At 40.2% G+C, this 57,671-nt stretch carries 54 protein-coding genes, 8 tRNA genes and 2 pseudogenes (2 of these 64 running past the window's edge); 28 read left to right on the forward strand and 36 right to left on the reverse strand.

Going from position 1 to position 57,671, the window contains the following annotated elements:
- The 4 genes from AC5WOE_RS02805 to AC5WOE_RS02820 all read left to right on the forward strand — a co-directional run.
- Window positions 1–1,060, forward strand: partial view of a DNA polymerase IV gene (locus tag AC5WOE_RS02805; protein WP_496051869.1) — the 3' portion only. The gene continues 161 nt to the left of window position 1, outside the view; only the last 1,060 of its 1,221 coding nucleotides appear in the window; its start codon lies beyond the left edge, outside the window; its stop codon occupies window positions 1,058–1,060.
- Window positions 1,057–1,392 (forward strand): YolD-like family protein, encoded by a 336-nt coding sequence (locus AC5WOE_RS02810; RefSeq protein ID WP_496048474.1) that lies wholly within the window; start codon window positions 1,057–1,059, stop codon window positions 1,390–1,392. Before AC5WOE_RS02805 ends, AC5WOE_RS02810 begins: the two co-directional genes overlap by 4 nt.
- Before the next feature lie 373 nt (window positions 1,393–1,765).
- A complete protein-coding gene (locus tag AC5WOE_RS02815; protein ID WP_496051870.1) occupies window positions 1,766–2,929 on the forward strand; it encodes a cytochrome P450 in 1,164 nt (387 codons plus the stop codon).
- Between the two features lie 165 nt (window positions 2,930–3,094).
- A complete protein-coding gene (locus tag AC5WOE_RS02820; protein ID WP_496048476.1) occupies window positions 3,095–3,532 on the forward strand; it encodes a hypothetical protein in 438 nt (145 codons plus the stop codon).
- Window positions 3,533–3,590: 58 nt separating this feature from the next.
- Here the strand turns inward: AC5WOE_RS02820 and AC5WOE_RS02825 are convergent, their stop codons facing one another.
- From AC5WOE_RS02825 to AC5WOE_RS02835, 3 genes are all read right to left on the reverse strand, one after another.
- Window positions 3,591–4,550, reverse strand: coding sequence for a bile acid:sodium symporter family protein (locus AC5WOE_RS02825; RefSeq protein WP_496048477.1), 960 nt, complete (start codon window positions 4,548–4,550; stop codon window positions 3,591–3,593).
- Between the two features lie 259 nt (window positions 4,551–4,809).
- The gene (locus AC5WOE_RS02830) at window positions 4,810–5,931 is read right to left on the reverse strand and encodes an MGDG synthase family glycosyltransferase (RefSeq protein WP_496048478.1); all 1,122 of its coding nucleotides are present in this window, start codon (window positions 5,929–5,931) and stop codon (window positions 4,810–4,812) included.
- 90 nt (window positions 5,932–6,021) lie between these two features.
- Complete coding sequence (locus tag AC5WOE_RS02835) at window positions 6,022–6,303, reverse strand: small, acid-soluble spore protein, alpha/beta type (RefSeq protein WP_496048479.1); 282 nt, start codon at window positions 6,301–6,303, stop codon at window positions 6,022–6,024.
- A gap of 142 nt (window positions 6,304–6,445) precedes the next feature.
- Between AC5WOE_RS02835 and AC5WOE_RS02840 the strand changes: the two genes are divergently transcribed.
- Both AC5WOE_RS02840 and AC5WOE_RS02845 read left to right on the forward strand, forming a co-directional pair.
- Window positions 6,446–7,060, forward strand: a complete 615-nt coding sequence (locus AC5WOE_RS02840; protein WP_496051871.1) for a hypothetical protein — start codon at window positions 6,446–6,448, stop codon at window positions 7,058–7,060.
- 393 nt (window positions 7,061–7,453) lie between these two features.
- A complete protein-coding gene (locus tag AC5WOE_RS02845) occupies window positions 7,454–7,861 on the forward strand; it encodes a hypothetical protein (protein WP_496048481.1) in 408 nt (135 codons plus the stop codon).
- A 247-nt stretch (window positions 7,862–8,108) separates the two neighbouring features.
- Here AC5WOE_RS02845 and AC5WOE_RS02850 read toward each other — a convergent pair whose 3' ends face one another.
- Entirely contained in the window at window positions 8,109–8,912 is an 804-nt protein-coding gene (locus AC5WOE_RS02850; RefSeq protein WP_496051872.1) for an HAD family hydrolase, read from the reverse strand.
- 351 nt (window positions 8,913–9,263) lie between these two features.
- Here AC5WOE_RS02850 and abc-f point away from each other — a divergent pair, with 351 nt between their 5' ends.
- The 3 genes from abc-f to AC5WOE_RS02865 all read left to right on the forward strand — a co-directional run bounded on the left by abc-f (window position 9,264) and on the right by AC5WOE_RS02865 (window position 12,370).
- Complete coding sequence (gene abc-f / locus AC5WOE_RS02855; RefSeq protein WP_496051873.1) at window positions 9,264–10,826, forward strand: ribosomal protection-like ABC-F family protein; 1,563 nt, start codon at window positions 9,264–9,266, stop codon at window positions 10,824–10,826.
- Between the two features lie 15 nt (window positions 10,827–10,841).
- Window positions 10,842–11,729 carry a Vgb family protein gene (locus AC5WOE_RS02860; RefSeq protein WP_496048484.1) on the forward strand — a complete coding sequence of 296 codons (888 nt, stop codon included), beginning with the start codon at window positions 10,842–10,844 and terminating at the stop codon, window positions 11,727–11,729.
- Between the two features lie 95 nt (window positions 11,730–11,824).
- A complete protein-coding gene (locus AC5WOE_RS02865; protein WP_496048485.1) occupies window positions 11,825–12,370 on the forward strand; it encodes a hypothetical protein in 546 nt (181 codons plus the stop codon).
- A 432-nt stretch (window positions 12,371–12,802) separates the two neighbouring features.
- Here the strand turns inward: AC5WOE_RS02865 and AC5WOE_RS02870 are convergent, their stop codons facing one another.
- From AC5WOE_RS02870 to AC5WOE_RS02885, 4 genes are all read right to left on the reverse strand, one after another.
- Window positions 12,803–13,267 (reverse strand): SRPBCC family protein, encoded by a 465-nt coding sequence (locus AC5WOE_RS02870; RefSeq protein WP_496048487.1) that lies wholly within the window; start codon window positions 13,265–13,267, stop codon window positions 12,803–12,805.
- A 142-nt stretch (window positions 13,268–13,409) separates the two neighbouring features.
- Window positions 13,410–14,183, reverse strand: coding sequence for a cell wall hydrolase (locus tag AC5WOE_RS02875; protein ID WP_496051874.1), 774 nt, complete (start codon window positions 14,181–14,183; stop codon window positions 13,410–13,412).
- Window positions 14,184–14,344: 161 nt separating this feature from the next.
- Window positions 14,345–14,953: a superoxide dismutase gene (locus AC5WOE_RS02880; protein ID WP_496048489.1), complete on the reverse strand. Its 609-nt coding sequence runs from the start codon at window positions 14,951–14,953 to the stop codon at window positions 14,345–14,347.
- Between the two features lie 72 nt (window positions 14,954–15,025).
- The gene (locus AC5WOE_RS02885) at window positions 15,026–16,147 is read right to left on the reverse strand and encodes an HAD family hydrolase (protein WP_496048490.1); all 1,122 of its coding nucleotides are present in this window, start codon (window positions 16,145–16,147) and stop codon (window positions 15,026–15,028) included.
- 228 nt (window positions 16,148–16,375) lie between these two features.
- On the opposite strand from AC5WOE_RS02885, the gene AC5WOE_RS02890 reads away from it, so the two are divergent.
- Together AC5WOE_RS02890 and AC5WOE_RS02895 are read left to right on the forward strand one after the other, a co-directional pair.
- A complete protein-coding gene (locus AC5WOE_RS02890) occupies window positions 16,376–17,473 on the forward strand; it encodes a L,D-transpeptidase family protein (RefSeq protein ID WP_496048491.1) in 1,098 nt (365 codons plus the stop codon).
- A gap of 300 nt (window positions 17,474–17,773) precedes the next feature.
- Window positions 17,774–18,055, forward strand: a complete 282-nt coding sequence (locus tag AC5WOE_RS02895; protein ID WP_496052039.1) for a creatininase family protein — start codon at window positions 17,774–17,776, stop codon at window positions 18,053–18,055.
- Window positions 18,056–18,239: 184 nt separating this feature from the next.
- Here AC5WOE_RS02895 and AC5WOE_RS02900 read toward each other — a convergent pair whose 3' ends face one another.
- A complete protein-coding gene (locus tag AC5WOE_RS02900; RefSeq protein WP_496051875.1) occupies window positions 18,240–18,950 on the reverse strand; it encodes a DUF1028 domain-containing protein in 711 nt (236 codons plus the stop codon).
- A 238-nt stretch (window positions 18,951–19,188) separates the two neighbouring features.
- Between AC5WOE_RS02900 and AC5WOE_RS02905 the strand changes: the two genes are divergently transcribed.
- Window positions 19,189–19,743 carry a hypothetical protein gene (locus AC5WOE_RS02905; RefSeq protein ID WP_496048494.1) on the forward strand — a complete coding sequence of 185 codons (555 nt, stop codon included), beginning with the start codon at window positions 19,189–19,191 and terminating at the stop codon, window positions 19,741–19,743.
- Between the two features lie 140 nt (window positions 19,744–19,883).
- A complete protein-coding gene (locus tag AC5WOE_RS02910; protein ID WP_496048495.1) occupies window positions 19,884–20,402 on the forward strand; it encodes a hypothetical protein in 519 nt (172 codons plus the stop codon).
- A 31-nt stretch (window positions 20,403–20,433) separates the two neighbouring features.
- On the opposite strand, the gene nadA is transcribed toward AC5WOE_RS02910, so the two are convergent.
- The 3 genes from nadA to nadB are packed head-to-tail and all read right to left on the reverse strand — an operon-like array spanning window position 20,434 to window position 23,912.
- Window positions 20,434–21,537 carry a quinolinate synthase NadA gene (gene nadA, locus AC5WOE_RS02915; protein WP_496051876.1) on the reverse strand — a complete coding sequence of 368 codons (1,104 nt, stop codon included), beginning with the start codon at window positions 21,535–21,537 and terminating at the stop codon, window positions 20,434–20,436.
- Window positions 21,530–22,384 carry a carboxylating nicotinate-nucleotide diphosphorylase gene (nadC, locus tag AC5WOE_RS02920; protein WP_496048497.1) on the reverse strand — a complete coding sequence of 285 codons (855 nt, stop codon included), beginning with the start codon at window positions 22,382–22,384 and terminating at the stop codon, window positions 21,530–21,532. The genes nadA and nadC overlap by 8 nt, the downstream gene beginning before the upstream one ends.
- Window positions 22,350–23,912, reverse strand: coding sequence for an L-aspartate oxidase (nadB, locus tag AC5WOE_RS02925; RefSeq protein WP_496051877.1), 1,563 nt, complete (start codon window positions 23,910–23,912; stop codon window positions 22,350–22,352). Before nadB ends, nadC begins: the two co-directional genes overlap by 35 nt.
- 172 nt (window positions 23,913–24,084) lie before the next feature.
- Between nadB and AC5WOE_RS02930 the strand changes: the two genes are divergently transcribed.
- Window positions 24,085–25,227 carry a cysteine desulfurase family protein gene (locus tag AC5WOE_RS02930; RefSeq protein WP_496048499.1) on the forward strand — a complete coding sequence of 381 codons (1,143 nt, stop codon included), beginning with the start codon at window positions 24,085–24,087 and terminating at the stop codon, window positions 25,225–25,227.
- Window positions 25,228–25,246: 19 nt separating this feature from the next.
- On the forward strand, window positions 25,247–25,909 hold the full coding sequence (locus AC5WOE_RS02935; RefSeq protein ID WP_496048500.1) for a hypothetical protein: 663 nt from the start codon (window positions 25,247–25,249) through the stop codon (window positions 25,907–25,909).
- A gap of 358 nt (window positions 25,910–26,267) precedes the next feature.
- On the opposite strand, the gene pepV is transcribed toward AC5WOE_RS02935, so the two are convergent.
- The 3 genes from pepV to AC5WOE_RS02950 form a co-directional block, all read right to left on the reverse strand.
- A complete protein-coding gene (gene pepV, locus AC5WOE_RS02940; RefSeq protein ID WP_496048501.1) occupies window positions 26,268–27,674 on the reverse strand; it encodes a dipeptidase PepV in 1,407 nt (468 codons plus the stop codon).
- A gap of 219 nt (window positions 27,675–27,893) precedes the next feature.
- Window positions 27,894–28,211: a hypothetical protein gene (locus AC5WOE_RS02945; RefSeq protein WP_496048502.1), complete on the reverse strand. Its 318-nt coding sequence runs from the start codon at window positions 28,209–28,211 to the stop codon at window positions 27,894–27,896.
- A 6-nt stretch (window positions 28,212–28,217) separates the two neighbouring features.
- Entirely contained in the window at window positions 28,218–29,699 is a 1,482-nt protein-coding gene (locus AC5WOE_RS02950; RefSeq protein WP_496048503.1) for a VWA domain-containing protein, read from the reverse strand.
- A 161-nt stretch (window positions 29,700–29,860) separates the two neighbouring features.
- On the opposite strand from AC5WOE_RS02950, the gene mnmA reads away from it, so the two are divergent.
- Both mnmA and AC5WOE_RS02960 read left to right on the forward strand, forming a co-directional pair.
- Window positions 29,861–30,952 (forward strand): tRNA 2-thiouridine(34) synthase MnmA, encoded by a 1,092-nt coding sequence (gene mnmA, locus AC5WOE_RS02955; protein ID WP_496048504.1) that lies wholly within the window; start codon window positions 29,861–29,863, stop codon window positions 30,950–30,952.
- Between the two features lie 225 nt (window positions 30,953–31,177).
- A complete protein-coding gene (locus tag AC5WOE_RS02960; RefSeq protein ID WP_496048505.1) occupies window positions 31,178–31,840 on the forward strand; it encodes a hypothetical protein in 663 nt (220 codons plus the stop codon).
- A gap of 131 nt (window positions 31,841–31,971) precedes the next feature.
- On the opposite strand, the gene AC5WOE_RS02965 is transcribed toward AC5WOE_RS02960, so the two are convergent.
- The 4 genes from AC5WOE_RS02965 to AC5WOE_RS02980 form a co-directional block, all read right to left on the reverse strand.
- Window positions 31,972–32,048: transfer RNA gene (locus AC5WOE_RS02965), tRNA-Arg, on the reverse strand.
- A gap of 41 nt (window positions 32,049–32,089) precedes the next feature.
- Window positions 32,090–32,166: transfer RNA gene (locus tag AC5WOE_RS02970), tRNA-Arg, on the reverse strand.
- A gap of 64 nt (window positions 32,167–32,230) precedes the next feature.
- Window positions 32,231–32,318, reverse strand: a tRNA-Leu gene (locus tag AC5WOE_RS02975).
- A gap of 33 nt (window positions 32,319–32,351) precedes the next feature.
- Window positions 32,352–32,425 (reverse strand) — tRNA-Cys (locus AC5WOE_RS02980).
- 177 nt (window positions 32,426–32,602) lie between these two features.
- Here AC5WOE_RS02980 and AC5WOE_RS02985 point away from each other — a divergent pair.
- A complete protein-coding gene (locus AC5WOE_RS02985) occupies window positions 32,603–33,022 on the forward strand; it encodes a YugN family protein (protein ID WP_496048506.1) in 420 nt (139 codons plus the stop codon).
- Window positions 33,023–33,176: 154 nt separating this feature from the next.
- On the opposite strand, the gene AC5WOE_RS02990 is transcribed toward AC5WOE_RS02985, so the two are convergent.
- The 6 genes from AC5WOE_RS02990 to AC5WOE_RS03015 form a co-directional block, all read right to left on the reverse strand.
- A tRNA-Trp gene (locus tag AC5WOE_RS02990) sits at window positions 33,177–33,250 on the reverse strand.
- Between the two features lie 43 nt (window positions 33,251–33,293).
- Window positions 33,294–33,369 (reverse strand) — tRNA-Thr (locus tag AC5WOE_RS02995).
- A 19-nt stretch (window positions 33,370–33,388) separates the two neighbouring features.
- A tRNA-Phe gene (locus tag AC5WOE_RS03000) sits at window positions 33,389–33,464 on the reverse strand.
- Between the two features lie 14 nt (window positions 33,465–33,478).
- Window positions 33,479–33,570, reverse strand: a tRNA-Ser gene (locus AC5WOE_RS03005).
- Between the two features lie 617 nt (window positions 33,571–34,187).
- Window positions 34,188–35,393: an ATP-grasp domain-containing protein gene (locus AC5WOE_RS03010; protein WP_496048507.1), complete on the reverse strand. Its 1,206-nt coding sequence runs from the start codon at window positions 35,391–35,393 to the stop codon at window positions 34,188–34,190.
- Window positions 35,390–36,631: an ATP-grasp domain-containing protein gene (locus AC5WOE_RS03015; protein ID WP_496048508.1), complete on the reverse strand. Its 1,242-nt coding sequence runs from the start codon at window positions 36,629–36,631 to the stop codon at window positions 35,390–35,392. The genes AC5WOE_RS03010 and AC5WOE_RS03015 overlap by 4 nt, the downstream gene beginning before the upstream one ends.
- Before the next feature lie 476 nt (window positions 36,632–37,107).
- Between AC5WOE_RS03015 and AC5WOE_RS03020 the strand changes: the two genes are divergently transcribed.
- From AC5WOE_RS03020 to AC5WOE_RS03035, 4 genes are all read left to right on the forward strand, one after another.
- On the forward strand, window positions 37,108–39,648 hold the full coding sequence (locus tag AC5WOE_RS03020) for a hypothetical protein (RefSeq protein WP_496048509.1): 2,541 nt from the start codon (window positions 37,108–37,110) through the stop codon (window positions 39,646–39,648).
- A gap of 12 nt (window positions 39,649–39,660) precedes the next feature.
- Window positions 39,661–41,286 carry an SWIM zinc finger family protein gene (locus tag AC5WOE_RS03025; protein ID WP_496048510.1) on the forward strand — a complete coding sequence of 542 codons (1,626 nt, stop codon included), beginning with the start codon at window positions 39,661–39,663 and terminating at the stop codon, window positions 41,284–41,286.
- Window positions 41,287–41,302: 16 nt separating this feature from the next.
- Window positions 41,303–42,751 (forward strand): reverse transcriptase family protein, encoded by a 1,449-nt coding sequence (locus tag AC5WOE_RS03030; RefSeq protein ID WP_496048511.1) that lies wholly within the window; start codon window positions 41,303–41,305, stop codon window positions 42,749–42,751.
- 86 nt (window positions 42,752–42,837) lie between these two features.
- A complete protein-coding gene (locus AC5WOE_RS03035; RefSeq protein WP_496048512.1) occupies window positions 42,838–43,164 on the forward strand; it encodes a hypothetical protein in 327 nt (108 codons plus the stop codon).
- Between the two features lie 66 nt (window positions 43,165–43,230).
- On the opposite strand, the gene AC5WOE_RS03040 is transcribed toward AC5WOE_RS03035, so the two are convergent.
- Window positions 43,231–43,797, reverse strand: a complete 567-nt coding sequence (locus AC5WOE_RS03040) for a TetR/AcrR family transcriptional regulator (protein WP_496048513.1) — start codon at window positions 43,795–43,797, stop codon at window positions 43,231–43,233.
- A 160-nt stretch (window positions 43,798–43,957) separates the two neighbouring features.
- On the opposite strand from AC5WOE_RS03040, the gene AC5WOE_RS03045 reads away from it, so the two are divergent.
- Window positions 43,958–44,929 carry an NADP-dependent oxidoreductase gene (locus tag AC5WOE_RS03045; RefSeq protein ID WP_496051878.1) on the forward strand — a complete coding sequence of 324 codons (972 nt, stop codon included), beginning with the start codon at window positions 43,958–43,960 and terminating at the stop codon, window positions 44,927–44,929.
- Between the two features lie 415 nt (window positions 44,930–45,344).
- Here AC5WOE_RS03045 and AC5WOE_RS03050 read toward each other — a convergent pair whose 3' ends face one another.
- Window positions 45,345–46,259, reverse strand: a complete 915-nt coding sequence (locus AC5WOE_RS03050) for a PhzF family phenazine biosynthesis protein (RefSeq protein ID WP_496051879.1) — start codon at window positions 46,257–46,259, stop codon at window positions 45,345–45,347.
- A 115-nt stretch (window positions 46,260–46,374) separates the two neighbouring features.
- Between AC5WOE_RS03050 and AC5WOE_RS03055 the strand changes: the two genes are divergently transcribed.
- Window positions 46,375–47,256, forward strand: a complete 882-nt coding sequence (locus AC5WOE_RS03055; RefSeq protein WP_496051880.1) for a LysR family transcriptional regulator — start codon at window positions 46,375–46,377, stop codon at window positions 47,254–47,256.
- Between the two features lie 56 nt (window positions 47,257–47,312).
- Here the strand turns inward: AC5WOE_RS03055 and AC5WOE_RS03060 are convergent.
- The 4 genes and pseudogenes from AC5WOE_RS03060 to AC5WOE_RS03075 form a co-directional block, all read right to left on the reverse strand.
- Window positions 47,313–48,143 (reverse strand): annotated as a pseudogene (locus AC5WOE_RS03060) (RtcB family protein); the annotation flags it as partial.
- 214 nt (window positions 48,144–48,357) lie between these two features.
- Window positions 48,358–48,981 carry an RtcB family protein gene (locus tag AC5WOE_RS03065; RefSeq protein WP_496048516.1) on the reverse strand — a complete coding sequence of 208 codons (624 nt, stop codon included), beginning with the start codon at window positions 48,979–48,981 and terminating at the stop codon, window positions 48,358–48,360.
- Between the two features lie 230 nt (window positions 48,982–49,211).
- A complete protein-coding gene (locus tag AC5WOE_RS03070) occupies window positions 49,212–50,054 on the reverse strand; it encodes an aldo/keto reductase (RefSeq protein ID WP_496051881.1) in 843 nt (280 codons plus the stop codon).
- Complete coding sequence (locus tag AC5WOE_RS03075; protein WP_496052040.1) at window positions 50,047–51,252, reverse strand: MFS transporter; 1,206 nt, start codon at window positions 51,250–51,252, stop codon at window positions 50,047–50,049. The genes AC5WOE_RS03070 and AC5WOE_RS03075 overlap by 8 nt, the downstream gene beginning before the upstream one ends.
- Window positions 51,253–51,455: 203 nt before the next feature.
- Between AC5WOE_RS03075 and AC5WOE_RS03080 the strand changes: the two genes are divergently transcribed.
- Complete coding sequence (locus tag AC5WOE_RS03080; RefSeq protein WP_496051882.1) at window positions 51,456–51,818, forward strand: winged helix-turn-helix transcriptional regulator; 363 nt, start codon at window positions 51,456–51,458, stop codon at window positions 51,816–51,818.
- A 20-nt stretch (window positions 51,819–51,838) separates the two neighbouring features.
- Here AC5WOE_RS03080 and AC5WOE_RS03085 read toward each other — a convergent pair whose 3' ends face one another.
- Together AC5WOE_RS03085 and AC5WOE_RS03090 are read right to left on the reverse strand one after the other, a co-directional pair.
- Window positions 51,839–52,495, reverse strand: coding sequence for an NAD-dependent epimerase/dehydratase family protein (locus tag AC5WOE_RS03085; RefSeq protein ID WP_496051883.1), 657 nt, complete (start codon window positions 52,493–52,495; stop codon window positions 51,839–51,841).
- A complete protein-coding gene (locus AC5WOE_RS03090; protein ID WP_496048521.1) occupies window positions 52,492–52,830 on the reverse strand; it encodes a winged helix-turn-helix transcriptional regulator in 339 nt (112 codons plus the stop codon). The genes AC5WOE_RS03085 and AC5WOE_RS03090 overlap by 4 nt, the downstream gene beginning before the upstream one ends.
- 150 nt (window positions 52,831–52,980) lie before the next feature.
- Between AC5WOE_RS03090 and AC5WOE_RS03095 the strand changes: the two genes are divergently transcribed.
- The 3 genes and pseudogenes from AC5WOE_RS03095 to AC5WOE_RS03105 form a co-directional block, all read left to right on the forward strand.
- Complete coding sequence (locus AC5WOE_RS03095; protein WP_496051884.1) at window positions 52,981–53,262, forward strand: hypothetical protein; 282 nt, start codon at window positions 52,981–52,983, stop codon at window positions 53,260–53,262.
- 85 nt (window positions 53,263–53,347) lie between these two features.
- Window positions 53,348–54,442 (forward strand): NADH:flavin oxidoreductase, encoded by a 1,095-nt coding sequence (locus tag AC5WOE_RS03100; RefSeq protein WP_496048523.1) that lies wholly within the window; start codon window positions 53,348–53,350, stop codon window positions 54,440–54,442.
- A 131-nt stretch (window positions 54,443–54,573) separates the two neighbouring features.
- Window positions 54,574–54,783 (forward strand): annotated as a pseudogene (locus AC5WOE_RS03105) (IS4 family transposase); the annotation flags it as partial.
- A gap of 473 nt (window positions 54,784–55,256) precedes the next feature.
- Here AC5WOE_RS03105 and AC5WOE_RS03110 read toward each other — a convergent pair.
- The 3 genes from AC5WOE_RS03110 to AC5WOE_RS03120 all read right to left on the reverse strand — a co-directional run.
- Complete coding sequence (locus AC5WOE_RS03110; protein WP_496048524.1) at window positions 55,257–55,562, reverse strand: hypothetical protein; 306 nt, start codon at window positions 55,560–55,562, stop codon at window positions 55,257–55,259.
- A gap of 579 nt (window positions 55,563–56,141) precedes the next feature.
- Entirely contained in the window at window positions 56,142–57,170 is a 1,029-nt protein-coding gene (locus AC5WOE_RS03115) for a cytochrome d ubiquinol oxidase subunit II (protein WP_496048525.1), read from the reverse strand.
- On the reverse strand, window positions 57,160–57,671 hold the 3' end of the coding sequence (locus AC5WOE_RS03120; RefSeq protein WP_496051885.1) for a cytochrome ubiquinol oxidase subunit I. It continues 847 nt past the right edge of the window; 512 of the gene's 1,359 nt are visible here — the last part of the coding sequence; the start codon falls outside the window, past its right edge; its stop codon occupies window positions 57,160–57,162. The genes AC5WOE_RS03115 and AC5WOE_RS03120 overlap by 11 nt, the downstream gene beginning before the upstream one ends.

Genomic DNA, 57,671 nt, shown 5'->3' on the forward strand with positions numbered 1-57,671 from the left:
CGCGGAAACATTGTGGGAAGCGATGCAAGCATGTCCAGAAGTAGTAGTAGTGCGCCCGCGAATGGAACTATATCTTAATATATCTCTACAGATCACTACTATCTTAGAACGCTTTACCGATTTGGTAGAGCCCTACTCGATTGATGAACAATTTCTCGATGTCACTGGCAGTGAGCGATTATTTGGCGACTGTGACACCATCAGCAGTAAAATTCAACAAGCGATTTTAGCAGAAACAGGAGTTTACGCTAGAGTAGGCATTGGACCTAACAAAGTTTTAAGTAAAATGGCTTGTGATAATTTTGCTAAAAAAAATAAACGAGGCATTTTTAGCCTTGATGAAACCAATATAAGAGAAAAACTATGGCCGCTATCCGTAAGCGATTGTTTTGGTGTTGGCAGAAGAATGACTAGAAATCTTCAGCGAATTGGCATCACTACCATTGGTGAACTAGCACAATATCCATTGGAAAAACTGCAAAAGCATTGGGGAATAAATGGGCATGTGTTATGGATGACCGCCAATGGAATCGATTTATCCCCTGTGACTCGATCTTCCTTTCAAAAACAAAAAGCGATTGGACATCATATGACTTTACCGCGTGATTATCGTACAACAGAAGAAATCGAAGTAATCCTCTTGGAACTGTGTGAAGAAGTGTGTCGACGAGTTCGGAGACACCATTTAGCTGGAATGACACTTCATGTGGGTTGTAGAGGTGCTGATTTTGATTGCCCTACTGGATTTTCAAGACAGCAAAACTTAGGATATGCTCAAAATGAAACGATGCCGATTTTCAAGGCAGCCAAACAGCTTTTCCATCAATATTGGGATGGAGCTCCTATTCGATCCTTAGGCATCAGCCTCGGTGGGTTGTCTGCCGATTCCCCGATACAGCTAGATCTATTTGCGGATCGCAATAAGCAGCGAGCACTTGGAAAGGCAGTCGATGAAATCAAACAACGTTATGGCAGTACAACTATACTTCATGCCGTTTCTCTCACTTCTGCGGGTCAAGCAGTAGAGCGAGCGAAGAAAATCGGAGGTCATTACCGATGAGCGAACTGGATCGAAAAAATCTCCTATGGGAAGGAAGTCGTATGTTTCTTCCTGAACATCGAAAGGCACTGCTTGAACAGCGAAAATCAGCAACGAAAATAACGCCGCCGGTTTTAGATGAACAACAATGGGAAATGATCACTTACCTTATCCAAGAAGCTTTAGAATATGAACAACCTATACTAGCTACCTATGCAACAACTTATGAGATCACTGATTTCTGCGGCTTTATCGATAAAATAGATACCGAAAAAAAATATATCCAACTCAGCAATGGGAGTCAGATAGAAAAAATCCCTTTTCATCTGCTAGTAGATGTCACTTGGCCTTGATGAGGAAACAGAAATGAATCCCCTGATAGGCCATACATACGGAGAAAAAAGTATACACCCTCGTATCCCATCCTCTTTTTCAACATCACTGAAGATAGTTCTCCCGTCCGAAGAAAATTTATTATATTTTCCGGAAAATACCTGCCATCTTATGATAAAAGCCAAAGCGTTTCCTATCTACAGCCCTGTAATTCTTCTTTTCATATGCATATTCACCTAGTTTCGCCTTCATTTATCGGAAGATATCCAATTAAAAATATCCTATTATTTGAAAAACATTTATTGTTTAAAATGAAATTAACTGTTTATTTTAATCAGAAAATTTAGTACGATAGTAATATTACCTTTATAACATCTTAGAGGAGGATTTCTCTTGACACAAGTAGGCGCAGAACTTTTTGCTTGGCTCAAGGACAGCCGTCAAAACAATCCTGTTTATTATGACAAAGATTATCCATTGTGGTTTGGTTCAATAGGGACATGGCATGTATTTCGAAATGAAGATGTAAGATATGTATTTAACAATTATCAGATTTTCTCTTCGGAGTATATGCCAGCACAACAAGGCAATTACTTAGATAAAGCAATGTCTTCCAATGACCCGCCTTTCCATAGAAAACTACGCCTATTAGTCTCTCAAGCATTTACTCCCAAAGCGATGACAGATTTACAACCTTGGATTGAAGAATATGTAGATCAATTGTTGGATGAAGTGATTACCGATTCCGGGGAAATAGAATTTGTCCGTGATATCGCTGTTCCGATTCCGATGCAGGTAATTGCAAAAATGCTAGGGGTTCCAACAAAAGATCACCCTCAATTTAAAGAGTGGAGTTTTAAAATTGTCAAACAGCCTACCACCGCAGAGGAAGGCAAAGAATTTATTGAAGCACAGCAAGGAATGGGAGAATACTTCCGAAGAGTAATTGCAGAACGCTCCAAAAATCCAGAAAATGACATCATTTCACATTTGCTGCAAGTGGAACTCGATGGTCAAAAACTAACCGAAGATGAACTATTAGGATTTTGTGTGGTACTGTTATTGGCTGGTAATGAAACAACAACTAACTGGCTCAGCAGCACCATCTTGACGCTAGCAGAAAATCCTGATATTCAAGAACGTATAACCAAAAACCCTGAAGATGTCAGCTTGCTGCTGGAAGAAGTATTGCGCCTAAAATCTCCTGCACAATATCAAACCCGTAAAGCCAAACAAGATGTGGTACTAGCTGGACAAACCATCAAAAAGGGAGATTTAGTCGCCGCTTGGCAAGCATCAGCCAATCGTGATGAAAGTGTTTTTCCAAATGCTGATCAAGTTGATCTCGATCGGAAAAATATGGATCATGTCGCGTTTGGTCATGGAATTCATTTTTGCCTAGGAGCACCACTTGCCCGCATAGAAGCTGGTGTTACCATCAAAAAATTGTTACAGCGAATTAAAAATATCCGCCTGCAAACCGAAGATATCCAATTAAATCAAAGCACCGTTACCTTTTCCATTAAAGAATTGCCGATCCGCTTTGATAAAGTTTAACGATAAACAAAAGTCCACTATCCTATTTTAAGAGATGGTGGACTTTCTTGTATTTTTGATTCATTTTGTAAATTTTTCTATTTATAAAATATAGATTTTTTTCATAAAAAGATAGTATTATTAGCGATAAGAAGGAAAAACATAAGACTGGGAGGATAATTAAAAATGGCATTCATCACGGATCATTTCAACAAGAAAATGTTATTTTTTGCGATGGCGATATTGTCCTTGTTTGTTTTCTTTTTCTCCACCAATAATGCATACGCTTCTTATTATCAGATTTTAGATACATCTTATAGAATGTCTGCGTATACCTCTACCTTTACTTACTATAGCGGTGGACTAGGAGTAAAAGTTTGGTGTAAAAATAGTTCTGGTAATACCCAAACAATGGAGCTGCAACGATACATTGAGCCAAAATATTATTCAGGGGTAGAAAAAACAGTTTATTGTGGAAAAAACTCCTACACGTATAATTATTTTTATTATCCAAATGCAGTCAGCGGTGGAAGATACAGCCTCTACTTCTGGAACAATGGTTACAACGGAGGTACCACTGTAGCCAGCTTATCGAATATTACCGTACAAATAAATCCAAACTAATCAAATCCCCGCTCACATGAGTGGGGATTCTTTTATGGAAAGAAATGAAGTTATCTGCTTATTTATTCCCAGTATGCTCTTGCACTTGTTCCTTTTTATCCTTCATTCGACTAAACAAAGAAGCGAGGATCGAACCAGAAATATTATGCCAAACGCTAAAGATAGCACTTGGGACAGCAGCTAGCGGTGAGAAGTTCGCTGTGGCAATCGCTACTCCCAGTCCAGAATTTTGCATGCCGACTTCCATCGCTACTGCCTTTTGCTTGGCTAAGTCCATGCCAAATAGACGAGAGAGGAAAAAACCAAGCAAAAAACCCAGTACATTATGCAAGATAACAACAGCAAAAATAAGTAGACCTGTGGTGGCGATCTTTGCCTGACTACCAGCTACTACTCCTGCTACAATCATGACGATAGCGATGGTGGAAACAAGAGGCAGTGCTTTAACACTCGCTTTTGCTTGCTTACCAAAAAATTTCTTGATGATAAATCCAAGAGCTAAAGGAATAATTACAACTTGAACAATCGAAAGTATTAAAGAAGCCATATTGATAGCTACCCATTTGCTCGCTAAAACCAAAATAAGCAGTGGTGTTACAAGAGGTGCCAAAATGGTAGAAACCGATGCAATCGACACAGCAAGGGCAACATCCCCTCTTGCTAGAAACACCATCACATTTGATGCTGTTCCACTTGGACAACAACCTACCAAAATAACACCTACTGCAATTTCAGGTGGTAGATTTAATCCCCATGCCAATAAAAAAGCCAATCCCGGCATGATAATATAGTGGCAGATAACACCGATCGCTACATCTTTTGGCCGGCGAAATACTTCTTTAAAATCATCTCCAGATAAAGTGAGCCCCATTCCAAACATAACAATTCCTAATAGAGGAACAACATATCCCCCAATCCATTTGAACTGATCCGGTAAAACATAGGCGATAATGGCGAAAAGAATAACCCATAATGTAAAAGTTTTTCCTGCAAAAGAACTGATTTTTTCGATAACCAATCGTAAAACCTCCTAAATCCCTATATGATCAACCTTATCTTAAAAATTATTATGTAAATATCATGATCGAAGGAAAATTAAATTTTTACAAAAAAGAAAAAACAATCAATGACAAGTATTCCTTTTACTTTGAATGAAAACCATGTGAATTTCAACATCATTTTATCAAAAGGAAATAATTGGTCCAAGCTTTCCTTTTGTAATCCAACGTAAAAAACCCGAATTTCTAAAAACTCGGGTTTTTATCTTTTATGAAGGATTAGACGAATGCTTTTGATCTTCCGACCTCCAAAGTAGCTTGTACAATACGTTCAGCAGAATCAGGAGAGATGAGAGGATAAAATCTTTCCTCCATGTTTTCCTGATATATCCGTGAGCGGAAAAATTTTTCGATTTGTAGACAAACCGTATCAGGCCGTGTTTTAAATGCTACACGATGATGAACCAAATACTGTTGATTTGCTTCTTCTTGTCCAGGAAATGCTTCAAATAACAACATTGGAAGCTTTTTCGCTAACGCTTCTGTGATCGTTACTCCACCTGGTTTTGTAACGAGCAGATCCGCTGCTGTCATAAATAACTCCATATCAGGTCGAAACTTTTCTAATCGTATATGAGAGTGATAACCTTTTCTCTCTAAGCGTTCATAAAGCGATTGATTGGCACCAGTTAAAATAACAAATTGCATAAGGGTCAATTTATCTAATACATCTACAACTTGCTCCAAAGGTCCTAATCCCAGACCTCCGCCCATTACCAAAATAACGGGGTCATTTGCTGGTAAAGATAAGCGAGATCGTGCTTGTCCCTTGCCGATCTCTTCATAATACTTCGATTCAATCGGCAATCCGGTCTCTATGACGGTGACACCAGAACGCCAACGCAGACGATCAATTATATTTCGTTTTAACATTCTTTTCGGTACACACAGTAAATCCGGCAATTCAACTAACCACATAGGATGAAGTTCATAATCAGTCACTACGCCAACCGTAGGAACCTTTTCCCATTCTGTTGGCAGCAGCAATAGTGAAAAAGGATGAGTAGTAATAATTTTTGTTGGTTGGAACTGCTCCAGACGCGCTAATATTTTCGAACGTATCGTTAGACCAACTTTCTCTACCAACTCTTTGGATACAAACCGAACCAATTTAAATTGATACGTCCAATCGTATAAGAGATGATAAAGAGATGGAAATTTGACAAGCATACCTTGATAACCTGATTGCAGCAGGGGGTGAAAGGTCTTTGGAATCAATTGCAAAAGGTCTATCGTATCCGTCGTTATCCCCGGCTGGTGATGAAACTGTTTTTCCAATGCCTTAGCTGCGGCATTATGTCCTGTACCAAAGCCAAGGGATAGTAGCAAGACACGCTCCATATTTTTGATTCCTCCCTTGAAACCATACTACCCCCATTATACTGATTTTTGGAAAGAAGAACTGGTTTTAAAAAAAAATTAAGATTGTCTTTACCTATTATTTTTTTGGAGGGATTTCAGCGACATCGCTACAAGTTCTTTTACCAGCCGTCCACCCATTGCTCCTCCAACTTTCCCTGCATCTTCTGATCGCAAATCACGATTACTTCCAGGCTTTAAAGGGACCCCTAATTCTTTGGCGAGTTCTAGTTTTGCCTCTTCTTTACTTGTAAAAGATCGACCTAAGTCTTCACTGATTAATTTCGTCTGTAACTGATCCAACTGATTTCTAGAATCGGCAACTAAAGGCCTTCGCTTTCTTCGACGAGACATTTCGATACACCTCCTTATGATAGTCTGTGAAAAGGAAAAGGAAAACATACTATTTCCTTCTTTGCACTATTTGTATAATGGAGATAAACAACCGTCCAACATCTGCTGAAAAGCAGTTCACGCTGAAAGGTGAACCAGCACGATGCTTGAAGCGTTAAGGCGTAAGTTCGACTCTCAAATAGAAAAGAGGGTCGAAGAGGAGTCTTTCCCCTCGATCAAGCGGTGGACTTTCTACGGACTCATCCCGATGAGCATCGCCTTTATGGGGATAATGATGCTCGACTTGACCCCTTGGATCATGGGAATCACATGGATCATCATGATCCCCATAGCCATGGGCAAAGGTGTAAACCGGCTCTCGTACCTGAGGCAGCTCAGCATCGCCTTCGGTGCTGGGTTACTGGTGAGCATCTACCTCAGTGGATGGATGGTATACCTGTCGATCGCAGCCGTGTACCTGATCGGTGGTGTGAAGCTAGGTGAGATGCTGGGCAAGCTCAACCATGTACTGAAGTACACGGGCGCACTTGTCCTACTGCTCCCAATGCTCCTTGTCATCGCATGGCAAACCAGCACCATCGAGTACTGGCTGATCATCCTTGGGATGCTTCTCATCGGTCTCGATGTGATCTACTTGATACTGCTCAACATCCTCGATGTGATCCTCGCGGAAATGATCATCGACCTCAACGTGATCATCGCAGCCATCGTCACGTTGGTTCGTCAGCGTAAGTCATCCAAGGGCGACAAGGGCTGATCGGTAAAACACCCACTAGTTGGACAGGGCCGGTCTCTATCTGTGAAAACAGACGGAGATCGGCCGCCGCTAAATTCTAACCTTCCTATAGATGCAAAAAACAAGATTCTCTATTGGAGTCTTGTTTTTCGTTTTTCTATATAAATTTTAAGACTTCTCTCTTCCTTTTGGGATCATGTATTCAAAAGCATCCTCAGAAAGAGCAACAACTTCTCTTACAATATGCACCAGTGATTTTTTGTACAATGTAGAAAAAATGACCTATTTCTAATAATGGCAGAAAGAATTTTCCTTTAAATTTAATTTTTTTAAATAAAATCAATGTCAAAAGAAAAAGATTCTGATATGATAAAAGCAGCAAGTGTACGTACCGTCCGTTCCATGGAGGAACCAATGCAGGAAGATCAGCAGGAGATGCAGGCCAAGTTCCGGGCGAGGCTCAAGTGGCTGAAGGAGCGTGCCCTCGCGTTCGTGACCTGGGGGAAGCCCTACCTCGAAGCGGTGGAGGACACCTTCGGTCTCATCGCGGGGCCGATCGTGATGACGATCTTCACGGCGCTCATGATCTACGCGGTCGTCACCGCCATGTACTTCGTGCAGTTCCTGATCATCAGCGTGCTGGTCGCCGGTTGGATCTACTCGTTCGTCCGCTACTTCAACAAGAAGGCGGAGGCAGCGGCCGAGGCAAGGCGCATCGCCGACGCGAAGGCGGCGCGTGAGGCCAACAGGCCGATGGGCCACACCGGTGGCACGTACGACGGCAGCACCGCCGGCGCCAACAACCCGTATCACCGGCAGTAACACGGGCGGCGGCACGGCTCTCCCCTACATCTGTAAGGGGGGAGCCGTGCCCCAGCAAATTCTAACTTTTCTATAGATGTAAAAACAAGGAAGGTTATCCTTGTTTTTTATTTTGTCTTCCATTTTATTTTTAAATATCATATGCACGTTAGAAAATATGTTTAGGGTCTGATCTTATAAAAGACCAGACCCTTCCCATCAGCGAATCATACCAACTGTCTGGCTCACCTTTTTCTTCTTCTCTTTTTTACGAAGCCAGACTCGCATTATGCTCCAGTACCAAGTCGACTGCTTCGCTGACAGAAGAGACTTCACGCTTTGCCGCTTTTCGAACGTGTGGTTTGGCGCCCCTCATCACGTAGCTAAGAGAAACCTCACCGAACATGGGGATATCATTTGCTGAATCCCCAATACCAGCTGACTCTGAACAGGGATCGATCCCAAGATGCTTTGCCAGACGATGGATGCCATTTCCCTTATGAATACCAGTTGGCATCACATCCAAATAGGACGACCCCGAGATAAAGGTATCAATCTTGCCACGGAATTTGTCAAGCATCTCTTCCTGCAAATCAAGCAAGTCCTTTTCCTTACCAAGAAAACAAAACTTGCTCGGTTGCACATTTACCCCAATTCGCTGCTCAACAGCGATATCGCACACTAGACCCTTGGGAATCATATGCTCTGGATAACCGAAGCTGTCCTCTGCCTCTGTCGTGATCATTTCCTGAGCTGTACCAATAAAACAGTGCGCTTTAGATGCCTGACCGATTCGAAAAATCTGCTTTGCCAAATCGGCAGCGAAGTATTCTTCAAAAATGCAGTCTGTACCGTTTACATAGACATAGGCACCATTCTGACAGATACGATGGAAAACACCCGGAACAGTGCTCACGACCAAATCCACTTCGTACTCATTGCGACCAGAAGCATAAGCAACTTGAATACCTGCCTGCTGGAGCTTTTGAATGGCATTCAAATTATCCGAGTCGATCAGGTTATCTTTGTTCAGAAGAGTACCGTCCAAATCGGTAACAAACAGACGAATCATGTATTTTTCCTCTCAGCTATGATGTTTGGAGAGTCGCCATTGTAAGTTCGACCACTTAATCTCATCTTAATTCATAGCAAAGCAGATGAAAAGAAGCTATTCTTCAAAAACACTTGCATAAATAAAAACATTATGATAAAGTTCCTTTGATTGTAATTTGAAAGGGTGAACCAAAAGCCAATGATCTACTAATCCTATCTCTAAAAGACATTTCAATATGAAATTTTTGTCTGGATAGGATTGGTATAGGCTTTTTTATACAATAAAACCGTATGCTCTCGTACATTGGGAGTATACGATCTTTTGTTACGCCTAAACCTCTATCCAGAAAATATGGATGGGGGTTTTTTTATGATAGTGATAGAAGCAAATCATATAAAGAAAGCAATCGGAGAACGACTCCTTTTTTCGATTGATCAACTTCGGATTGGCAAAGGAGATCGAATTGGATTGATCGGGCAAAATGGAACAGGGAAAACGACTTTATTAAATATATTGATGGGAACAGAGTCGTCCGATGAAGGCGAAATCCATAATCATGCAAAGATCAGTCTCATCCCTCAAATACAGAAAAACTTGACCAATCAAAGTGGTGGAGAAAAGACAAATGCTGCCATTCAAGCTGCATTTGCTGAATCACCTGACATTTTGTTTGCCGATGAACCAACGAGTAATTTAGATATAGAAAACGTCCGACAACTTGAACAGAAATTGCTGCGCTTCAAAGGTGCAATGGTCATCATTTCCCATGATCGAACTTTTCTCGATACCATTTGCAATAAAATATGGGAAGTCGAAAACCAAACCGTCACCTTTTTTTCTGGCAACTATCAAATGTACACTACTTGGAAAGAACAGCAAAGAAAAAGGGAAGCCATCGAATACGAGCAATATCAAAAAAAGAAAAAACAACTGGAACACGCCATTTTGCTCAAAAAACAAAAAGCAGAAAAAATGATCAAACCACCTTCTAAGCGAATGGGTACCTCCGAATCCAAATTATGGAAAATGCAAAAAGGAACCAAACAAAAAGGCGTTCATCAGTCGATCGAAGCACTCGAAACCCGGATCAGTAAATTGGAAAAGGTAGAAAAACCAAAAGATTTGCCTGTTGTCAAAATGAATGTGGCAAGTGAATCCACTTTACTGAACAAAACCATAATCCAAGCCAAAGATATTACCGCTTCAATCACTGGAAAAGTTCTCTGGGAAAAGGCTTCATTCTCCATTCAAACTGGATCGAAAACAGCCATTATCGGTGCAAATGGCAGCGGAAAGACGACCTTGATCAAACGACTGCAAGCAAAATCTGATGATATTCACATCAGCTTAGGGGTAAAGTTTGGATACTTCAGCCAACACATCGATATTTTAGATGAATCAAAGTCTATATTAGAAAATGTACAAACTACGGCGATCCAACCTCCTAAAGTGATCCGAACGGTGTTAGCACGTCTTCTCTTTCGTGGTGACGATGTATTCAAATCCGTTGGAGTACTTAGTGGTGGGGAAAAAGTGAAAGTAGCATTCGCTAAAATATTTTTGAGCGATATCAATGTGTTATTAATGGACGAACCTACTAACTTTCTAGATATGGAGAGCATTCAATCTTTAGAACACCTCTTAACCCATTATGAAGGAACGGTTATTTTTGTCTCACACGATCGACAATTTATCCAAAACGTTGCAACAGACATAGTAGAAATCAAAAAGCAAACTATCCATGCATATGCTGGCTCCTATCAAGAGCTTCAACAACAACAGCAAATACCTGCGAAAAAGGAAGAAAAACGTCTGTTGATCGAGACCAAAATAACCGAAGTGTTGAGTCTTCTAAGTGTTGCACCTACATCAGAATTAGAACAACAATTTACTGCCCTTATCAAGCAAAGAAACGAATTAAAACAACAATAGAGGAGTGGACAACATATGCAGATACTTGTTCAAGAAACACCGTTACCTTCTACTTTTGCCGCACCTTATGGACTGACAATCGGAAAAAATGGTGATGTTTGGTTTACTGCAAACAAAGGAAACCTAATTGGACGAATAGATAAAAATGAACAAGTAGAAGAATTCACTATTCCTACTGAAAACGCCGGTTTAATGATTATCACAGCTACATCGAATGGAGAAATTTGGTTTAGTGAGAATGGAGCCAATCAGTTAGGGAAAATCGGAACAAATGGACAGATTACACAATACCCTCTCCCTACAGCAAACGCAGGACCATATGGGATTGCGGAAGGTTTACATGGAGACATCTGGTTCACAGAGTTGCTGGCTAATAAAATTGGAAAAATCACTGCAAATGGACAAATCAGTGAGTTCGAAATCCCAACTCCTAACGCTTATCCTTCCTTTTTGACACTTGGATCAGATGGAGCAGTTTGGTTCACCGAAAATGCTGGAAACAAAATTGGACGAATTACTTCAAATGGAGACATAACAGAATACCCTCTGCCAACCGCTCAAGCTGGTCCTGTGGGCATTACATTAGGAACCGACGAGGCCATTTGGTTTGTGGAAATCAACGGAAATAGAATCGGGAGAATTACAGTAGATGGAAAAATAACAGAGTTTCCGCTTCCTACCGCAAATGCACGTCCTCATGCTATTACTGCTGGTTTGCAGGGAGATTTGTGGTTTACGGAATGGGGTAGCAACAAAATAGGACGGATTACATTAAATGGAGAGATTACCGAATACCTCATCCCTACTATTAACGCAGAACCACATGGTATTGCAGTTGCACAGGACGGTAGTGTTTGGTTTGCAGAAGAGTGTAATCAAATTGGAAGGATTACTATTATTTGAAACAAAATCTCCTTTCTGTTCCCTGATATAGGGAAACTACGGTACAATAATATACAGAAACATCAACCTGTCCGAATTCATGAAAGAGAGTTGCCGTGAACTCCACGAGCCGCAGCCGTAAGATCGCCAAGCTCCAGATCAACTACTACCTGCTCAACTTTGGGATCAAGGAGCTCTGGAGGACTCGATTTCTCGCTCGGCTCATCTACAGCCTGATCGCGCTGGGAATCGTCCTCTGTCTGGCCCCCATCCTGACTCCTGTGAGCCTGGTGAACGCCTGCTCCCTCGTGGGCGCCGGTCTGATGATCTTCCTCTTCTGGGAGGGTCTGAACGGGCTCGGTCACATGATCAAGAAGCTCGTGGAGAAGTACGACCGCGATGAACACATCCGCGTGATCCTGTTCGCGATCCTGCTCATCGTCTTCGAGGTGTACATCCTCTGGAACTTCCCGCTCGCCAGCATCTCGTTCGCGCTGCTGGTGACGCTCATGGTGATGCCCCGGGTCAAGAAGCTCATCGGCCGTCGGATCGAGACTCGTGTGGGTCAGCAGTCTGGTGCTGTCTTCGCCTGGATCGTCGGCGTGGTTCTTGTCACCGAGCTGATCTGGCTCGGCACCCTCTACTCCATCTACCCCCACTGAGCGGGGAACAGTTCGGACAGACTGGCCTCCATCCCCTGAGATGAGAGGCCGCCTGAAAACTAATCACCTTCCCATAAAGAAACAAGCAGACCTTATAATCTGCTTGTTTCTAATTTAATAAACATATGAATCAAAAAGCATAGAAGGATGTACTTTAGCTTTTATCCCTAGTGTCGGAGAGAAAGCACCCTTGATCGTGTGACGACCATAGGATGTGGTAGTTATGGTGATCAAGGGTGCACTTGATTATAGTGGGAATTTTGCACATGATGGCGCTAAAGCCTCAATCAAAAAACGCCTAGGAATCAAAGAAAGAATCCTACTTCAACTGGAGAGACAACCATGGATGAGTAGTCAATAACTTCACGAACAACTTAACATTGACCTCAAATTTATTACAGAGCATCTCCACCAGCTAGAACTAGGGGACGCTCATTTTTTATGATCATATTTTTCAGCCATCTCTTTGATATATTGATTTCTAATCAACAAAAACTTCCGCATATACTTCTTTAAAAATAATCGATCTGCTGCCTTCCCTAGTAGCCCTAAAGGAGATGTAAAATCAAAAGAATCGATCATCTTTGTCCCCTTTTCATGCTCCACAAAATGATGTTCATGCCGAAACCCTTTAAACGGCCCCTGCACCATTTCATCGACAAAAAAATGTGGGGGTTCAAACGCTGTAATTTTGGAAGTCAATCGCCACTTGATCCCAAAATGAATCGCTTCCCATGTTACAGTTTCGTTTAAATCAATAAGTCCACTTGTTACCCCTGCTACTGCCCTTTCTTTCGTTTGAGCTGTTGATTGCATATGTATATCGATACTTCGTGATAGATCAAAGCATTTTGAAGGCGGTGCATCAATCATTGTTTCCAATCGAATAACAGGCACTACCTATCACTCCCATGTTTTGATGCTCTAATAAGCATTCTCTTTAGCAGGTCACACAATTAAAAAGATCCATATTGAAATCCAAACTTTACAAAAAAAGTATACCAAAAAAAGCAGATCCAAAGGGATCTGCTCCTGCCATCTATTTAAAAAACACATGTCGGCCGATTTTTACACTATCATGCTTCTTCGCTTCTTGTATCATCCAGCCGGAAGTTGCAATTTGAGGGTTATAGTAGAAAATCGCCCCATGAGTTGGATCATAGCCCTCAAGCGCCTCACGAGCTGCCCGGTATGCTTCTTTACTCGGTTTTAGATTGAATTGACCATCACTGACAGCTGTAAACGCTTTCGGCTGGAAAATAACTCCTCTAATGCTGTGCGGGAATCCTTTTTCTTCTGTACGGTTCAAAATAACCGCTGCTACTGCTACTTTTCCTTTAAATTTTTCTCCACGAGCTTCACTATGAACAGCTTTTGCCAATAGTCTTACTTCTGCTTCTGTCGCATGGACAGCAGGATATTTTTTTACATGAGATTTTTTCGGTTTTTTCGCTTTTGCTTTTACTTTGATCACTTTCGGTTTTTCAAGCTTTGCAGTTACTTTCACTGGGGCTGGTTTGACAGTTGTTAACTGATGAAGTTTTTCACTTGTCTTCTGATCCAATGTCCCATTGATCGGTAAATCATAATTCGCTTGAAATTGTGCAAATGTATTACGTGTATATGCATCATATTGACTGCTGACAGTCTGTTTATACAGTCCTAATTTTTGTAAGCGTTGTTGAGCATCTTTTATTTTTATACTCTGTTTTGTTTGCTGATGAATCGTAGAAGACGCCAAGCGTGGCGATTGTTCATGTACGAAAATAAAACTAAATAACGATGATAAAACTAATACATATTTGGTAAGCATTAAATGATGTCCTCCTCTTTCTTGTTTGGGACAATGGGATTCGGAACACTTGTCCCATTATACGGACATCACCATACACAAACTACCGGCAAAGCTTTCCATCCAGCAATTGGATTTGACAAATAAAAAAACAGCCAACTTAATGGCTGTTTTTTAGAAACTTATTTTGCTGCTTGATAGCGTTTATTTACTTCATCCCAGTTCACTACATTCCAAAATGCACCGATGTAGTCAGGGCGTTTGTTTTGGTAGTTGAGGTAGTATGCATGCTCCCAAACATCCAAGCCAAGGACTGGAGTTGCACCATCGGTAAGCGGGCTGTCTTGGTTTGCAGTAGAAGTAACTTCCAATTTACCATTTTTCACAACAAGCCAAGCCCAACCACTGCCAAAACGTTTAACAGCTGCATCTGCAAATTTTGCTTTCAATTCATCGAAGCTGCCGAAGGTGTCATCAATTGCCTTAGCAATTTCACCAGTTGGTGCTCCGCCGCCATTTGAGCTGAGGATTTGCCAGAAGAAACTGTGGTTCGCATGTCCACCACCGTTGTTACGAACAGCAGTGCGAATACCTTCTGGTAATTTATCTAAGTTAGCAACTAATTCTTCAATGGATTGATCTGCAACATCTTGCCCTTCCAAAGCTGCATTCAAGTTATTTACGTATGTAGCATGGTGACGGTCATGATGGATTTCCATTGTCAGTGCATCAATATGTGGTTCCAAAGCGTTAAAAGCATATGGAAGTGCTGGCAATTCATATTTAGGCATACTAAAATCCCTCCAAAAAGTAAGTTGCTGTTTATTCTTCTCTTCTATTATGCGAAAAAAATCTTCTTTTAGTCAAGCTGTTATGATCGTTCTCAGTTGCATTACATCATCTAAAATGTACTCTGCACCCAATTCTTCAAATTTTCCTCGTGCAGCCTGCCCTGTCAAGCCTGTCAGCGTCGCCGCAAAGTGACATCCAATCGACTGTGCTGCGAGAAAATCTGCGACAGAATCTCCAACTACTAATAGCTTTTCCCCATCTTTAATCGGAAGTGACAGCCCCAGTGCCTTTTGATCTGCTGCTCGCTCTCCAAGATATCCTAACAAATAGGTAAAAGGATGAGGCTTGCCAAGCGGTGCTTCATCTGGATACTTTTCCTCTGCTGAAACAACATCAGATGCGGTCACAATGCGATTGGCATCAAAATTCGCCAACAATCCCATTTCTCGTAACGGTACTTCCATTTCCAAATAAGGTCGACCTGTTCCAATTCCAAGTGTGATCCCTTGCTTCGTAAGATCGGAAAATAATTGTTGTAATTCTTCAATTGGGGCCAATGGAATTTCTTGATATAAAAATCCTTGTTTTCCTTTCGTTCTAGCATACCCTTCTTCTTCTTGGAATAATTTTTCCCCAAAGTACCACTCCTGATAAACAGAACGTCCAAGTTCCCACAGGGAGCTCACACGAGAGAAATAATCAACCTCGACACCAAATTGTTTTTGTACATATTGATTGAAGTAGACCAGTAACTCATCCCGATTAAGTTTCCCTTTGGATTCATCAAATATAGCAGAGAAAAAAGTAAAATCAGGCCTAATTTCACGGGATTGTTTTTTTAAGGCTAATAAAGATTCTTCCGTAATTGGTTTTGCAATCCAGTCTCGCACAAAAGTTGGATCAATTTTATCCAGCAGCAGCATCAATTGCGTGCTAAAAACAAGGTATACCATATCCCAATTGGCATTTATTCCCCGATCTTTCATCCAATCTAATATCTTATCTTCTTGGAATACTTCTTTTCGAATATATCTGATCTGCTCTTCAGCAGGAGTCGTCGTAAATTTCCCTTCTGTCAGCTCTAGAAAATGGGGTCCATATAACAATTCCCACACAGCTAAAGCAGAAGCATCGAAACAGCGCTCCTCACTCAATAAAACCCCATCTACATCAAATAAAATCATGTGATACATCAAATTCCCTCTCCTTTTAAAACCCCTAATTCCTTTATCTTAAATGAGTCTCCCTAGAGAGTAAAGCAAACTTCGCTGCCATCTTTTCGCAAAGATACAAAATCATGAAAAGAACAAAAAAGTTAGTACATTTTTAACAATTTCCTTATCCAAATAGATAGACAATTCGATATGATGGAAATATCTCTTCTATTGGAAGAGTGTGAGCTAAATTTGGAGGGAAATAATTTGAGAAAGTTTCGTTTCATTGGTATTATGGCAGCTTTCGCGCTAGTTTTGCCTTTGATAGGCCTACCAACAAAATCTTTTGCTGCTGAATCGGTAATAACCAAAAAAATCGAAGTAAACAAAACGACAAACTATCTATATTTATATGAGAACGGAAAAGTAGTAAAAACATATCGCGTAGCTACAGGTAAAACCAAAGAATTAACCCCTGAGGGAACTTTCCCAATTGTGGTAAAGATCAATGGTCCAAGTTGGAAAGACGTCCCACCTGGTCCAAATAACCCATTAGGTCCTCGCTGGAACGGGTTTAGTGTCAATGGGGATAATGGAAGATCTTTTGGTATTCATGGTACCAATCAACCTAGCTCCATCGGTACCCATGCATCTCATGGCTGTATTCGGATGTTAAACGAGCAAGTAATCGATCTGTATAACCGCATTTACGAAGGTGTTCCTGTTTGGATTCACACTGGAACGAGTAATGGCACTTGGCGTGGAGATATGAGTGTCGGTCTAAAACCAGCAACGGGTTATGTAAAAACAACCAAAGATGCTACCGCATGGACAGGACCTTCCACTGGTTCCTTCAAAATAACGACGGCAGCGAAAAATACTACGCTGACTCGTACAGGAACTTCCGGAAACTACACCCAAGTAAAACTATCCAATGGCCGTAAAGGATTTATTTATAATGGTGACCTCAATACAGGTCTTACCTTTAAATCAGAATCAGGCTATGTCGAAGTAACCGAAGACAATGCAAATGTAAGAAATTCACCAAACCTTTCCTCCTCTGTGGTGGAAAAGGCCAAAAAAGGTTCTCACTACTTATTGGTTGCCGACAATGGAGAATGGTACCAAGTCAAAACTGCAAGCGGTAAAGTTGCTTATATCAGTCACTTGGTCGCAAAGAAATGGGTAGTAACCGTAACAGCAAGTTCCGCTAACATTCGTGCTTCTGCTTCTATGAATGCTCCAGTGGTTGCAAAAGTATCAAAAGGTACTGTACTGACAAAGTTAGGAATGTCAGGAGAATTCCATAAGATCCGTCTATCAAATGGAACCACCGCTTATATTCATAAGACTGTTGCAAAATAAGATGTAAACGACGCTGTTTTATACGGCGTCGTTTTCTTTTAAGTAAAATTGATATAATTCGGAATATATTTTGACATACACTATAGTAATAGGTATCTTGGCACATGTTAAAGGGGAACAAAAACATGGACAAATTCTCAACTTGGACTGATTTAAAGGGATTAAAAATTGGTTATTGTAAATGGTCATGGAGGAAATTATCTTTTGGGGAATATAGCCCAAGAAATGAATGTTGATAGACCTAGGCTACTAATTACTCCTAATCGAAAGCATTAGGAAATCGCTTATAGAGAATCTGGAATCTCATCCACAACATCAGAAGATATGCATGCAGGAGAGGGGGAAACTTCTATACTGTTACATTTATACAAAGAGAAAAATGTAGTAAAAACAGAAAAATACATAGATGTAGAATCAACAAAGAGAGATCTGTTAACCGTTTTGGGGATGAAAGCCTATACAGAAACAGGAGCAATTGGCGTTCCAACAAGAGCTACTGCTAAAAAAGGTAAGTTGTTATTACATCATTTAGCAAAACAAATGGAATCAACAGTAAAGGAGTTCATCAATCTTGACACGTAAAAAATGGTTAGACATATATGAAGTATTAAGAGATCGAATCATGCATTTTAAATATCCTTCAGGCTGAGAATTCCCAACTAATCTAAAATTGCTGAAAGAGTTTGAAGCTCATTCCGCTACAATTCAAAGCACACTCGACCGGTACATCTGCATGTACCGGTCGATGAGTCCCCCTCACGATTACTTATCGGAGTAGTAGGCCCAAATTGGACCAACATAGACCCAATTTGGACCAACCCTCTTTCTCTATGGCTGATGATAGAAGGAGAAGCTTCATCTCCTCTAGAGATTTTCTTTTATTATCCACTGTGATTCGAGCAACAACCCCGCTTTGATAGTACGTTTTAGGGGTCTCTTCTCTCTTTGCAATAAGGAGTGCAGCAGAACCACCCGTGAAATCAATGGCACCACCGTTGTCTCGACCTACTTCCAATGCTACCAGAAGACGGACGGATAGGCTGGCAAAACCGGCGGTTTGTTCGAATTTCTCGACCATAAGGTCTACCACCTGTTGACGCCGCCTCATAAAACTCCCTTGCACCGTGCAGTTCTCGCCTTGCTTATATCCAGCCGGAGCAGGCGCATCTTTACCTGTATGAACACTACTTTGACCATTGGCATTCATAACGGCAAGCTGCCTCCCTGACTTTGGCCACCGAACGGGCAGGAGATCAGGGTCAGAGTCCAGAAAATGCCTGACAATGCCTTCTGGGGACATCCCTTTCTTGAGCAATCTAAGTCCTTCTGGACCATATCGCTCATTTGTATGACCTTGTGTAGCAACCCCTCCATCTCTGGAGACATGCAAAAACTGACTTGCTGTGCGGCTATGGGAATATACCGCTTCTCCGATTTCACCTGTGTCCGGGTCAAAACCAAGGATAGAAATGGTCAACGTCCTCTCCTCTCGAATCTCTATCTTGTTGAGGAACTAAATTGATTATATCAGAATTATCTGCATTGTATAAATGGAGATCTTTTATTTAGTTGATCTTAGCGATCTATGGTAGAGAAATCATTAGAGAACGCAGGGAGCAGCAAAAATAAATCCAACAGACTACTTGGATTACTAGGATTCTTTGCATTATACTAAAGAGCGATACTATTAACTCTAACATCTTGAGGTGGGTCGCTTGAAGAAAAAGCTCAGATATGGCCTATTGTTCCTTTCCCTATTTGTCATCTCTAGTCTTCCTATTGGTTGTTCTCTATTTAGCGGGTTGGATGATGCGCAAAAAACAAGTGTAACCTTTTTAAATTCGTATTTTGCCAAATCAACAGACCCTTCCGCTGAAGAGCGATACCAAACAATGTCCTCTCTGGTCTCCAATAAGTTCGACAATAACCTCTTGCAGCCCGAATATAAAAAAAACATGTTGAAGTTTATCCAAAAATTTATGACAAATGGAGTAAGCAAACCATATTTTATAGCGGATAATCCAAATGATCCCCAAACAGAAACTCTGCGTTCTATCATAGCTCGTTTTCCGAAGGGAACATTTACAGAGGCGAATGCTGTCATCGGAATCAATAAAGCAGATTCGGAATCTTATGCGATTTTAACCTTAAATAAAGAATCAGACAGTTGGAAGATCATCGATTTAGAAAACATAGATGTGGTCAAAGCAAAGATTCAAAAAAATAAAATGAAGTGGATAGAAGTAAAACCAACTGATTTTTTAGATTAACAAAGAGCTGGAAAATTCCAGCTCTTTGTCGTTTTGATATATAAATAATTTCGTATATGAATAAATGCAAACTATTCTTTTGATAAGTATTTTTATATATAATGAAAAAGTGACAAAATTACGTACATGAGGTGTATGATTTGAAAAAACGATTGCATTACGGACTTGTTTTTATTTCCTTATTTGTGATTTTTAGTTTTACGACGGGCTGCTTTGGAGGTTTAGATGATGCGCAAGAAATCGCTGCTACCTATATAAATGCATTATATGCTAAATCTGATTCTCCATCTGCTGAGGAAAGATATCAAAAGATAGTTTCCACCATCTCCACCAATGCTGATGCAAATCCTTCGGAACATAGGGACGATATCATCAAAATTATTCAAGAAGGAATGACAAAAGGATTAAATAAACCGTATTATATTGCAGATAACCTTAATGATCCCCAATCCGATACTCGTCATTCCATTATCGTCCGAATCCCAAAAGATGCAATTGCAGTAGATGAGTTCAATAAGGATAAAGACACATATGTGAATATGATCCTTACCAAAGAAGGCGATGATTGGAAAATTTTAGATTTCAAAGATTTAGATAGCGACACTCCGCAAGGCAATATAGAATGGAAAGAAGTTAATCCTACTGATTATTTAGATTGAAAAAGTTGGAGGGAATAGTCCTCCAACTTTTTTATTTTCCTGCTTGAAACATGCGATCCAATGCGACTTTAGACCAATGAATGATCTCTGGTGCCACCTCAATTTGATTGACTGGATTTCCCTCTACAACACTTTCTAATGCCCATAACAAATGAGGCCGGTCAATACGATTCATCGTTAAACATGGACACATCGTGGTACTGAGCAATTCAATATGTTTATCCGGGTGTTCCTTAGCAAGACGCCCAACTAAGTTTACTTCTGTGCCAATAGCCCATTTACTTCCCACAGGGGCTGCTTCAATCATTTTGATAATGTAATCAGTGGAACCATTAAAATCAGACTGCTGAACAACTTCAAATGAACATTCAGGATGAACCAATACTTTGATTTCGGGATCACGTTTACGCACTTGTTCGATATGTGCTGTCGTAAACTTTTGATGAACGCTGCAATGTCCTTTCCATAAAATCATCTGTACCTCATCTAATTCTCCAGTAACTGCTTCTAACCTTGCAGTATGTGGATTCCAGATCACCATTTGCTCCAGAGGAATGTTCAGCTGACCATAAGCCGTATTTCTCCCCAAATGTTGATCAGGTAAAAACAAGATCCGTTTCTTTTGTGAATACGCCCATGTGAGCACTTCTTTTGCATTGGAAGAAGTACAAGTAGTTCCCCCATGTTTCCCAACAAATGCTTTGATTGCAGCTGTTGAATTTACATAAGTTACAGGGATAATCGTATCACCAAATTGCTCAACCAATAGCTCCCAAGCTTCTTCCACATCTTCTATATCTGCCATGTCTGCCATCGAACATCCTGCTTGCAGATCAGGAAGAACAATAATTTGATCATCAGCAGCAAGTGTGTCGGCAGTCTCTGCCATAAAATGAACACCACAGAAAATAATAACTTTGGCATCCCGCTCTCTTGCACCAATCTGCGATAAATTCAAGGAATCTCCTCGAAAATCTGCGTATTGGATCACATCATCACGTTGATAGTGATGACCTAGAATCACCAAGTCGCGTCCGAGAGTTGCTTTTGCTCTTCTTATTCTCTCATCCAGTTCTCCATCAGAAATCTCGCGATACACTTCTGGTAGTTGCAAATCAGTTTGAATATTAAGCATGATTCTCTATCCCTTCTTCCACAAAGTCCAAGCTAATATCTAACGCAGTTGCTGAATGGGTGAGATATCCAACTGAAACAGCGTTTACGCCAGTTTCTGCAATACTGCGAATGGTATCTGGAGTAATTCCACCTGATGCTTCTGTCCATACTTTTCCATCGATCATTGCTACAGCTTTGCGCAATGTTTCGACGTCCATATTGTCCAACAGCAAAGCATGAATAGGCAGTGATAAAGCTTCTTGAACTTGTTCCAAAGTATCTGCTTCTACCTCGATTTGCACCATATGACCAACACTTTTTTGGACCTTTTTTACTGCATTTTGCAAACTACCCGCAAAAGCAATATGATTGTCTTTCAACATTACACCATGACTGAGTCCAAAGCGGTGATTGGTTCCGCCACCTGTCCGTACAGCGTATTTTTCAAATTGTCTAAGGCCTGGTGTTGTTTTGCGGGTATCCAAGACCCGACAATCTAATCCTTCTAATTGATCTACTAGTTGTCGTGTGAGCGTTGCAATTCCAGACATACGCTGTAGTAAATTTAGAGCGACTCGTTCTGCTGTCAATATTGCTCTTGTCGATCCTGATAAGACTGCAAGGCTTTGATAGGCTTCGACTTTCTGACCATCTGCTACCTGAGCTTGGAACTCTAAATGCGGATCTAATTCCTGAAAGACGAGAGCAACAATAGGCAAACCAGCGATAACACCCGGTTGCTTAGCCAATAATACAGCTGAACTTTGGCGGTTTGCTTCCACTAGTGATTCGGTTGTAATATCTCCTGCTCCAATATCTTCGTTCAACATCTCACGAATGGATTGACGCAATTGAATGGGATTCATGCAGTTGTTTCTCCTCCACTGTATACTGTCGAGAAGCCCAGATTTCGATGGTTTCGGGATAATCAGACCGAAAATGTCCTCCTCGACTCTCTTCTCTCCAAAGTGATGACTGTAATATCACTTGTGCAACTTGTAACATATTTTGGGATTCTAGACAGGATGATGGCAATTGTAATGAAATGGATTTTAATTCTTTTAGCCCTTGCTCCATCTCGTCTTTAGTCCGTGTTATTCCCGCATATTTCCACATTAATTGTTGAATCTGTTGTTTCCACTGATCTTCATTTTGTTTATTATTGCACAATCTTAACGATACATCAGCACCTTGTAAAGCTGTAAATGTCTTTCTCGGCAATGAAGATAGACTCTGAGCTACCTTTCTAGCAAATACTGCTCCTTCTAACAATGAATTGCTCGCTAATCGATTTGCACCATGTACACCCGTACACGCTACTTCACCACAGGCGTAAAGTCTGGGAATGGTGGTTCGTCCCTTTCGATCTGTCTTGACTCCACCCATCACAAAATGGGCAGCAGGAGTAACTGGAATCAGATCAACTCTCGGGTCAATACCAGCTTCCCTACAAGTAGCAAAAATGGTTGGAAAACGACTGGCAAAGCTGTCTTTTTGTTGTCTCGCATCCAAATATACACGATGGCCATGCATCGTTTCCTGATAGATTGCTCTTGATACAATATCTCTTGGAGCTAAATCTCCCCAATCCGAGTACTTTTTCATAAAGGGTACTTCATCTTCAGTTACTAACACAGCTCCCTCTCCACGAACTGCTTCCGAAATCAAAAACATCGGATTTCGGTCAAGATGAAGTGCAGTAGGATGGAACTGAACAAATTCCATATCTGTGAGAACTGCTCCAGCACGGTAAGCCATAGCCAGCCCATCTCCCGTAGAGACCAGATCATTGGTAGTGTACTGATAGACTTGACCGCAGCCACCAGTTGCTAACACGACACCATAGTGCGCAAAGTATTGCGTTGTACCATGATTGAGGTCAGCAGCGTAGACACCAATACATTCACCATCCTCCATCATAAGGTCTACTACCATAGTATGAGAAACAAACGAAATCGATGGATGCTGATTTGCTTTGAGCAAGAGAGAATCGATGATGCCTTTACCTGTTGCATCTCCTGTCACATGTAAAATACGCGGTTTACTATGTGAACCTTCTTTCGCCAAAGCATATCCCGTTTCATTGCGATCAAACGGTGTCCCCCAATCTGCTAACAGCGAAATTATCTCTGGTCCCATCTGAACAAGCATTTCGACAGAATCACCATCTGCATGGCCAACGCCTGTGCGCAGTGTATCCTCCAAATGCAGCCTAGCAGAATCCCCCTCTCCAATTGCTGCCGCAATTCCCCCTTGGGCCCGATAGGAATTGCATGCTTCTTCACTGGATTTTGTGATAATTATCACATTTCCATGCTGTGCAAGCGATAATGCAGTAGTTAAACCAGCAATCCCGCTGCCAATAACTAGGAAATCTGTTTCTCTTGCTGTCATATCGTGCATCCTTTCACATAAGATACATTTGTTCACAGATCTATCACTTTTATTTTCGCAGGATCTGCGATAATGTCAACAAAAATTTCACATCTCCGCTGACGTTTGTTTTCGTTATAATGATAAACATGAAGGAAAAGTCTTCGTCTCAAAAAAAAGGATGGTGAAAAGGATGTCTCTTTATCTCGATTATGGAGCCACAAGCCCTGTACGCAAAGAAGTATTAGACAGCATGCTGCCTTTTTTCTCCGAAGTATTCGGAAATCCAGGCAGTATACACGATATGGGAAGACAAGCCCATTCTCATATTCAAGCAGCAAGAGAACAAATTGCTCATGCGATAGGAGCATCTTCGCCAAGGGAAATTCTTTTTACTAGCAGCGGTACGGAGGCGAATAATTTAGCAATAATTGGCACATCACTCTATCAGCAAAAGCGAGGTAACCATATTATTACCTCTGCAATCGAACATCCTTCTGTCTTAGAAGCTTGTCGTTATTTAGAACAATTAGGCTTTGGAGTCACCTATCTTCCTGTAGATCAATTTGGACAAATCAGCGTCTTCGATGTGGAACAAGCGATTACTCCCAAAACGATTTTGATAAGTGTGATGGCTGCTAATAATGAAGTAGGTACGATTCAACCTATTAAACAAATCGCTCAGTTGATAAAAGACAAAGAGATACTTTTGCATACAGATGCCGTACAATTTTTTGGAAAATTACCTTGCGATGTCGAAGAATTAGGAGTAGACCTCTTGTCGATTGGCAGTCATAAAATATATGGACCAAAAGGTATTGGTTCCCTCTATGTCCGAAAAGGAGTAAGACTTACACCTCTTCTACATGGCGGTGGTCAAGAGAGAAATTGGCGTCCAAGTACACTCAATACTCCTGCGATTGTAGGTTTTGGGAAAGCAGCTTCGTTAATTGTAGAAGAATTAGCACCAGAAAAAACAAGACAAGAAGAAATTCGCGACTATTGTTGGAGAGGGCTGCAACAATTAGGAGATGTTGTACTCAATGGTCATCCAACTGATCGATTGCCCAATAACATAAATGTGAGCTTCGAGCGATTAGAAGGACAAGCCATTTTACTTGAACTAAATCGAAAACAAATTTATGTATCTAGCGGCTCCGCATGCAGTGCTGGAAAGCATTTACCTTCTCATGTATTGATGGCTATGGGAAATGATCTGGATAATGCTTACCAGAGTTTGCGATTTACGATCGGAAAAGATACAACAAAGGAAGATATCGACTATGTTTTATCCGAGCTTAAAAAAATTACACATTATTTGAAATCCATTATTTAGGAGGGTTTCCATCTGACAAATGTGGAACAATATCTCAAAGTTATCACGTAATCTGTTAATCACCACTATCATTTCTGCTGTTTTGTGGGTACTTTACATCTTAACCCAGCAGTGGAATTACCAAAAACCAGAGCAGGTTTATCTCATCGGCACTAACTTATCTTATGGGCTGTCATTTGTGTTTTTCTTTGTTTTGATTTTGTTTGTTTTGTCCTTTATCCATAATCGGTTTCATGCCAAAAAGCTCCGTCTTCGATTCATTTTATTTTCCATCTTCTATCTCATCATGGGACCTTTGACAGTGCTCGGATTTGATAACTATCTACTACTTACTCAAAACGGTATCCAGTATAATACCTTTTTTAATATCGAAGATTCCAAAGTGAGAGAATGGCATGAAATCAATCAATTGGAACTTGATTACATAATCAAAGAACATAAAAATACTTATACACAAAACGATTTACGTCTATTATTTACGCTTCGTTTTGATGATGGTACATCGATTGATTTAAACAACTATAACTCTCCACTCTATCGAAAAGATCAATTTTTAAAACTCATCGCCGTCTTAAAGAAAAACGATATCCCAATCAAAATCAAGAAACCTTTACCCAAAGAATTAAAAGATTCAGGGTCCTATTTGTACCAATTATTTTCCCAAAAGCCTACTTCTCCTTAGACAGTAGGTTTTTTCATAGAAAAATGAAAGCGATCCCAATTAAACTCTTGATTATTATCAAAAAATTAAATAAAATAGAGGTGTAACTGCTCCCCTCCGACAAGAAAGGTACTATTTGACCCATTCGGAATGAAGGGAGAATATCATGGTCGACATCTTGGCCACTGATCCCGACTACCAGATCGAAACAAAGAAGCGAACCGGTGGAGGAAATGGACAACAGGGTTGATCACCCTCCATAGCGACGGCATGGCTAGTTTAACCAACTAGTCATGCCGCCGCCCCAATTTGCAAACAAATGAAATAAAACATAAAAAAAGACTTGAACCACGAGGTTCAAGTCTTTTTGAGGTATCAATTATTTTGCTAATTCATATATCGCTTGCGCATAAATCCCCATCGCACGAATCAGATCATCTACTTCGATATACTCATCGGTTTGATGCGCTGTTTCTACTTTTCCAGGGAATATAGGACCATAAGCAACACAATTTTTCAATGCTCTGGCATAAGTTGCACCAGCTACTGCTAAAGATTGAGAAGGCAATCCAGTCTGCTCCTCATAAACTCTCGCTAACGTTTTCACCAAAGGATGATTGTTATCAAAAGAATGTCCTGGTTTGTTATCCGTATACAACGGTTTAAAACCATAAGCAGCTAATTTTTCATCTAACTTTTCACCCAGTTGTTTCCCATCAGCGTGGATAGGGTAGCGGATATTGACACGAATGAACTGTTCTTTTTGACGTTCATAGCGATAAACACCAACATTGACAGTGAGTTTCCCAACGATATCATCTTCTGTCACCATATCTAATTTTTCACCGAAAACACTATCGACGAAACAATCATTGATCATTTGTACATATTGATGACCATGGGAATCAAGGGGAAGAGTGATCAAAAATCTCGTCAATTCCAGAGCTGCACTTAATCCTTTCTCCGGTTCGGAGCCGTGATGTGCTCGACCATGCAATACTAATTTGACATGATCATCTGCTTCTTCGGCATACCCTTCTAAACGATGAGTCATCAAAAATTGTTGGTAAGCTTCTTTCAACTCAAATACGTCTCCTGCCCCACCAATAATAGCTGTGGCATATTCAGGAACCATATTTACACGCCTTCCTGACTGGAAAGATTCTAAAATCCACTGACTGTCTTCTACCGAATCAGTTGTCCAATCTTTTGCTAACTGTACATCTAGAAATCCTTTTTCTGCTGTGATAATAGGGAATTCTGCATCTGGAGTAAATCCTACAGAAGGCATTTCTTCATGGGACAAATAATGATCCATACATCTCCAATGCGTTTCTTCATCCGTACCCATGATTAACCGAACCCGTTTCGAAACAGGTAAGTTTAGTTCTTTGATGATCTTTAAAGCAAAATAAGCTGCCAATGTAGGCCCTTTGTCATCTGTAGCGCCTCGGGCATACAGCTTTCCACTACGGATATCTGGTGAAAATGGTGGAGTTGTCCAACCTTCGGTAGCTGGCACTACATCAATATGAGATAGAATCCCAACAATTTCTTCTCCACTTCCATATTCAATATGCCCAGCGTAACCGGATAAATTTTTGACAGTGAAACCATCTGATTGACCAAGATTCAACATAAATTGCAATGCATCATTAATCGATTTTCCAAATGGGGCTCCTTCTGTTGCTGTTGATTCATCTAAAACGCTTGGAATTTTCAAAAAATCTACTAATTTATCTAAAAAAACATCCCTCTTTGATTCTGCCTCTGATATCCAGTTCATCATGAACTCCTCCTGTCATACTACACCATATGTATCAAGTAACGCTTTTTAACATTGTCACACAAAAATAGGCGACTTTTGACTCTTTCGAGGTTCACATCGAAGAAGTCGAAATAAAATGGATAAACAAATAAAAACTTAAAAATTAAGTATAACCTATCAGCCGATAAACTTTCCAATATAACGAAAAAATAAAGCTACCTATAAGTAGCTTTCACATCAAGCATGTACACTATTCGATAGAAAGTTTCCTTCTATCCAAAGGTACAACAGATTTAAATCACAGATACAGCTCGAGATTTCAGTCATCTCTCCCATCAGCTCATAAAATCCTGTCTCATCTACCCGATCCAACTGATCAAAGTACTCCATATATCGTTGTTCAAACGTTTTAATCGCTTCTGGTATTTTGGCACAGACCGTTTGACATAATAATTCAAAGTTAGCTTGTTCGTTATCACTCAATTGATCGTATTCTACAAAAAGAACTGGCTTTGAAATCCCAAGACGCTCATCCTGCTGCAATGTATACTTCATAGCTGTCTACTCCTCAGGTTTGTCCGGAATATCTTGAATAACTTTTTCCGCTTGCTTTAACAATCCTTTTTTCTTTCCTTCGTACGGTTTCAATTGCACTTCATTTTGCTTCCATTTTTTATCCATGTCTATCATTGCATCTGAAAACGACTGCTTTAACTCTGCTTCTTTGGCGTGCATTTTTTGTTCTGTAAAACCTAGTACACCTTCGTAACGACTATCAATCCAACCTTTTATCTTGTTATATTCTGTAGGGTTGATTTTCTTTTCGTTTTTGATTTGTATATTCGCATCCGTCAGCCGCTTGTGTTCATTATTCAAATTTGTAACGATCGATTGATATTTCCGATCAAGACGCTGCTGAGTAACCTGATATCCCTTGACCATTTTTTGAATCGATCTCACTTGCCAAGGTTCATTGACTTGTTTTACTTCATTTGCATGCACACGGGCTATTTGCTCCAAATCAATTATATCTTCAATTGGCTGGTACTCTCCACCTGTGGACTCCGCTAATTGAGTGAGTTCATTTTCATCTTTCGTTGGAACATCAATACCAATTACATTAACCATTACACCCATTTTAGACGAACGTATAGCCTCGATTTGTTGAGTCAAATCAGCTCCACAAGTATCCGAACTATCTGCGATTACATAGATGATGTTTTCGTTGTTAGCTTTTTGATTTTTCACCAGATCATTCATCGTGTTATGTAGTGCCTCTATTAACGGACTCCAGCCTGTTGGTTTCTCTTTACTGAAACTTTTATTCAATTTGGCTGGTTGAGTGGGATAACCTTGGTAAACTAATTCCGTTTTGGAACAAGAAACCTCTTTATCCTTCTTTCTTGGACCACCTTCATGACCAAAAAAACGAACCATAAAATTAGCGTTTACAGGCAATTGTTTCATATAAGTAGTAGTAAATTGCTTAGCCCATTCATAACGTGATTTTCCTCTATACTCATTTGCCATAGTGGAGCTAGCATCTACTAAAACAGCTATATTGGTCGGTTTTAAAGGTTTTGCTGGAGGTTTCGAATCAGCCGCGGGTTCCCCATAGGACAATACTCTGATCTTTGCTTGGTAGTTGGGAGCTAACATACTTGACAAACTCTCTAAGTCATATTTGTAATTTTGACCTACCAAACCAAGCAAGTAAGCATATACTGCATCTTCTGCTAAACCTTCTGGCATTACTTTAAGAGCCTCAGCAACACTACCTGCTTTATATGGTTCTGTTGCATACCTGCCTTTGCCCTTATCCTCTAAAATATTCCGCAGAATTGGTGAAGGAGTTGGGGGGACAAACTCTTGCTCATATATCTGTTTTTCCTCGCTTACATTATCACGTGTATCTGTCTTTTTTTCACTTACATTCTCTACTTCATTACCTGTAACTTGTTGTATTTTTTCAATAACCAATGAGCATCCAGTTATGGTCACTAATAAAAAACAAGCTAAAAGGGAAAGTTTAACAAATTTCATAATGCCTCCTACCACCCTACAGTGCTTCTCTAAGCTTACTGGATCACTTGCGCTTTGACAACCATCCTTAGCGTGATTACCTGTTATGGTCACATTTTTGCGCGAAAGAGCAACATGCCTTATAATGAGAAAAACTAACAAATAGAATGTGTGATGACCAAATGGATAAAAGGAAAATACGTGTTGTAGTAGGAATGTCAGGAGGAGTAGATTCTTCTGTGACAGCATACCTGCTCAAACAACAAGGATATGATGTCGTCGGTTTGTTTATGAAAAACTGGGACGACACAGACGAATTTGGTCACTGTACTGCTACAGAGGATTTCGAAGATGTACGCAGAGTGGCTACTCAAATCGGAATCCCTTATTACTCCGTTAATTTCGAGAAAGAGTACGCAGATAAAGTATTCCAATATTTTCTCGATGAATATAAAGCAGGCAGAACACCTAACCCAGATGTGATGTGTAATCGAGAAATCAAATTTGGCGATTTTCAAGAAAAAGCAAAGCAGTTAGGCGCAGATTACATCGCAACTGGACACTATGCAAGGGTAGAACATAGTGAACAAGGCTCTACTTTATTACGAGGTATAGACCCTACAAAAGATCAATCATATTTTTTATATGCGGTGCATCGTGCACAGCTCGATCACGTTCTTTTCCCAATAGGACACTTACAAAAAGCAGAAGTTCGAAAAATAGCAGAAGAGGCCGGATTAGCAACTGCTAAGAAAAAAGATAGTACAGGCATTTGTTTTATTGGAGAAAAGAACTTTCGACAATTCCTCAGCCAATACTTGCCTGCAAAACCCGGGGAAATCCACACTATGGATGGCAAACGAATTGGAGAACACGATGGATTGATGTACTATACGCTCGGACAACGTCAAGGACTTCGTATCGGAGGATCAGAAACGGGTACAGGGGAACCATGGTTTGTAGCAAAAAAAGACGTTAAAAACAACATTCTATATGTTGCCCAAGGACACAATAATGAAGCGCTGTTTTCCGCAGGGCTTACCGCCAGCCATCTCAACTGGTTACAAGCAGAACAGCCGCAAGAACCCTTCACCTGTACAGCGAAGTTTCGCTACCGCCAAGTAGATGTACCTGTGACCGTCACCCCAAACAGTGACGGCACTGTCACCGTACACTATGCCGAAAAAGAGCGGGCCGTGACACCCGGACAATCTGTTGTCTTTTACGACAAAGAACGATGCCTTGGCGGTGGAATTATCGAGAAAACATTTTAACAGAGGTCACTCCTCTGTTTTTTTGTGTCTATTTGCCGGAAACGAAATTATCGCAATATAAGTCTTTTTTACAAATAATTTAGGACTTATCAAATACAAAAATTATGTATATGAAAAATTGAAATATATAAATAATAAAAAATTGAATTTAATAATAAATAAAATTATATTTATGATGAGTCCAATTTTTTATTGGTCTAACACAGACAACAAGGGTGTGGAAACATGAGCTTTCTCTCAAATATTATTCATTTTTTGGTGGCTTATCGATTTTTTTTACTTTTTGGATTTATCTTCGTCGGGATAGTACTTCCCTTATTATTTAAATACTCCAAGCGGGGCACTGTTGGAGTCGTCATTTCTGTTCTATTTTTCTTAATTGGTATTGTAAATGTGATCTGGGGAACCGATTTAAATAATGTATTTTTGAATAAAAATGGGAAAATAGCTGAGGCAGTGGTAACTAAAACAGAAATGACAAATAGTACTTACAATGATATTCCAATTGAACGTTATTACTTGTTGATTCTTACAACAGCAAATAAAACGATCCAAACAACATTTGAGAGCACAGCCTTTAACATTTATCCAGCCCCTGAGAATGGTTATATCTATCCCAACCAAGGTGAAAGATTTATGATCAAGTATATTCCCGGTGCAGAAGATAACTTTATTATTTTAACCAATATAAATTCGTCCTATAGTAAAAGATTGGCTTGTGATACTTACTTCAAAGAAATGGAAGATTCAAAAACAGAATATGAATTTAACCCATCCAATGCTACTTTTAAAAATAAATATTCAGCCACTTTGCGCAAGTACATTTCTAATAAATGTAATCTTGCAGAACAATATCAAAAAGAATGGGAAATTCTCCAAAGAAAATAACTCCTCTAGTGGACTGCATTTTCCCATTCTATTAAACTGAAAGAATGGATTCAAAATTTTATAGTAACTATATTTAACAACTTGCATGAAAGATCAAAAAAGATGAAAGCATGTGCTTTCATCTTTTTGTTTGGCGGGCCCTAGAGGAGTCGAACCCCTAACCTTCTGATCCGTAGTCAGACACTCTATCCAGTTGAGCTAAGAGCCCATATTCATTTTGCAAGACGTTATCATTCATTGTTGAAAAAATGGCGGGCCCTAGAGGAGTCGAACCCCTAACCTTCTGATCCGTAGTCAGACACTCTATCCAGTTGAGCTAAGAGCCCGTATTCATTTTGCAACAACGAAATCCATCATAACTCTTTCACACATAAAAGTCAAGCACTTTTTTGGTGCGGATGAGAGGATTTGAACCTCCACGGTCATCATGACCACAAGAACCTGAATCTTGCGCGTCTGCCAATTCCGCCACACCCGCATAAGCAAGCGGAATTATACAAAAAGTTTTTAATGGAGGCGGCACCCGGATTTGAACCGGGGGTAAAGGTTTTGCAGACCTCTGCCTTACCACTTGGCTATGCCGCCATAACACTCAATCTTGTGACACTTGAATATTCTAACATAATCCCACCAAAAGTCAATAATAAAATTTTGAACTCCACCCAAAGCCATGTTTAAACTTTTATTGTTCATCGCTGTATTATTTCGGATGAATGAGAAATCCTAAAACCTCAAACACTATAACAAAAAAGGATGTCCAGCATGATACCAATTGAATCTACCATCGAAGACAAACAAACACAATTCGCCAGTCTCTCTGATCAGTTGGAAGAGGAAGATTTCCACATAGGCGGCGGCTATGCATATGATCATGGTTATTTCGACAAACCATTGGACTGGGAAGAAGAACATGGAAACCGGTATTTTCTTCGCATTCCTGTATTTGCGGTGCGAGGTGATATCGGAGATCCAGATACTCTCGTTCGAATCGGAAAACCATTTGTAATCAAACATGAATTTCGCACAGATGAATCTAGTGATCCTACTGGGGATTCTGGTGTTTTTAGCGGAATGATGAATCAGTTTACAACTCCTATCCCAGCAGAAGATCATCCCATTGATCAAAAATGGATAGACAGGGCCAGAGAGATTGTGAATCGAGTGGAAGGGTTACACATATAAGTTGAAAACAATCCAACTATAAAAAAGCGCAAACCATTTTCTCTAGAGATAACTTCTCTAGAGGTTCGCCACAAAAGATATTACTTGTCACTAAGCTGTCTTTCATGCAGAAAAAAGCCACCCTGTCATCAAGAAGCAGAGTGGCTTTTTGTATTGGCAGGGGCGGTAGGAATTGAACCCACACTGGAGGTTTTGGAGACCTCTGTTCTACCATTAAACTACGCCCCTATAACATAGCCACCAACAATGGATTGGTGGCTATGATGATATGTGGTGCTGAAAGCAGGATTCGAACCCGCGACCTACTGATTACAAGTCAGTTGCTCTACCAGCTGAGCTATTTCAGCATATTCAAAAACATTCAAATGGTGGCTCGAGACGGAATCGAACCGCCGACACGAGGATTTTCAGTCCTCTGCTCTACCGACTGAGCTATCGAGCCATCTATGTATAAGATGGCGGAGAGAGAGGGATTCGAACCCTCGATACGCTTGTGACGTATACACGATTTCCAATCGTGCTCCTTCGGCCAGCTCGGACATCTCTCCAAAACACTTTGATTTTGTCAGGAACGAGATCTATCTTAACCTGTAATGAGGTTTGTTGTCAACTCTTTTTTTCATTTTATTTTAATGATGCTTCGAAAACGAATATTTATTAGTTATATAGCGGGGTGGAAGCATTTCCCACTACTTGCATCGCATTTATCTACATAATATTTTCATTTGCAAAAACATACATTCTATGTTACTATTTTTTTAGTATTCCAAACAGTGTACATATACCTAAAAGTTATCTAGCTTTCTTGTGTACGGTGTTACGCCGTATCTGCGTGTAAGATTCCCATACTTCATCCGGTCCCGCGTTACTATACTAGCCCTACCGTGGTGGGGGGTGATTGTGGCCGCCTAAGTAGGCGTAGCCGCTACCACAATCGACCCCCCACCACGGGGGCTAGCTCAGTGGCGTTACCAGATCAAGGTGTTTTCGTAGATAACTTTTTAAAACCTAGCTAATTCATTTGGCTAGGTTTTTTTGGTTCCTATATATAAAGCAGCAATTAGTCACCTGAACAAATTATCTCAAACTATTCCTAATACTGCGATTCAAATTTTTATATTTTTTTCAACAAAATCCCTGCTGGAAACAGGGATTTTGCGTATATTTAGTTCTCCCATTGAAATGTCTCATCAACAATAGAAATAAGCTGATTCAACCGCTGCGACAATTCTTCTTCATTCCTCCCTACAAAAGCAAATTGAGCGATGGAATCGACACTTAATTGCGCTTGATCATATGACTTTCCATCTTCTCCAGTAATTTGGGCCACTTTCACCCATTCTGGAAACAAGGTAGAGTTCACATGTAATAATCCATATTTAGTGTTCACCAATAACCATCCAGCTAAATGGGAGGGATTCATTTTCACTTCTTCCTTCAATACTGGACCTGGAAGTCCAACAGAAATTTGAGCATGAATATCAAACAATGACACATCGTATGCAAGTTTATGTGTGTCAGATACTTTTGCACCACCTGTCCTGCTGCCAATCTCCCCAAAAATAATTTGATCATTCGGAGTATGAAACCATTCCGCATGAAATGTGGTATTTGCTGGTGTGTCTAAAATCTCCAATACTTTTCTGGTTCCTGCGGAAAGTCGCCGGCTCAAAGGATTTTGAGGATGTAACATCGTACTTCCTAGATATGTCATCGAACTCGAAGCAAGTGGTGCATTGTAATATTTGGACACAGTAGTTAATTGAATGACCCCGTCTTCCACCCAACCATCAATATGAAAATATTCCCCATCAATATATTTCTCAACTAATACTTCCGAAAGTTGTTCGTTTGCTAAAAAATTTTCTAGTTCTTGCCGATGATGCAAAACATAAGTCGAAACTGAACCAAGACCGTCAATGGGTTTGACTACGATCGGATAATCATACTGATCGGCAAATCGGGAAATATCTAATCCGGTTTGTGCTAAGGTCATCTCTGCAACTGGAATATCATTCTCTCGTAATTTTTGCTTCATGATCCATTTGTTGCGAAATTCCATCGCACTTGCAACGCTTTGCCCTTGAATACCTAAATATTCTCTCAGTTTTGCTGCTCTTACTAGATCATATTCTTGTAAAGCGATAACGGAAGTAAAATGATAGGTCTGATGTAATTCAATGGCACGAAGAATAACTTGGTCGTTTGAAATATAATTTGGAAAAAATTCAATATGGTGATAATCCTTTCTATCAAACGTATGCTTAACATGATCAGAGGCCAAAACGACTAATTCTTCTGTTGTAGTGGAGAATACTTGTTTTAAGGGACAGGCGGTATAAGGTAGATTTTCAAGGATTAGTATGGTCATTCGTTCGTTTCTCCTTCTGATCTATTTCCAGCTGCCATCCATATTGTATTTGTGTCAAACCATTTCAGAACGTTTTGTAATCGTGTCCTTACTTCTTCTTCTGTTTCTCCAATTACTACAAAAGAAGCTACTGAATCACAACTATTTTTGGGATCACTGAAAGATGTCCCTTCTGGTACATCTTGTATATATTCATAAACCCAATCTGGCGGTTCACACTTAGGGAAAGATACCAATTCCCCCTCTTTTGACAACGCCTGCACTGAACCACTCAGTCGGGCGGGAGCTTGTCCGAGCAAATTTTGCCCAAAAGCAATACCAGCTTGCAACTCTGCAGATACAAGCAATAAATCTTTTCCATAAGCCACTTCCATTGTTTTTGATATACGTCCGCCGCCGGGTCGACATGCAATTTCAATAAAAATAATTTCTCCTGTCGAGGTTACCAAACATTCTCCATGAAATACTGCATGAGAAGGAAAATCCAATATTCGAATGACTTCTGCCATCGCTTCTTCTATTTGATTTTTATATGGATTATCATTGTGCATCATATAACTGCCAGAAATGAATGTTTGATTCTGATAATGAAACATTGGCTCTAAATATTTTGAAGCACATATCAACTTCAATTCATTATCCTCAATAACACCATCAATATGATATTCTTCTCCTTCAAAAAATTGTTCTGCGTCCATTTTGTGATGAAGACCACTCTTTGCAAACTCCAAAAGATCCGTCTCGTTGTGTAGTACAGTGATTCCTGTAGCTCCTGCACCATCAATCGGCTTCAAAATAATGGGATAGCCAACTTCATCAATAAAATGAAGGAGATCAAAGATATCTTCCACTTGTTTAAATATTGGAATACGGATTTTTTGACATTTCGCTCTCAGGGCTTCTTTCATTCTAATTTTATTGCGAAATTGTATTGCACTGTGTACCTTTTGACCATCAATTCCTAGATGTTCTCTTAATTCAGCTGCTCGAACCAAATCATACTCTGATACAGCAACAATATGTTCAAATTGGTATGTTGCATGCAAATCAATTGCACGCAAAGAAACAGCATCATTGTTATGAAAGCTAGTAAATTCTTCATAGTGTGCAAATGAATCTACAAAATATGGCTCCATTACTTTTTGATCGCTAATAAAAACAACCTTATTTGAAATTTCATTAAAATTATTATAAGTATTCCAAATATACGGAAATCTGTTTAAAATAAGAACACTCATTTAAACTACCCCTTTCTTAATATAAAGTTAATTATATATATTATTAACATATTGCACACTCTAATATATTGATATTTATTACTATTAAAAATAAATTTATGTAAAGAAGATATAAAAAAATCAAATCACAAGAAAATTTATCAAGAGAAGCTATTATGACCACTTCATTGACACCTACACAGGTAAAAAAGATGACATGAGTTTCCATATACCATTTTCTTGTTCATCCTATTTAGATCCACCCCAAACTATTGCGAATATATTTTCGGTTCATTCTTGACGGAATTCTCCAAAATCATATATATTTATTTATAATCATCATTTTTAGCATATGTTTCAGCATCGAAACCATTGTGATATGACCTGACCTTTCAATGGGTCAGGTTTTATATTTATTTAAGGTATAAACTTACAACCTAGTGTCCAGCTAGATAAGGTAAAACTCATCCTTATCTACAATAGAAAGGAGCGAGCTTGTGCTAAAAAAACAGATCCGCAAAAAAGAGGATGCTACATTCAAACAAGAATGGGATCAACTTCAGAATCATGTAGCTTGGTGGGAAGCCGAACAGCCTCTCGCCTCACTTCCAGCAGACCTACAAATATTACTGATCAAAAATGACCCAAATTTTAGCGATCAACTGATCAAATTCGCTATTCTTTTAGAAAGTCAGTACATATGGAATGAAAAAACACAGCGTTATGATTACATCAATATGCATCAGGTCCTGAAACGGGACAGATCTTGGATTTGGACTCTCTATTTAACTGATCACCCACTGGCGAGAGAAGGATTGAAAAAATTACTCCAATACTATAACTATCAAGAATTCAACCGATACACTAACGAAGCAGGTGTATATATCGGTTACTATTATTACAATTACCGAAATAATAAGTATCTCTACAGCGCTCTCAACAAAAACTATCTGCGCTATTTAAAAGCTATCTTTAAACTAGCAGAAAGAAAGCAAGATATAGAGATTTTATCTCGACTGGCATATCGTTTTGAGAAAGATCGAGATTACTATGTGCGTATTTCCTCACCTACTCAACAAACACAAAAAACAGAGACAAAACTTGCTTATTCCCCAAAAACAAGAAGCTATTTAGCAAAAAGAACATGGCGCACCTTACGAAACTTAGGAAAACATAACGTGAAAGACTATATTCATTTTGCTACCGAGGTGCTGCTGCAATATTCTAAGCACGATGCAAAACAAATTCGTCTAGAACTTCCAAGTACTGATCAAATCAAATATGTTGAGTCCTACAAAGAAAACTGGGTTCTAAATCATCTTCTTTATCACCACAGTACACGGTTTACCTATAGCAGCTCTACTTGGCAAGCAACACCAAATGCCTACTTGGAAGAACCAGAGGAACGCGAAGAAGCATTTCCTGAGCTATGGGATCAACATCCAGATGAGTTATTTATGCTGTTGATAAAAGCAGAAGCACCTCCTGTCATTCACTTTGCTGGTAGGGCTTTACGCCTTGGAAACCCTGCTTTTGTCGCTCAGTTATCGGATGCAATTATTGATCAATTGCTGCAATCCACCGACTCCTATCGCCAAGAATTTGCAATTCGAGAGATATTGAACCGTTTGGACAAACATCATCCAGATTTAAAACGCTGGATGTCTTTATCCACCCATCCAAACAGCAAAATCCGCACCTTGGCAAATGATTTTTTAAAGCAGCATTCAGCTACATGGTCTGATGAGACAAAAACAAAACTGATAAACATATGTTTAGGAAAAATAACGAAATATCCTAATGAACCTTATGTCAGTGAATGGCTGGATATTTTTGAAAATCACTTACGCGATGTACTCGCTGAAAAGCTAACACTTTCTAAGGTTGCTTCTTTATTGAAACATGCAGGGCAAACCACCATCCAGCGATTTGTTTCCTTGCTTCTTCCCATTATCCGAAAAGATCAAAATGCCTATACCGCAGATGACTTGCTTCCTTTCTTGGAAAATGAAACAGCATCTATTCGCGTGACGGCACGAACTATTTTACATAATGATTACATGTCGCTCTCTTGTACACCAGCATTTTTAGTGAAATGGTGCACCATTCCCTATGAGGATAACCAAGTATTTCTCACACCATTTTTCGTCGATCGAATGCATTGGCTCATTCCCATTCTCTCTAAGTTTCTCGATGCACTGTGGGAAGAAATGATGCAAAATGAACTTCCTGAAATCAGCAGAAACTATATTTTAAATGATCTACTTGGAACACTATTTTTAGCTGAACTTACAGATACGCCATTGGATCAAGTACTAGAATTGCTCGATCATTCCGATACGAGTTACCAAGAGTTAGGTGCGAGAATATTTGCCGTCAAAAAACCAGCAGTAGATCAATTCAGCTTCGATCAGTTACTCCAATTGGCACACAATCAGATCGCACTGTGTAGAAGCGAAGCTCGAAATATGATCATTCAAGTAAAAGATCAGATTACAGACGAATGGCTGGTCAATCTTGTCGAAACACATTGGGATGATACAAGAAATTGGGGATTTGCTTATATTCGGACACTTTCTGTTGAACAATTTACCCCAACTTTGATCTACGGATTAATCGACAGTGCTCGCCAAGATGTACAAGCATTTGGAATGGAAATGGTAGAAATCCATTTTTCCGACTTGGACATAGCCGAATTATTACTTCGCGCCAGTGAGAGTACCGATTTATTCGTTCAGGAATATGCACTGTCGCTCGCAGAAAAAATTGAATGGAACTTAGATAACATTACAAAATTGGAGTTGTTCTTCCGAACGATCTTATTTAAAGTCCATCAAGCTAGAAAAGCCAAGCAGATGACCTTAAATCTATTGTTTCAATTAGGAAAAAGAGACCGTGACACTGCTGAGAGAATTGTTCCTCTTTTATCAGACATCGCTCACATAGGCGGAAAACGAGATTTTGAACAAATTTTATTTATGCTTACGCAAATAAAAACTCTCTACCCAGAAATAGAGTCCCCTATACAACTCAGATAAGGAGGAATTGGCATGTTATTTCAACAAACCTACGCTTCATCCAGCGGTGTCAGTCATGCTGGTGGAAACACATTGGTCAATTTTGCACCTGATTTAGGAAGAGAACCTACGTTTTTTCGTGGAAAGATCGCAGACCCCATCCGTTATCGTGATGCCATGATCGCCTTGCGTGATGTAGTCGTGTCTGATCTCAACTATAAACCAAAAGATAACACTGCTTATCAAGAGTGGGTGAAACAACAATATTTATTGGATATCGCTGGTATTTTAGGTGAAAAAGCAGACTTATCTATTCGTATTCAACAATTGCAAAAGCGTATGAATGAGCTAAACAAACTCCGTACCGCCAGAATGGGTGATTACTATAAATCCCAACGTGAATACTTTAATTGGCTGTATCAAAACGATAAAGATGCTTGGTTTGTATTAGATCCTGTTATCACTGTTGCCCCAGATCAAGTTTTCTTTGAAGCATTCTCGCTGGATGAGTCTTCTTACGGGAGATTAGCTGTGCATGAAGAACTTTTCACAGATGTAAAAGACTTTCAATATGGGACGACCAATATTGATTTTTCGGATAATCTACTAGCAGAATTAAAACGAATTCGAACTTACCGCCCTACGGAATTTCAAGTCGATCCTACTGGATTTGAAGTTGCGACTGAAGGTAGAGAAGTATACAAAGAGAAAAAAATTGATGTCCCAACTAGTTGGATTCGTGGCTTTTTGCAAGTTCAATCAGCTATGAGTATGCCTACCAGTTCCTTTGAGTTAAAACCGATTGATCTCTATAACATATGTAACTTTCTTCGTAAGCACAAAGAAAAAGACAGCCCGCGCTCTTTAAAATACAAACTAAAACCTGGAGCACCAGTGGAGTTAATTATTGAGCCATGGAATGAGTCCATTACCTTTGCTGGTTCTGTATATCTAGGAGAAACAGCCCAAGAAATTCGTACATGGGGTCGCAGAAGGCTGTTTCTTTTGGAAAGACTTCTGCCGCTTGCAGATCGAATTACGGTTCATTTACTAGGAACAGGCATGCCTAGTTTTTATGTAGTAGACATGGGGAATTTAAGTTTTACATTAGGTTTATCTGGTTGGACTCGCAACGATTGGGCCAACGCCGGAAACTTTGATCTGTTAGTCGGAACAGGAGGAAAAGCAACACCTAGTCAGTCCTCCCTTGTTTTTTCAGGACTGAAATTAAAGAAGACTGCAACAGATACAGAATTAGCAAGTTGGACTCATTTACCGATTGAAGTCGTACAAGCAGCTTTAAGACAACTCTGTAGTGCAGGCAGAGTCATGTTTGATTTGGAAATCGGCAAGTATCGCCTTCGTGAACTTACCCGTGAACCCTTACCAATGGATCAACTATCTTACACCAATCCAAGAGAAGAATTGGCTCAAGAACTAGTAAGACAAAACAAAGTAGTACTGAAAAAACGCTCTGAACAGACAAATGGTTGGAATCTTGAAGGCACAAGTGAAAAACATAAAATACAGGTACAACTTGATAAAGATGGCCGCGTTTCAACAGCGCAATGTTCCTGTTATTTTTACAAACAAAATCGGCTCATGCAGGGACCATGTGAGCATATGTTGGCCTTGATACACATCCATCAAACCATTTAGGAAAGGAGGGGACTGTATGTCAGAAGAAAATAAAGTATTGACAAGAGAAGAATGGATTAGCAAAATTCGTACAGAAGGTAAAGCAGAAACGATACGCAGTGAAATGATTCGCCTTGGCTTTTGGGAAGCACCGAATTTAAGTGAGGAAGAGCACGAACAACAAGCTAAGGAAGATGAAGAATACAAAGAGGTTCGGAAAGAATTACAAGAATTACAAAAAAAATCTAAACAACTAAAAGATATTGACTTCTTGTTAAAAGAAGCGAGAAAACACCGGATGGAAGAAAGCAAAAAACGACGAGCCGAACGCAAAGCTGCCCGGAAAATAGCACAGGCAGAAGCGAAAGAAAAGTGGAGAGTATATCGTGAGAATCATGTGATCCATGCTGGCGATGGTGTATCTGCCGGGCTTGCTTCCACTGAAGTAAATGAACAAAAAATGATGCAGTACCAATTGCCGCTCATCCGCTCTGCCTTGCAACTAGCGAATGATATGAGTATCACCTTATCCAAATTAAAATGGCTGACATATCATCGGAACACTGCAACCATCAATCACTATCAACACTTTACCATTCCGAAAAAAAGCGGTGGAAAACGGGAAATTTCAGCTCCAAAATCAAAACTGCGTTCTGCACAAGCTTGGATAAAAACAAACATCTTGGATAAGTTAGCGGTTCATGCTGCCGCACATGGCTTTGTAACTGGAAAAAGTACAGTTGACAATGCCAAATCTCATATTGGTAAAGATGCAGTGGTCAAATTTGATTTAAAAGACTTCTTCCCATCTATCTCGTTTGTACGGGTACGTGGTTTGTTTGAGTCCTTTGGCTACAGCCGTGCAATCAGCACTTTATTTGCTTTGATCTGTACGGAGCCTCCACGTCAAGAAGTAACATTCAATGGAAAAATGTATTATATAGCCATCAATGAACGGCAATTACCACAAGGCGCTTGTACAAGCCCGTCTCTCACCAACTTATTATGCAGAAGGCTAGATGAAAAACTAAGCCAATCAGCGAAGGAAAAAGGGTTCACCTACACTCGTTATGCAGACGACCTCACCTTCTCTGGGAATGGAGAAGCATTACAGCAAATCGGTTCACTGATGAGCAGTGTACGCAGTATTGTCGACTTTGAAGGGTTTGTTATCAACGAAGAAAAAACGCGAGTTCTCCGTGCAGGACGCCGGCAGCGTGTCACTGGAATCGTCGTCAATGAAAAAGCCAACCTTACCCGTAAAGATATCCGAAGTTTTCGTGCCTTATTACATAATGTAGAACACCATGGTTTAGAACAAGAAAACCATCGAAACCATCCTCACTTCTGGGAATATATCAATGGCTATGTGAGTTATGTGCAGATGGTTCGACCAGACATCGGTCAAAAATTCGCTATCCAAGTGCAACGCATAGCAGAGAAATATGGAATGCCTATACGTATTCACATAGAAAAACTAGGATAAAAATCCTAGTTTTTTATTATCTATAGCTAAAATTCTAAATTTCATCTATAATAAAAAAGCACTGCTCACCCCCGAACGGAGGACAAGTGTCACATATTGCAGAACTTCTGCGCAGGCGAACGATCAACGAGAGGGTCGACTACTTCGTGAGCAATCCTCACTTGATCGAAGAACTTCCGGAGGAGGAATGGATCAAGGTCATCGCCTTCATCGAGGAGAAGTGCCAGCAGAAGAACTCCAGCCCCAACTTGGGACTGGAGGCTCCCAGTGACGCCAATGGAGATCTGCGTGAGGTATACCTCAGTGAAGATCCCGTGCTGAAAAGCATCATCCAGCACCTCCTGACCAGCGCGTACCGTGGAGAAATAATAAAGATACGAGAGGCTCTCGTGAGAGCCGGTCTCATGAACTAGCGGAATCCATTCGCTAGTTCCGTCTCCCCCTGTGGACTTCAGATAACGTCCGCAGGGGGAGCTGCCTTATTGTACTTCTATTCCTTCTGTTACCATCGTCAAAATATAAGCCGCCATTTCGTCTTCAGAATATGTTTCTTTCCCTTTACTCCAATCCGCTGCTACCCCAAATATGGTCCAGCTCATCATCCAAATCATCGTTTTTATCGGAACTTTCCATCCGTTTTTTGGAGTTGGAATTTGCTCCAGCCAGTTGAGCAATATGTCGTACAACTCTTCCTGTACCGCTCTTTCAAACAGTGGGTTCATCGTTTCCGTTGGACGGCAGTACAGATGGACTTTAAAATATTTTAATGTCATTTGGATGAGGATTTTGAGATTTTCCAATCCCCAATTAGCATCTGGTGCTAATTCTTCAGCTAAATGGTGTTGAAATTGTTCTCGAATGATCGTCTCCAATAACATATATTTATCAGAAAAATGGGTATAAAAAGTCCCTCGATTTACATCCGCTCGATCAGCGATATCTTGAACGGTCATCGCTTCAAATCCTTTTTCCTCCATTAATTCTAAAAACGCCTGTTTCAAGAGGCGAACTGATTTCCGAACACGGCGATCTAACTTTTGTTCCATATTTTATCTTCCTTCTTCAACATTTTTTTGCAAGTGTTGAATAACGAACAAATCTATAAGTTTAGCGATTGAAAGCATTGATGCTTCATCATAACATTTTCTTAACAAGTTATTGTTACACAACATCTGTTTTTTATCTAATAAGAAAAGGAAGATTGTGATGGTAAATCAAAATACAAACGAAATGAAAGCTATTCGGATACATGAGTTCGGAGGACCAGAAGTATTAAAGTATGAAAATATCTCAATCCCCGCTATTTCCAAAAACGAAGTACTCATCCGTATCCAAACAGCCGGTGTGAACCCTGGCGATTGGCAAATTCGTTCTGGTTTGACAAATGTACCTGTCGAGCAAAGAGAAGAATTCAAAAAAAATTTCCCACTGCCTTATACACTTGGATATGACGTATCTGGAATCGTAGAAGAAGTAGGTAGTGAAGTATACGATTTTAAACGCGGCGATGCTGTTTACGGCATGATCCCTGGAGCTTATGCAGAGTTTACCATTGCACCCCAAACGCATATTGCACCAAAACCAAAAATACTACCTCATGCAGAAGCCGCAGGAGTACCGATGTCCGCATTGACAGCTTGGCATAGCCTATTTGACCAAGGTAACTTACAATCCGGTCAAACCGTGCTTATTAATGGAGCTTCAGGTGGTGTTGGCCACTTTGCTGTACAGATGGCAAAAGCAAAAGGAGCCAAAGTTATTGGAGTAGCATCTGGTAAAAATGAATCCTTTTTGCGTAGTTTAGGAGTAGATGTATTCATCGATTACACCAAAACTTCTTTTGCAGAAATGGATCAAACTGCCGATTTGATAATGGACACAGTAGGAGGAGAAGATGGAAGTAAGTTATTACAAGTACTCAAACCAAATGGAACCTTGACTTCTTCCACTTGGGGAAATTATGATTCTCCCATTGTTCAAAAGCGTTCTTTAAATATACAGCCTATGAGTTTGTTTGAAGCGGAAACAGCCAAACTCAATCAAATTACAAAGCTGATAGACGAAGAACAAATAAAAGTAAAAATCGAACAAATTTTTCAACTGAAAGACGCAGCAAAAGCACATGTGCTCAGTGAAAGTCGTCGGGTAAGAGGGAAAATTATTTTACAAGTAGATTAACTATAGAGGCGACAATCTGTCATATGAAAAAGCATCGCTCGAGCCGCGGTTCCGAAGAATCCGCAACTCGGGCGTTTGTCAGGCGAAAAGCCGGTAGATGCTGATCACCATGACAATCAAACACACAACCCAGCCGCCACAGAGAAGCATGAAACCGGTAACCAAACCACACTTGGTAGCACGGCCCTTCTTGTTTTTCTTCTCACTGGCATTTCCCAGATTGATCAGTACCGGGATAAACGGCAGGTTGTGGAATATATGCTAAAGATACAAGCGGCTTCAAAATTTGCTTCCCTTAATGGATATAAGGTATCTATTATTAGATAAACTACACCTCAGTTGTTAGATATACCTAACAACTGAGGTGCAGTTCACCATTTCAAGTCATATTTTAGATACTAGAAAGCTCTTAATTTTACTTCTCATGTAACTGCAAAGTTCCCTCTATCACAACAACAGCTGATCCTCCCACTTGAATGACAGGTTCCAACTCAGACGTCCCTCTCATAACGGAAATAAACAAAGTCCCGGGTCGACCAATTGCATGGCCTTGAGCAATTTTGAGATTTTGCATTTGATCGAACGAGAGAATCCCTTCTAACAAAAGATATCCGGCAAGTGCTCCATTTGCCGCACCAGTAACAGGATCCTCCGGAATACCAACTGCCGGAGCAAAATCACGTGTGTACAAATCATAACCTTGTTCCACTGTATCAAAAGTAAACAAATGGGTCGTGCTGGCCTTTTGTGACTGGTTTAATTTTTTGAGTTCATCCAGCAGTGGTTGAGCAGTTTCAATATCCTTTTGAGACTTAACAGGAACGATAAGATGCCAGTTCCCTGTATATGCTAGTTTTATTGGATACCTCTGATCCAAAGCCTCTGTTGAAATGCCAACTACCCGGACGATCTCCTTCACATCTATTTGGACATTTTGAAGTTTAGGAGGAACTTGTGTCATTGTCACAGCAGTGAGTTCTTCCTTTTCTTTCGTAAATTCTACAGGAATTACTCCTATATTAGTTTCCAATACAATTTTGTCTGATTTATCTTTCCATCCATACTTTGTAGCTAGTAACCAAGACAGACCAATCGTAGCATGGCCACAAAAATCAATTTCATCTGTAGGAGTAAAATAACGAACACGGAAATCGATCCCGGGCTGATCAGTGGAAAAGAGAAATGCTGTCTCCGACAGGTTAAGCTCTCTTGATATGTTTTTCATCTCTTTTTCCGTCAGTCCATCTGCCTTGGGTACAACTCCTGCTGGATTTCCTCCAAAAGGAACATTGGTAAAAGCGTCCACATGATAAACGGAAATATTTCTCATCATTTCCTCATCCTTTTCTCGTTGTTAAAGAAAGTTTACAAGATAATCTATGATTAGTACAATGAATCTTATTAATCGTAAATATGAGTTTTATCTCATGTATGGAGTGAACCCGATGACACTATTGCAGCTGGAAGTATTTATGAAAGTCATCGAGACAGGAAGTTTTACCCGTGCAGCGGAGTCCCTTAATTTAACACAGTCTGGGGTAAGCCATACCTTTGCAGGATTAGAAGCGGATTTGGGGCTTTCCTTGTTGATAAGGAGTCGTAATGGGATATCTTTAACGGATACTGGAAAGAGATTACTTTCCCATATCCGAGAAATCCTTCGTCATGTGGAACATATGGAACAAGAGGTGGCAGCACTAAATGGTTTGAAAACCGGAATGGTGAAAATCGGTTGTTTTCCTAGTGTCTCAGCAAACCTACTCCCCAAACTTATCCGTTCTTTTCGATCCATATATCCAGGAATTAAAGTCGAAATCCAAGAAGGAGGCTATAATGCCATTCATTCTTGGATAGCAATGGGTACTGTTGATTTAGGATTTGTCGTCTTACCGAATAAAGATTTGGAAACCATTTCGCTGCTGACAGATCATTTATTTGCACTCTTGCCAGTAGATCATCCTTTGTCGAAAGAAACAGAGCTTTGTGCAGCACAGTTATGCAGCAATCCATTTATTATGCCAAAAGCAGGATGTGACGCACAGGTAAAAGCTTTCTTTCGCTCTAGTAAAGTAAGTCCAAATACAGAGTTTGAGATACTAGATAACAATACGATTATTGCCATGGTTCGAGAAAGATTAGGAATTACGGTCATACCGGAAATGGCCTTACCGAAACCTTTATCAGGGTTATGTGCCATTCCATTAACCCCAGCCGTATATCGTCCAATTGGCTTGGCAGTACGATCTCTAAAAAATGCCTCTCCTGCTGTGAAAGCTTTTATACAAGAAGCAAAAACGAATTCACTTGAATTGGACCAAGAAATATAAATTATTATTTTAAAATCCCCTTCATTGCATCGATCAATGAAGGGGATTTCTCACTATTATACTCCTTTGATGACTGCTAGTGGTTTGCATTCTGCGACAACAGAAGCTAGCCCTGCTCCTTCGATCGAATCAATGATTTGATCGACATCTTTGTACGCTTGTGGACATTCATCAAGAATACTTTGCAATGTACGTTGATTGACTAATACTTCTTCATCTGTACCTACTTTCATTGACTCAGCAAATTCGTCAATAGTGATCAACTCTTTGGTAGCACGTCTGGAACGAACACGTCCAGCACCATGACAGATAGAATAGAAGTTTTTCTCTCCGCCTTTTGCTCCTACCATGATATACGATGAAGTACCCATCGATCCAGGGATGAGTGCTGGGTGCCCAGTCTCTTTATAAGCTTCTGTATTTAAGAAGTGTCCAGCAGGCAGAGCCCTGGTCGTTCCTTTCCGGTGAACGAGCATCGGTTGATTGCGGTGAAATTCTTTCAACGCATAGTTATGCATCAAATCATACAATACAGGCGATTCGAAATCTGATCCGAACACTTCTTTAAAGCCTTCCCGCACGCCGTAAGCAAGCATATGGCGATTCACAACCGCAAAATTTAAGGCCGAATACATCAGGTTAATGTATTGTTGCCCTTGATCGGAATCAATCGGCGCATAAACGAGGTTTGGATCAGGGGTTCCAACGCCCCATCTGCTCATCGCTGCTTTAAAATCTTTGGAATACTTGGGTCCCATCATTCCTCCCCAAGCTCTTGAACCAGAATGGATCATGATAACAACTTGTCCATCTTCCAGTCCCCATTTTCCCGCAATTTCTCGATTTTCTTCCCGAATGTGGATTGCTTGGATTTCAATAAAATGATTCATTTGTTACTAATCACGAAACATATCGCAACGGGTTGATCATTTCTGTCAACCTCTACAGGTTCTTTTTCCCTGTAGTTCGGAGCACACCTTCATCCCTAGCATAAGCTAGTAGGATGCCCAAGTCCCTCTGCTCTCTACGGGGCGTATTACCGCTTCCCACGGAATTCCCATCTCAGGGTTTCCCGTTTTGGACGAGTTTTTAACTAATACATTACTGTGCTAGGGAGGCAATCCTTTTACCTCCACCAAGTGTTCCCACTTGCTGCCAAGCGCGGCTCCACATTTTATCTGGGATATGTTCTAAGAAATCAGTGTTAAATTCAAACTTAGCATGTTCAACATGAGTCATCGATTTACGTTGTTTTGGGGTATAACGATCTGGTATATACTCAGGCGGCAAACCATGCAAACCTTCGGAAACGATCTTTTCCACCCGAATATTTTTATAATGAGATGCCGACCTTTCGTTGGCTGGCACAAATTTTTCAATCGATTTTATTAGTTCTCTTCGTAGTTTTTTATCTTGAATATCTTCTTTTTTCAATGGGGTCAAATGAACACGCATTCCACAACCGATATCCGAGCCCACAATGGATGGTGAGACAAATCCATCTCGCATATTCCACACGGCTGTTGTTCCGATACATGTTCCGATTCCCACATGGGCATCAGGGGTGTAACTCATGTGTACATTTCGCGGTATTTGCAAATTATTATCCGCCATATGATACACTTTGTCTTCAAGCGATGCGAAAACTTCATCATTGGCAAAGATATGAAGCTTTCCATGAGATAATTCTACTTCTCTGTGATTTTTGCCATGATTTTTTAACATTTTATATAATCTCCTTTTCAGGAAAAGAACTAACATTTTGTATTTTACTATTTTTTCTCATATAAAGCCATCATTCACCTCTTTTTCTTTGTCAATGAAATCTGATTTTGGAAGAAAACAAGCAACTTCCAAAGTGATATCTCTAAAAATACCAATTTAATGCGAATGATTTTACGAAGGTTAACACAAAAAAAGTACTCCTTTATTGATAAGGAGTACTTTGCTAACCATTAAAAATCAAAGTTATCTGGGTCTGGACCTACACGTAAATCTTGATTTAACCCACTGATCCGTTCCATCTCATCTTCTGTCAACTCAAAATCAAAAACCGAAGCATTTTCGATAATCCGATGTTCTTTTGTAGATTTGGGTATGGTCACTACTTTATTTTGCAGATCCCATCGGATGATTACTTGTGCAGTGGATTTATTGTATTTTTCACCTATTTCTTGGAGTACTTCATTGTTTAATAACTGCCCTTGCATCAATGGAGACCATGCTTCTAATTGAATATCATGTTCCTCGCAGTATGCTCGTAACTCTTTTTGTGTAAGCCTAGGATGAAACTCCACCTGGTTGATAACTGGTTTTACCTCCGCCTTTTCCATCAAGTTTTCTAGGTGATGGACTTGAAAATTACTCACACCAATCGCTCGAATTTTTCTTTGGTGATATAATTTCTCCATCGCTTTCCAAGCTGCTTGATACTTGCCTTCCACAGGCCAGTGAATCAAATAGAGATCCAAGTAATCCAAATTCAACTTTTTTAAACTCGTTTCAAAAGCAGCTGATGTCTCTTCATATCCAAGATCGGCATTCCACACTTTTGAGGTCACAAATAAATCTTTACGGGAAATATTTGCAGCTTCCAATCCTTCTTTTATTCCTTGTCCGACTCCTTCTTCGTTTGCATAAATTGCAGCAGTATCAATACTGCGATAACCATGAACAATTGCAGTCTTCACTGCATGTACTAACTCCGGACCTTCTTCTACTTGGAATACACCAAGTCCCAGCCAGGGCATTTTTACCCCATTGTTTAATGTTGTTGTATCTTGTAAATGATTAGGCACTTTTCCTAACTCCTTCACTATAAGATGAATCGCCTTTTTCCAAGCTCCAGCTCCAAGCTGTCAAAACGATTGCTACAACTACCATGAGACCACCAACCCATGGAGTATGAATCAATCCCATTTGGTCAGTAATCCATCCTCCAATATACGATCCCAAAGCAATACCAGCGTTAAAGGCCGCAATGTTAATAGCCGAAGCTACATCCACTGCACTTGGCACAAAACGCTCTGCAAGCATAACCACATACACCTGTAGTCCTGGAACATTCATAAAAGCGAACAGTCCCAAAAAGAACACCGTTACAAGTGATGCAATCGGAAATGGTGCAGTGAAAGTAAACACAAATAATACAATAGCTTGCACCAAAAACATAAAAAATAATGCTTGGACAGGCTTTTTATTTGCCAATTTTCCACCGATCGTATTTCCAATCGCAATGGCGATACCATAAACAAGCAATATAATCGTAACTGTAGATGCTTTAAATCCAGATAACTCTTGAAGTAATGGAGACAGATACGTAAATACAACAAATGTACCTCCATAACCTAAAGCAGTAATGATAAAAATCAAGAGAAGTCGACCATTGGTAATTAATTTTGCTTGGTCTTTCCAACTCGTTGGCTTGCCTTTGCGCAAATCAGATGGAATAAGGAATATCGTAGCAATCAATGCTACAATCCCTACGATTACAATCGCTACAAAGGCAATTCTCCAGCCTAGTTGCTGACCAAGAAAAGTTCCAAACGGTACACCTGTCACGGTAGCCACTGTCAATCCTGTAAACATCATAGAGATCGCACTTGCCCTTCGATCTTCCGGTACCAGATCGGCCGCAATCGTAGAACCAATGGACATAAAGACACCATGGGCTAAAGCAGACACCACACGAGCAAGTAACAATATGCCGATATTCGTTGCTGCTGCAGCAATACTATTTCCGATGATAAATATTATCATTATCCATAGCAGAAGCGATTTTCGCGACATTCGTGATGTCAATGATGTGAGAACAGGCGCTCCAATCATGACACCTAAAGCATATAAGGAAACGGTCAAACCAGCTGTGGTGACCGGTATTTTTAAATCAGATGAAATAAGTGGTAATAGCCCTACACTGATAAATTCCGTAGTTCCGATCGCAAATGCACTTATCGCTAGTGCAAGCAGTGCTAATGAACTTCTTTTTCCTTGCATCGTCACTACTATTCCCCCCTAACATCCTAGTTGTATGATCTGATAGATGAACGGAAATCATACAACAAAAATGTGTTTTTTTGTCGATCACAAGATGATATTATGAGGGATAAAAGAGCAATCGGGAAGTACGCACTTTATTGTGATATAGTCACCAAAAAGTAATGTAGTAACTTTCAAGTAATAGAGGAGGAGAGAGAAAAATGCTAAAAAAGAAATACAATGTCTCCGTTGAAGCAGCTCTAGAGGTAATCGGGGGAAAATGGAAATGTGTCATTCTTTGCCATTTAATGCGGGGCAAGAAACGAACTAGTGAGCTCAAAAAGTTGATGCCTGCCATCACCCAGAAAATGCTCATCCAACAGCTCAGAGAATTAGAAGAAGATGAAGTCATCAAGCGAATTGTTTATCAACAAGTCCCTCCAAAAGTCGAATATGAACTAAGTGACTATGGTCATAGTTTAGAAGCAATATTGAATTCATTATGCGCTTGGGGAGAACAGCACATTATTCGCGTCTATGGAGATAAAGAAAGCATGTTAGAGGAAAGCATTTTAAATCAGTAAAAAAGAGTGAAGCATAGGCCTCACTCTTTGGCTAATTTCACAATATCTTTTACTTCCAAAATGGGATTAGGATATCCCTTTTGGACACAATGAATCATCGCTAGTCCAACTTCACTAAGGGTAGATACATACATGGGGAAAATTCGTTTCCATATAGGATACATCCACGCAAACAGATGATACCATTTTTTTGTATTTTTTAATCCTTTGATAGGTTGCATATACCCAGCCCGAAACAAATAAGTCTGCCGAAAAGGTAACTTCATCAAATCATTCTCTGTTTTCCCTTTTACTCTTGCCCACATACTTCTACCCGTTTCTGAACTGTCCGTCCCTGAACCAGAAACGTAACAAAAAACCATATTTGGATTTTGTTTAACGAAGAGATTTGCGATGTACATCGTCAAATCATACGTCAAATGGGCGTACTCTGTTTCTTTCATACCAAAAGACGACACACCCAGACAATAGAAACAAGCATCATAGTGAACAAATTGATCTTTTACCGCTGACAAATCAAAAAAATCAGGTTGGATGATCTCTTCTAATTTTGGATGACTTACCCCACACGGTCTTCGATTGAGGACTAACACATGATCCACTTCTTTATGTGACAAGCATTCGTGCAGCACTCCTTCCCCCACCATGCCCGTTGCACCTGTAATGATCACCCTCATCTAACTTTCACTTCCTCTTCCTCCAAATTCACAATACCCCATTTTTCACCCCAAACCCCCATTTGTACTAAAATAGTTCTGTATTCTCTTCCTTTTTGGGTAAGTGAATATTCTACCGTTACGGGAACAGTAGGATATACTTCTCGATGGACAACTTCTATTTTTTCTAGATGGCGAAGCGTATCGGTTAACGATTTTATGCTTATATTGCCTATATTTCTTCGTAGTTGATTGAAACACTGTGCTTTAACACACAATTGAGCAATGACAAAATAGGACCATTTTCCATTGATCACTTCTAAAGCTGCCTGAATTGGAATTGCACAGGGGTGCATATCTTTTTTCCTCAGTTTTCCCACCTACTTACTATTTATCAGTAACTCTATTCTCCGAGTTTATACCAAAAAAAGTGCGTTCTTACTAAAGTATATCATTTGACTTATCATCAAAGGAGATGAGATAAACACAAGAAAGAAGGAGCTCAGATGAGAAATTCAGATAAAACTATTTTGGTCTTAGGTGCTACAGTGTACTTGGGAAAAACTTTTTCATTGGCAAGTGATTCCGTAACTCCGCCAAATATTGCAGCAGCTATTTCCCGGGTATCTGGAAAAAAGATTATCTATAAGCAATTTCCGATTGAACAATTGCGTAAACAAGACGAGGAAATAGCTAAGGTCTATGAATGGATCAACAAAGGTAATAGTAAGGTAAATTTATCGTATTTACGAAAACTCCATCCTAACTTGTTGACTTTTGACAAATAGTTAGAAAAAAAGGGTAAAATAAAATTTGAATCCTTTTTCCGAGAAAACCAAGGGAAATAATAATAGTTTATCAGGAGGAAATCTAATGAGTAAATCAGTTGGAGCTTTGTTCCAACCTTTTCAAATCAACAAACTAACTCTTGCCAATCGAATTGTCATGGCACCGATGACTCGTGCATTTTCACCAAATGGTATACCGACTGAAGAGGTTACTACTTACTACAAAAGACGAGCTGCTAATGAAGTTGGTTTGATCATTACTGAAGGTACAGTAATTAACCATCCTGCTGCATCTAGCGATCCCAATGTTCCTTTCTTTTATGGGAAAGAAGCCTTGCAAGGGTGGGGGAAAGTAGTAGAAGCGGTTCATGCGGTTGGAGGTAAAATTATCCCTCAGCTCTGGCATGTGGGAATTCAGCGGCCTATCGGCAGTCACCCTTTCCCAGATGTAAAACCTATTAGTCCCTCTGGTATCACTTCCACAGGAGAAAAAGTAGCAGATGGATTGACAGTAGAAGAAATAAAAACCATTGTCGCAGCATATGCGGAAGCTGCTGCAAATGCTAAACGTATCGGCTTTGATGGAATGGAGCTGCATGGTGCACATGGGTATTTAATCGATCAGTTTTTCTGGGAAGCAACCAATAAACGAGCCGATCAATATGGTGGTGATTTGGTAGGAAGAACTCAATTTGCAGTTGAGGTCATTGGAGCATGCCGGGAAGCTGTTGGCCCTGATTTTCCGATCGTATTCCGTTTTTCTCAATGGAAAATTGGTGCATATACGGAGAAACTTGCAAAAACTCCAGCAGAACTCGAACAATTTCTCACACCATTATCTGAAGCTGGTGTAGATATTTTTCATGCTTCTACTCGTCGGTTTTGGGAGCCGGAATTCGCAGATTCCGAATTAAATTTAGCAGGATGGACAAAGAAATTGACAAACAAACCTACAATCACCGTAGGCTCTGTCGGATTGGATGATGTCTTCGCGCCAGGAATAAAAGCCAATAATGCTCCTACTGATGCTTTAATCGATCGACTCCAAAAACAAGAATTTGATCTTGTCGCAGTTGGAAGAGCTCTATTAGTTGATCCTGCTTGGGCGAGCAAATTGCATACAGGAAAAACAGAGGAAATGATTCCATATTCACCAGAAGCACTCCAAACATTGTCCTAAGATGAAGTTAAAGGGCGGGAGTTTCCCCATATCCATCAAGTTAAGCGAAGCGAATGTTGGAAAGGAAGGAAATAGCATATGTCGTATACAAAGGAAGGCACACCAAACAAGCCTAGTTAGGCTTGTTTGGTGAACATAAAGCTTTTTACACGATTCAAACCTATTTTCCTTTGTTTCACCAAGCAATCCAACAGGAAAACACCCAAGCCTATGCAAAGATCTTGCTTCGTCTGTTTCACCTGCTAGAGAAAAACGGACGAAAGTCTCACCGCTATGAGAAAAAGACAGTCTTTGACATACTGGGTGTTGTCTACGAATACCACAAATGTAGCATAGCATAATCTGGTTCATCTCACAAATTCCGTTGCTATTGCTAACTGTTCGAGTTCCATTTGAGAAAGATATTTTTGCAATACCTGTGAAAACAAATGAAGTTCTTCTTTGGTGGATACATTCACAGAAAACACGCCATCCTTTCGTTTTTCAAATCCTATAGAAAAAATAGCGTGTTTTTTTAAGGGACTATTTTGTTTTTAGCTTGAGGAGCATGTCGCCATACCTTCTCAATGTATGAATTGGTGCCATACATCACAAAAAAATCACTCCCCACAACGAATAGTGATCTTTTTTCTTTATGTTGTATTCCATTATTTACGGCGCCGGGCAGTTGGATGAAGTAGTCAATCGCCATATTGCTATGACAAGGAATCTCCATATACAACTCTACCCAGCTTCGTAGCTCAACTACAGCTAAGACGGGTCTCCCTCCCCTTACAGAGGAAGGAGACCACGCCTCATGATGCTGAAAAAGATGTTACGCCTTTCCAGCAGCCTTCATGATCCCGATGATGAACGCACCGCCGATGCAGAGGCCCAGCACCACACAGGCGACTGATCCGACCGTGGCCCCCAGAGTGCCACCGATAACAGCACCCGTGACATCTCCCCCGAGGGAGAGTCCAATGAGCGTGCCACCAGCGGTAGAACCACCGACGACCGCGCCTCCCACGATAGCAACGGGAGTGGCGAAGCGGTTCTTCTCGCTCAGCTGGCGGTTGATCATGTGAGCAGCGCCAGCGCCAGCGGCTACGGAGGACAGGATGATGATAGCAGAGAGCATTTCTCTTCTCCCTTTCGGGTCAGCTACGATATAACTCTCTTCATTATAGCTAGTTTCCCGCAATTGCTCAAGCCAACTGATGGAACAGAGTTGGCTGCTTCTTTTTTGATCCTCATAAACTTTACTCTTCTTAGCTTGATGGCTATGGGGAGTTTCCCGCCTTTACCTTTGTTATACAAAAATATATTTTAAGTAATTAGTCTCAAAACATAACTAAAAACTTGGGTTTCCCCAAGTTTTTTATCTATGGAAATGATATTGTTTGCGGCGGCACACTCGAGAGTGTGCCTGTACTTGCTACGGCCAGGGCATGGACGCTCCTTGCTGGTTTCCGGCTCCGCCGGGATCTTTTCTCTCGCTGTCGCTGAACTTGACCGCTAGGGCCAGGGCATCGCTGTCCTTACTCTTGCAGGGTTGTTTCGCTAGAGAGACTTAGACTCGGTGAGCCGTCAAACCTGTGAACGCTACGGCCAGGTCACAACAAGTACCTTTCGTCTTGACTAATTTCAATATATTAAATCTATCTTTCGAAGTCAATAGAAAATTATTAGTTTTCATATACTTCCCAATACCTAAAAACTACTCCTCTTGCCGCAAATACCTGCGATCTTTTAAAAATAACCGCCAGAATAAATAAAACCCAGGAACCAACACTGCCAGACCAACTACATACACCCAGAATAATGCCCGGAAAGTTACCTCTCCAGTAAATCCTGTAGTTATCGTCATATAAGGATAGACGATATAGGGCATGTGAGCAGATGCATAAGCATAACTGGCGATAATATACTGCATCACAATCAAAAGCACTGCTACGCGAGGTTTGCCAATGCTATCACTTCTTGCATCAGGCCACCAGAGAGAGCTGTAACCGATCAAATAGAACAAGATCGATAATAAAAACCACTCTCCTTGATCGAATAAATTATCTAGTAACCATTTGGCTTCTGGTTCTAAAACGAGCAAGGTGAGCATTGCAGAGACCAATGTCACAGGACCAACGATGATCGCCTTCTTCCGATAAACGCGATAGGTCTCCTCTTTTCCAGCTTCTTTCGCGTAATCTGCCAGAAAAAGAGAAGACAGAAACAACTCGGATGTCAGCCCAAATAACATGTAGTAGTAGGTGGAAATACTCGTCAACCATTTCATAGTTAAGAGTGTTTCTACACCATTTTTTATCCCAATAAACGGTCCTTGGGTGACTGGTAAGGCACTGATCAAGAGAATCGGTATAAAGAATCCAGCAATTCCAGAAATAATACGCAAAGTTTGTTGATAACTTTGAACGGAATAAGCAAACACCATGAATGCACTGCGCAGACTGATGAGAATGAGCACAATGCTGACAGGCACTAACAGAACGGTTCCTAAGGTGAAAGCAGCTTTTGGAAAAAAACTGACAAAAGAAACCACCAATAAAACCAAAAAAGTATTGGTCACTTCCCATGTAGGGGATAAAAATCGATTGGCAATGACTCCCGCCTCTGTATTCCGGCGAAAATAATACATCGACCAAAAGCTAGAACCAAAATCGATCGCTCCTAAAATCGCATATAGAAATAAAAACACTCCAACGATAAAACTGGCAATCACCTCAGGTAGCATGTCCATCACCTCGCTTCGCCAATTCTTTAGCCAATGGATTTCGTTGAAAATAGATTCGCATCACTACTACGACCAATACACTGAGCAAAAGATAGAGCAAACCAAACAAAACAAATAAATTTCCTACATGAGCAGCTCTAGTCGCAGCTTCTGAAGTACGTTGAAACCCATAAATCGTCCAAGGTTGGCGCCCGCTACAACTGAATATCCAGCCAAACTCAATCCCCAGCATCGCTAAGGGACCAGAAGCCACAAGAACCCATACTAACCAATTTGGGAAAGCACGCTGCCTTTTGTGATGGAAAAACCACCAATAGACAAGAGCAATAAAAGATAAAGCTAACAACAGCATTCCGATCCCAACCATAATGTTGAATAACGTATGAACATAAAATGGCGGCCATGTTTCTTCTGGGAATTCATATAAACCTTTTACTTCTGTACTCGGCCAATTTCCAGCCAAAATACTAAGTGCATAAGGAATCTCGATTCCATATTTCA

Source organism: Shimazuella sp. NTD248, from assembly GCF_059510395.1.

Excerpts from the sequence above, each read along its gene's own strand:
- nadB (WP_496051877.1), bottom strand. The coding sequence starts at position 23,912 with ATGACAGCAAGAGAAACAGATTTCCTAGTTATTGGCAGCGGGATTGCT.
- AC5WOE_RS03055 (WP_496051880.1), top strand. The coding sequence starts at position 46,375 with ATGACACTATTGCAGCTGGAAGTATTTATGAAAGTCATCGAGACAGGA.
- nadC (WP_496048497.1), bottom strand. The coding sequence starts at position 22,384 with ATGAATCCCATTCAATTGCGTCAATCCATTCGTGAGATGTTGAACGAA.
- AC5WOE_RS02875 (WP_496051874.1), bottom strand. The coding sequence starts at position 14,183 with ATGCTTACCAAATATGTATTAGTTTTATCATCGTTATTTAGTTTTATT.
- AC5WOE_RS03045 (WP_496051878.1), top strand. The coding sequence starts at position 43,958 with ATGGTAAATCAAAATACAAACGAAATGAAAGCTATTCGGATACATGAG.
- AC5WOE_RS02840 (WP_496051871.1), top strand. The coding sequence starts at position 6,446 with ATGCTTGAAGCGTTAAGGCGTAAGTTCGACTCTCAAATAGAAAAGAGG.
- AC5WOE_RS02820 (WP_496048476.1), top strand. The coding sequence starts at position 3,095 with ATGGCATTCATCACGGATCATTTCAACAAGAAAATGTTATTTTTTGCG.
- AC5WOE_RS03080 (WP_496051882.1), top strand. The coding sequence starts at position 51,456 with ATGCTAAAAAAGAAATACAATGTCTCCGTTGAAGCAGCTCTAGAGGTA.
- AC5WOE_RS03025 (WP_496048510.1), top strand. The coding sequence starts at position 39,661 with ATGTTATTTCAACAAACCTACGCTTCATCCAGCGGTGTCAGTCATGCT.
- AC5WOE_RS02985 (WP_496048506.1), top strand. The coding sequence starts at position 32,603 with ATGATACCAATTGAATCTACCATCGAAGACAAACAAACACAATTCGCC.
- AC5WOE_RS02810 (WP_496048474.1), top strand. The coding sequence starts at position 1,057 with ATGAGCGAACTGGATCGAAAAAATCTCCTATGGGAAGGAAGTCGTATG.
- AC5WOE_RS03065 (WP_496048516.1), bottom strand. The coding sequence starts at position 48,981 with ATGTTAAAAAATCATGGCAAAAATCACAGAGAAGTAGAATTATCTCAT.
- abc-f (WP_496051873.1), top strand. The coding sequence starts at position 9,264 with ATGATAGTGATAGAAGCAAATCATATAAAGAAAGCAATCGGAGAACGA.
- AC5WOE_RS02930 (WP_496048499.1), top strand. The coding sequence starts at position 24,085 with ATGTCTCTTTATCTCGATTATGGAGCCACAAGCCCTGTACGCAAAGAA.
- AC5WOE_RS03085 (WP_496051883.1), bottom strand. The coding sequence starts at position 52,495 with ATGAGGGTGATCATTACAGGTGCAACGGGCATGGTGGGGGAAGGAGTG.
- AC5WOE_RS02885 (WP_496048490.1), bottom strand. The coding sequence starts at position 16,147 with ATGTATCACATGATTTTATTTGATGTAGATGGGGTTTTATTGAGTGAG.
- AC5WOE_RS02950 (WP_496048503.1), bottom strand. The coding sequence starts at position 29,699 with ATGAAATTTGTTAAACTTTCCCTTTTAGCTTGTTTTTTATTAGTGACC.
- AC5WOE_RS03095 (WP_496051884.1), top strand. The coding sequence starts at position 52,981 with ATGAGAAATTCAGATAAAACTATTTTGGTCTTAGGTGCTACAGTGTAC.
- AC5WOE_RS03115 (WP_496048525.1), bottom strand. The coding sequence starts at position 57,170 with ATGCTACCTGAGGTGATTGCCAGTTTTATCGTTGGAGTGTTTTTATTT.
- AC5WOE_RS02860 (WP_496048484.1), top strand. The coding sequence starts at position 10,842 with ATGCAGATACTTGTTCAAGAAACACCGTTACCTTCTACTTTTGCCGCA.
- AC5WOE_RS02960 (WP_496048505.1), top strand. The coding sequence starts at position 31,178 with ATGAGCTTTCTCTCAAATATTATTCATTTTTTGGTGGCTTATCGATTT.
- AC5WOE_RS02850 (WP_496051872.1), bottom strand. The coding sequence starts at position 8,912 with ATGATTCGTCTGTTTGTTACCGATTTGGACGGTACTCTTCTGAACAAA.
- AC5WOE_RS03075 (WP_496052040.1), bottom strand. The coding sequence starts at position 51,252 with ATGCAAGGAAAAAGAAGTTCATTAGCACTGCTTGCACTAGCGATAAGT.
- AC5WOE_RS03010 (WP_496048507.1), bottom strand. The coding sequence starts at position 35,393 with ATGACCATACTAATCCTTGAAAATCTACCTTATACCGCCTGTCCCTTA.
- AC5WOE_RS03015 (WP_496048508.1), bottom strand. The coding sequence starts at position 36,631 with ATGAGTGTTCTTATTTTAAACAGATTTCCGTATATTTGGAATACTTAT.
- nadA (WP_496051876.1), bottom strand. The coding sequence starts at position 21,537 with ATGCTTAATATTCAAACTGATTTGCAACTACCAGAAGTGTATCGCGAG.
- AC5WOE_RS03050 (WP_496051879.1), bottom strand. The coding sequence starts at position 46,259 with ATGAGAAATATTTCCGTTTATCATGTGGACGCTTTTACCAATGTTCCT.
- AC5WOE_RS03100 (WP_496048523.1), top strand. The coding sequence starts at position 53,348 with ATGAGTAAATCAGTTGGAGCTTTGTTCCAACCTTTTCAAATCAACAAA.
- AC5WOE_RS03110 (WP_496048524.1), bottom strand. The coding sequence starts at position 55,562 with ATGCTCTCTGCTATCATCATCCTGTCCTCCGTAGCCGCTGGCGCTGGC.
- AC5WOE_RS02830 (WP_496048478.1), bottom strand. The coding sequence starts at position 5,931 with ATGGAGCGTGTCTTGCTACTATCCCTTGGCTTTGGTACAGGACATAAT.
- pepV (WP_496048501.1), bottom strand. The coding sequence starts at position 27,674 with ATGAACTGGATATCAGAGGCAGAATCAAAGAGGGATGTTTTTTTAGAT.
- AC5WOE_RS03090 (WP_496048521.1), bottom strand. The coding sequence starts at position 52,830 with ATGCACCCCTGTGCAATTCCAATTCAGGCAGCTTTAGAAGTGATCAAT.
- AC5WOE_RS02845 (WP_496048481.1), top strand. The coding sequence starts at position 7,454 with ATGCAGGAAGATCAGCAGGAGATGCAGGCCAAGTTCCGGGCGAGGCTC.
- AC5WOE_RS02835 (WP_496048479.1), bottom strand. The coding sequence starts at position 6,303 with ATGTCTCGTCGAAGAAAGCGAAGGCCTTTAGTTGCCGATTCTAGAAAT.
- AC5WOE_RS03030 (WP_496048511.1), top strand. The coding sequence starts at position 41,303 with ATGTCAGAAGAAAATAAAGTATTGACAAGAGAAGAATGGATTAGCAAA.
- AC5WOE_RS03040 (WP_496048513.1), bottom strand. The coding sequence starts at position 43,797 with ATGGAACAAAAGTTAGATCGCCGTGTTCGGAAATCAGTTCGCCTCTTG.
- AC5WOE_RS02935 (WP_496048500.1), top strand. The coding sequence starts at position 25,247 with ATGTGGAACAATATCTCAAAGTTATCACGTAATCTGTTAATCACCACT.
- AC5WOE_RS02880 (WP_496048489.1), bottom strand. The coding sequence starts at position 14,953 with ATGCCTAAATATGAATTGCCAGCACTTCCATATGCTTTTAACGCTTTG.
- AC5WOE_RS02945 (WP_496048502.1), bottom strand. The coding sequence starts at position 28,211 with ATGAAGTATACATTGCAGCAGGATGAGCGTCTTGGGATTTCAAAGCCA.
- mnmA (WP_496048504.1), top strand. The coding sequence starts at position 29,861 with ATGGATAAAAGGAAAATACGTGTTGTAGTAGGAATGTCAGGAGGAGTA.